This is a genomic window from Pseudomonas sp. NPDC089408 (assembly GCF_044749445.1).
GTDB lineage: Bacteria > Pseudomonadota > Gammaproteobacteria > Pseudomonadales > Pseudomonadaceae > Aquipseudomonas.
The window spans coordinates 56744-113951 of record NZ_JBIVHY010000009.1 but is presented as its reverse complement, the minus strand read 5'-3'; the positions used below and the strand labels follow the sequence as shown (position 1 = coordinate 113951).

The following is a 57208-nucleotide window of genomic DNA, read 5'->3' as shown; positions in this document are numbered from 1 at the left end:
CAGGTTGGAGAAACCGATGTTGCGGTGCTCCAGCGCCGCCTCCAGGTACTTGCGGCCCAGCGCTTTCATGTTGGCGAACACCTGCACCAGCTCTTCGCCAGTGAGGTTGAAGTCGGCCATGTCGCCGGAGGTGACCGGGGCAAAGCCGACCTCGGCAAAGCCCATTTCGTTGAACAGGTGGTTCCAGATAGTCTCGACGTCGGTAATGCCTCGGGTCAGCGTGACCCGCGCCCCCACCGGGCGGCTGGTGTAGCGCGACAGCAGCAGGTCGGCCTTGCGCCGCACCACGTCATAGGTGCCCTGCCCGCCCACGGTGATGCGGTTGCGGTCGTGTACGGTCTTTGGGCCGTCGATGCTGATCGACAGGCCGAAGCGGTGGGCGTTGAGCCAGTCGATGATCTCTTCGGTCAGCAAGGTGGCGTTGGTGGTCATGATGAATTCCACCTGCTTGCCCGCCTCGGCAAAACGCCGTTCGCAGTACGCCACCATGTGCTCGATCAATGGCCGGTTGGACAGCGGCTCGCCACCGAAGAACACCACGCTGTAGCGGTCCTCGTTGGGCGATTCCTTGAGCAGCATCTCCACCGAGGCTTCGGCGGTGTCAGTGCTCATCTTCTTGCCGGCGGAAGGTTTGTCCAGGTCTTCCTTGTAGCAATAGGTACAGCTCAGGTTGCAACCGGTGTTGACGTTGAGCACCACAGTGTTCAGCGCAGTGCGCTCGACCTGCTTGAGGGCGATTTCCGGGGTCAGCGGCGAGCCGTCGCTGACCAGCTCCAGCGCGATCAGCTCGCGCAAGGTGTCCTGGATATCATCGCCGGCAAACTGCCGGCCAAGGCGCTGTGTCAGCTCCTCGGCCGAGCAGCCCTGCTGGCGCAAGGCATCGATGATGCTGCCGGTCACTGCATCGGTGGCAAACAGCGAACTGCTGGGGATATGGAACAGCATGCGGTCGGCATCGACCTGCACTTCATGCAGGTTGCGTTCGACCAGGTTCAGTAGTGCGCCCATGGCGACCTCCCGATAATCGATTCGTTGGAAAACCGTTGCGTCTTGCCGTTACGGCAGCGGCGGGTTGTTCCAGCGCTGAACGGTGACGATCATGTGCCCTTCGCCGGTCTGGCCACCGTCGGCCAGGGTGGCGATGACCTTCAGGTTACCGGCGTTGTTGGTCATCATCTTGCGCGCCGGGTTGGGGCCGGCACCGCCTGGCACGAACACGCCATCGGCCTGCATCTGCCCGGCGAACTTGACGTCTTCATCCTCCACCGCACGCTCGTTGAACGGCTCGACCTTCCAGCTGGCCGGCAGGTAGCCGATGCGCAGGGGCTGGCCGTTGGCGTCTTTACCCCATGCCTCTGCCTCGAAACGGCCCTGCACTTTCGGCACCGAAGCGCCGTTCTCGCCAATGCGGGCAATGGAGAACGCCGGCACTACCTTCACTTCGTCGACCTTGTCGTAGACCGCCAGGTTGACGCCTTTGAGCGCGCCCACTGCAACTTTGCGCTGGCCAGGCTTGGCATCGGCCGCCGCGCGGGCCTTGACCCGCACCAGGGTCGGGGTCTGCTCCAGCACTTCGGTCACTTCCACGCCGGCGCCCAGGTCTGGCTTGCCAGTCAGGCCGCTGCCGACCAAGGTAATTTCGCTCTCGGCGCCGGCCTTGATGAACGCCGGCTGTACCGCCAGCAGGTGCGCCTTGCCTTCCTTCACGGCGGTGAAGTCCAGGCCACGCTCATCGTGTTCGGCCTCGAACATACGGCCTTTCATTTCGCCATCCAGCGCGGCGAACACCTGGCGCAGGTTGGCATCGCCGACCTTGACGTTGCCGCGCCATTCATAGCCGTTGTACAGGATGGCCGAACCGCTGCCGTTGAATGGCGTGCCGTCGGCATAAGCACCCTTGACCTCGACCTTGAAGGTGTCGCCCTCGTCGGCGGTAACGCTCATTACCCCGCGCACATCGCCCTTGGCCAGCATGTGGCCACTGAATGCCCACTGCCCCGGCAACGCGTCGGCCTTGGGCTTGGCTTTTTGCCATTCGGCCCAAACCGCGTTTTCCAGCGGGTAACGTTTGGCCAGCTCGGGTACTACTTGTTGGAGCGCAATCGGCAGCCAGTCGCGGTCACGCGCCTGGGCCTGGTATTCAAGGGACGGCCATTGGCCGAGGTGGAAGTTCACCAGGTGTTCCCATTCCTTGGCCGGGCGCCGTTGCAAGGCAACGCGGGCACCGGAGTGGCAACGGCCACAGGTTTCGCTGAGCTGGGTGTCGAAGTGCTCGACGGTATTGAGCCGGCGTTCCATGGCGTAGCGCACGCCCTCGGTTTCGCTGGGCGCCAGGCCCTGCTTGTCGGCCAGGTACTTGACCAGCGTACGCCGGTCGTCATCGCTGATCTGCAGGCCATGCATCACCTGCATGCGGGCGATGCTCATCAGCCAGCCTTCCGGTGTTTTGCGCTGGTGGCTGATGCGGCTATAGGTATCGTTGCCTTCGGGGATATGGCACCCCATGCACTTATTCTGCAACAGGCTCGGGCCCTGCTCGGCCGCCATGGCCTGGGTGCTCAGCAGCGCGGCGGCGACCAGCGCCAGTTTGCCCGCATGCCGCCGGAGTCGAGTCGTCTTCAAGGTCAGACCTCCACGGTTGTTGTTCTTATCGTTTTCGCACGCTTTGGTACAGCAGGTGTGCATGTGACGGTTGTGATACAGATACTGTGCCAGGTTAGGCAAAACCGTTGTATTTCATGCTGTTAGCCCGTTTCGATGGCAGTGCCAGCCTTTTGTCCAAGTGACCGGAGCGTGCCATTTCGCGACAGGGTGTTTCATCCTGAGACAGGGGCCTGCTGTGCAGGCCATTCGCGGGTAAACCCGCTCCTACCGGGACGGTGCCAGCTCACAGGCAACACTCTCTCTGTGGGAGCGGGTTCACCCGCGAAGAGGCCGGGTCAGCCACTGTTTCACCACCGTCTCACACCGTCTCAATGTGCAACAGCGCACGCCTGCAATCACCGCCGCGCATCCAGACAAAACCCAACACGCTCAACACCTTGCGGCCTTCTGCCCACCTTGGCACGGCCATTGCGCCAGTGCCCGTCACATCCAATGACAAGAGGCACAGCCCCATGCTTTCCGACCTGCCCATCCTGCCCGCCACCCGCGCCTTTCTCGAACGCAAGCTGAAGATGCGCATCGGCGCCGACTGGCAGGACGCCGCCAGCGGTCGCACCCTGTCGTTCCGCAACCCGGCCACCGGTGAAGTGCTGGGTGAAGTGCCTGCTGCCGAGGCCGAAGATGTCGACCGCGCCGTGCGCGCGGCACGCCAGGCCTTCGACGGCTCGCCATGGAGCCGCCTGCGCCCACGTGAACGGCAGAACCTGCTGTGGCGCCTGGCCGACCTGATGGAACGCGACGCCCGGCAACTGGCCGAACTGGAATGCCTGAACAACGGCAAGAGCGCCGCCGTGGCCCAGGTGATGGACGTGCAACTGGCCATTGATTTCCTGCGCTATATGGCGGGCTGGGCCACCAAGATCGAGGGTAGCACCGTCGAAGCGTCCATGCCGCTGATGCCCAACGACCAGTTCCACGGTTTCGTGCGCCGTGAGGCTGTCGGCGTGGTCGGTGCCATCGTCGCCTGGAACTTCCCGCTGCTGCTGGCCTGCTGGAAGCTCGGCCCGGCCCTGGCCACCGGCTGCACCGTAGTGCTAAAGCCCGCTGATGAAACCCCGCTGAGCGTGCTCAAGCTGGCCGAACTGGTAGATGAAGCCGGCTACCCGGCAGGCGTGTTCAACGTGGTCACCGGTACCGGCCTGAATGCAGGTGCCGCGCTTAGCCGCCACCCCGGCGTGGACAAACTGACCTTCACCGGCTCCACCGAGGTTGGCAAGCTGATCGGCAAGGCGGCCATGGACAACATGACCCGCGTCACCCTGGAGCTGGGCGGCAAGTCGCCGACCATCGTCATGCCCGACGCCAACCTGCAGGAAGCCGCCGCCGGCGCCGCCACGGCGATCTTCTTCAACCAGGGCCAGGTGTGCTGCGCCGGGTCGCGCCTGTATGTGCACCGCAAGCACTTCGACAACGTGGTGGCCGACATCGCCGGCATCGCCAACGGCATGAAGCTGGGCAGCGGCCTGGACCCTGCGGTGCAGATGGGCCCGCTGATCTCGGCCAAACAGCAGGACCGCGTCACCGGCTACATCGAGCTTGGCCGCGAACTGGGCGCGACCATCGCCTGCGGTGGCGAAGGCTTCGGGCCGGGCTACTTCGTCAAGCCGACCGTGATCGTCGATGTCGATCAACGCCACCGCCTGGTGCAGGAAGAGATCTTCGGGCCGGTGCTGGTGGCGATGCCGTTCGATGACCTCGACGAAGTGATCGGCATGGCCAACGACAACCCCTATGGCCTGGGTGCCAGCATCTGGTCCAACGACCTGGCTGCAGTGCACCGGATGATCCCCCGCATCAAGTCGGGCTCGGTGTGGGTCAACTGCCATAGCGCGCTCGACCCGGCGCTGCCGTTTGGTGGTTACAAGATGTCCGGCGTTGGCCGTGAGATGGGTGCGGCGGCCATCGAGCATTACACCGAGCTCAAGTCGGTGTTGATCAAGCTCTGATCGTTTTCCTGTTCCGGCCTATTCGCGGGTAAACCCGCTCCTACGGGGGATGCGCCGCCTGTTGTAGGAGCGGGTTCACCCGCGAAGAGGCCGGCACAGGCACCCCAAAAAACAACAATAAAAAACCATGGAGCAATCCCATGAGGCACACACTCGCCTGCACATTGGCCCTGCTGTTGACCGCACCCGCCACCCAAGCCTACGAGCTGTACAACCAAAACGGCACCACCCTCAACGCCGACCTCGAAGCCCTGTTCGGCGCCTTCCACAGCGACGAAAGCTACAACCTGGCCGGCAACCGCAAGCCCGGCAGCAGTGCCTGGCAGGAGGGCTACATCAAGTATGGCCTCAGCGGCAGCCAGGCCCTTGCCGACAGCGGTGCATTGTACGGCGCCTTCAACCTGCTCAGCTCCGCCACCTGGGGCGATGGCGACGCGGCCGGCCTGACCCTGGGCGATGAGCGCCGCACCGCCATCGAAGACCTGTACCTGGGCTGGCGCTCGGCCAACCTGTTCCCGGCCCTGGGCGAAGACGGCGTGGACATTTCCGGCGGCCGCCAGGTGGTGACCCTGGGCGACGGCTTCCTGATCCAGGGCGACCCGGTGAACTTGGGCAAAGTCGACCTTGGCGCCAACTTCGACCGCGGGGGTGCCTACTACCTGGCCGCACGCAAAGCCTTCGACCGCACGGCCGTGCTGCGTCTGGGCGGCAAGCAAGGCTGGCGCGGCGACCTGATGTGGCTGAAGTCCGACAACCACTACCAGGCCGACACCTCGCTGGCGGTGGCCAACCTGCAACACGTCGCCGACGCCGGCACCGTGGGCGTGAGCTGGATCCGCGGTCTCGATGTGGACCAGCGCTACGCGCAGATCATGGGCCTGGAACACCGCGACGGCATGAACACCGCCAGCCTGCGCGGGCGTGGCAACCTGGGGGTGAAAGACCTGGAGCTGGCCGCCGAGTACGTGACCCAGGACAAAACCGGCGGGCGGGAGTACGCCTGGTACCTGGAGGGGAACTGGACCTTCTCCGAACTGCCCTGGGCACCGACCGCCACCTACCGCTACAGCCGCTTTTCAGAAGGGTTCGACCCGTTGTTCTATGGCCTGAGCCGCGGCTATGGCACCTGGTTCCAGGGTGAAGTGGCGGCCAACTATGCCGGGCCGTTCAACAAGAACAGCCAGGTGCACCACGTGGCGCTGAAGGGCAAACCACGGGACGATCTGACCGTGGGCGCGCTGTACTTCGACTTCGATACGCTGGACACCGATCAGGGCAACCTAGGCGGGCGGGAGCTGGACCTGTATGTGGAATGGATGGTCAACGATCACCTGCTGATCAGCCCGGTGGTGGGGTTCTACAAGCCGGAGCGCAGCGCGGCGAATGGAGGGACGCAGTTGGGGGGGACGGACACCGGGACCTATTTGCAACTGGTGGTCGGGACTTTCTTCTGATTCGAGATTTTGGGGCTGCGTTGCAGCCCATCGCGACGCAAGGCCGCTCCTACAAGGACCGCGCAAGCTCACGGGCGGCGCTGTACGTGTAGGAGCGGCCTTGTGTCGCGAAAGGGCCGCACAGCGGCCCCGGCACTCTCAAACCAACCCCTGCTCGTCCAACCAACGCCGCACCATCATCTGCTGCGGGTCACCCGCCAGGCCCGCCAACACTGCCTCAACCGGTCGGCCACTGCGAATTTCCCGCACCACCGGCGCCAATTCCACCCCCTGCAAATGCCACACCCCCAACGGCTGGTCCGCCGTCACCACCACCTCGGCCTCATCCACCAGACCATCACGCAGTACAGGCCGCCGCTCTACCCGTACCGCATGCCAATCAGCCGCCAGATGTAATGGCTGCACATCCGGCCAGCCTTGGCGCTGATCCCAGAAAGGTTGACCCACGCGGCCCTGCTCCTGGCCATAGAAGTCCCGCCCAATCCTGGCAAAGCGCAAGAACAGCTGCTCAACCCGCTGCTGATGGAATTGCCGCGCCAACGCTGCCCGCTCGGGCCTGCGCAGCAACGTATTGATCACCACCGGCGCCTGCAACGCCGAAGACAGCGACTGGAAGATCCCGTTGCCCGACAGCGGGTCAACCGCCATTGCGGCATCACCCACCCGAATCCAGTCGTGCCCGATACACTCCCCGGCCAGAATCGCAGTACTGCTGCGGGCATGTACCTGTGCAGGCTCTAACGCCTGCTCATCGAACAACTCAGCCACCTGCGCACTGCGGGCACGCCGCTGCGCGCAGTAATCCGCCAACCCGGCCTTGCCCGGCAGCCCGGCGGCGTCGACGGTGACCTGCCAGTAACAGCGGCCATCTTCCAGCCGCGCCATCCACGCCCAGCCATCTTCCAGGCTCTCCACCGCCGACGCCGGCACACCGGGGCTACCCTGCCAGACATTGAGCAGGCTGACCGTCTCCGGCCCACGAAGGCGGTCTGCAGCCAGCGGTGCCTGGCGGCCCCGGGCCTCGACCAGGAAGTCGGCAGCCAATACCTGCCCATCCTCCAGACGAACACGATGACCACCCTCGTGAACGACCTCACGCACCCGCCCCTCGACTATGCTCACAGCTGCACGCTGAAGATCGTCGCGCAACGCCCGGTCAAAGCGTTGCCGGTCGATCAGAAACTCCTGATTCATTTGCAGGTGCTGGCCATTCCAGCGCACTTGACGGCTGGCCGGCATCGCGGCCTGGCTCAAGGCTCCGCCAAGGCCAGCGTGGCGCAGCCCTTCAAGCACCCGCAGGGAAACCCCTTCGACGGCCGCAAAGCGCCGCCAATCCGACACCACCGTTACCGCGTATCCCAGCCGTCGCAGGCCAATGGCTGTCGCCGCACCGGCAGGCCCTGCACCCAACACCACAATGCGCGGTTCAGCCATGGCTGGCACCCCGTCGCTCAGGGCCTTTGAAGGCCGCATGGTCACGCAACCAGTCATGCACGTGCTGGCGGTTCATGCCCGGTTGATCATGCAGCAAGGCCGCAATCCTGCCGCTCAAGGCCGCACAGCCGAGGCTCGCCCCCGCCCTGCCGCCCTCGCCCACGTAACTGCCAAAATCCGCTTGCCGTGTACCCAGCCACGACCACTGGCCCGGTGCACAGCGGGCATCGCCGGTAACCCGGATGACCCCGGGGTAGCTGGCCGGGTACACCGGCCCACCCTGCGCAGGGCTGGAAGCGCACAACAGCACACCGGCGGCCAACGCCTCGGCGCAAGCCTGGTGCAACACCGGCCGATCCTGCTGCAAGCCAAGGCTGAGGTTGACCAACGTCGCCCCCGCCTCCACCAGCCACAGCAGCGCGGCTGCCACCTGCAAGGCACTGGTGCTGGCCTGGGCGCTGAATACCTGGGCCACCAACACTGGCACCGGCCCGGCCTCACGCTGCAAGCCAGCAAGCACCGCACTGCCGTGGCCAAGCTGGTCGCGCAGCATTGCACCTTCGCGCAACTGGCCGTCTTCCAGCCAGAAACGACGGGCACCCAGCAAATCACGGGCCTGCTCCAGCGAGCAGCCACTGTCGATGACGCCAACGCGCAGGTCAGTGCCCATGCTTGATCACCTCCTGCGCCAGCACCTGCAATGTGCCATCATGCAACTGCAAGTGCAGGTCGGCATCGGCCAAAGTCGAAGCGCGGTGGCTGATCAGGATGCGCGTACGGCCGGCGAACAGTTGGTCGATAGCCGCGATCACCTCGCGCTCGGTAGCTTCGTCCACTGCCGACGTGGCTTCGTCCAGCACCAGAATCGCCGGTGCCTGCAACACCGCGCGGGCAATGGCGATGCGTTGCTTCTGGCCCCCGGACAGCTGCTGGCCCCGCTCGCCCAGCAGGCCGTCCAGGCCCAGCGGCAAGCTCTCGACCAGGCTATCCAGGCGCGCCAGGCGCACTACCCGCTCCAACGCTTCACGCGTGGCCTCGGGCACACCATAGGCAAGGTTCTGCGCCAAGGTGCCACGGAATAACACAATGTCCTGGCTGACCACCGCGATACGCCGGCGCAACGCAGCAAGGTCCAGGTCGCGCAGGTCGGTACCGTCCAGCAGAATGCGCCCGGCGTCCGGGTCGTAGAAGCGCTGCAACAGGTCGATCAGGGTCGACTTGCCCACCCCTGATGCGCCGCTGATGGCCACCTTCAGGCCCCCCGGCACACACACCTGCACATTATTCAGCACTGCGCCCTGGCGCCCCTCGTGGGCAAAGCTCAGCGCCTCCAGGCGCAATTCGCCCGGGCCATCGGGCATGGGTTGCGGGTTGGCTGCCGGGCGCACCGCTACCGCCTCCTGCTTCAGTTCCATCACCCGCCCCAGGCTCACTGCCATACGCTGCACCGCCACATACAGGCCCAACAGGCTCTGCACCGGCCCGACCGCCATGCCCATGTAGGTGGAGAACGCAATCAGCGCGCCCAGTTGCCAGGTGCCTTGGATCACCCCCCAGCCACCGACCAGAAATGCACAGGCACGGCACCACGAGGTCAGCGTACCGGGGATCGCCTGGGTAAAGAATTCGGTCACCTGCACCTTCAGCAACTGGCGCATGTAACCTTGGCCAAGTTGGTCCAGCCGCCCCGCCTCGCGGTGTTGCTGGCCAGCCGCCTGGATGAATTTCATCGCCGGCAGGGTCTCGACCAGGAACGACGACACATCCGCCGAGCGCTCGCGCAGGTTGCGCACTTCGCGCTCGACCTTGCGCCGCATCCAGCGCAGCCACAACACCTCGATCGGCACCAGCAGCGCCAGCAGCAACGACAGTTGCCACGACAGCATCAGCATCAATGCCACTGCCCCCACCAGGCCAATGACCGCCGACACCGCAGAAAACAGCGAGTCCACGGCAAAGCGCTGGATCTCCGCCACATCGCCGTCCAGCCGCGAAAGAATGTCGCCGATACGCCGCCGGCCGTAGAAGGTCGGCGACAACTGCTGCAGGTGGCGGTACAGGTCGTCGCGCAGGGCAAACAAAATGCGCCCCGACAAGCGTGTATGCAGGTAGCGGTTGACCCCGGCCAGCACGGTACCCAGCAGGCCGGCGCCAATCATGATCGCCGCCATGTGCCAGAGGGTCTGGTAGTTCTTGGCCAGCAGCCCCTCGTCGATCAGGGTCTTGACCAGCCAGGGTTGCGCCAGCGCCAGCAGCGAGGCCCCCAGCGACAAGCCGAGCAACAGGCCGATGGCGCGCCGGTGCGGGCGCACGAAACCATACAGCCAGGCCAACGCCTGGCGCATGAGTACAGGGTCGCTGGAGTCCACCAGCCTTGCGAACAGGCCGCCCACGTCAGCCGCGCAACTGTTTGAGCTTGCGGTACAGCGTGGCGCGGCTGATACCCAGTGCCTCGGCAGCGGCAGAAACGTTGCCTTGGTGGCGCGCCAGCGCACCGCGGATCTGTTCCAGTTCGGTGTCCTTGAGGCTGCCGGAAGGCGCCGTGCTGCTGGCCAGTTCGTCCAGCAGGCAGTCGGTGAGGTGGTCGAGGGTCAGTACCTGCTCGCCGTCCTCACGCATGGCCAGTGCGGTGCGCACCACCATTTCCAGCTGACGGATGTTGCCCGGCCAGTCGAAGCCTTCGAGTAATGCGCTCAGCGCCGGGTCGAGGGTAACGCCGCGGGCATCGGACTTGTCCAACAGGCCCTGGATGATCGCAGCCAGATCATCGCGCTCGCGCAATGCCGGCAGGCGCAGCGACACGCCGTTGACCCGGTAGTACAGGTCTTCACGGAAGTGTTGTTCCTGCACGAGGCGCTTGAGGTCACGGTGGGTGGCGCAGATCAGCGCCACGTCGATGTCTTGTTCGTCACCTGCGCCCAATGGCGCTACGCGACGCTCCTGCAATACCCGCAACAGGCGCGCCTGCAAGGCCAGCGGCATGTCGCCGATCTCGTCGAGGAACAGCGTGCCGCCGTGGGCCTGCATCAACCGGCCGACCATGCCGCCCCGGCGCGAACCGGTGAAGGCACCCTCGCGGTAGCCGAACAGCTCGGACTCGATCAGCCCTTCGGGGATAGCCGCGCAGTTGACTGCCACAAATGGCTTGTCGGCACGCGGGCTGGCCTGGTGCAGGGCACGGGCGACAACTTCCTTGCCAGTGCCGGTCTCACCCAGCAGCAGCACTGGCAAGCCATTGCCCAGCCCTTGGCGGGCCATGCGCAGGTTGCGCGCCAGGCGTGGGTCGCCACCGGCCAGCGCGTCCAGTGCGGGCGATTGCTTGCTCAGCGCCGGTTTGCTCACCGGCGTGCTGCCGTTGACCCGGCCATGGCGCGGCAGCTGCAAGACGCGGAAGTAGAACTCGCCCTTGGCCGTTTGCACACTGCTCACCCCGCCCTGCCACAGGCGGGCGATAAAGGCCGGCGAACGTTCGCCCAACAGGTCGCTGCTACGCCGGCCGATCAGCTCATGGCGCGGCACCTGCAGTAACTGGCAGGCGCTGTCGTTGGCGGCCAGCACTTCACCGTCCAGGCTCAGCGCCAGCAAGCCATGCCAGGCGCTGTTGAGGTATTGCGGGCGGTTGTGAAAGGCCAGCACCAGGTGCTCCGGGTGGCACAGGCCGAACATGCGGCTTTCAATGTTGCCGGCGGCCAGCATCAGTGTCGACAAGCTGTCTTGCGGTTGCGCCATCACCCCTTCGCGGGTGATGTCGAGCACGCCGATCACCTCGCCACGCGGGTCGCGCAGAGGGACGGAGGTACAGGAGAACGGGCTGAGCCGGTCAAGGTAGTGTTCGCCGCAATTGATCAGCGTCGGCCGGCCTTCCACCACAGCGGTGCCGATGGCATTGGTGCCGCGCAGCGATTCGCTCCAGCAACTGCCCGGGTGCAGGTCGCGCAGGCCCTCGCGGCTGAGGACATGCGTCTGGCCTTCGATGGCCAACACGTTGGCCTGGGCATCGCCGAGGATGACGATACCGGCCTTGCCCTGGCGTGCGACCAGGTAGTCCAGCTCCGGGGTAACGGCATCGACCAGCAGGCGGTTGCGCTCCAGCAGCATGCGCAGGTCCTGGCCCTGCTCCAGGCCCAGGCCAACCTGTTCGCCTTGCAGGCAGTCCAGACCATGGCCCAGGCTACGGCGCCAGGAAGCGTCGATCTCGTCGCGCAGCATGCCCAGCGGCAGCTCGCCTTCGCTGGCCAGCTTGAGGCGGGCCTGGCGGGATTCGTGCAGCGGGTCGTGGGCGTTTGTTATTAGTTGTCGCGCCATTTGCTACTCCGGCTGTGCCCTGCAAGGTGGCGGGGTACGGGCTTGGGAATTTTCCGCAGTGTGCGGGAGAAATGGCTGGGCGTCATCTGGTTGATGGATCGCGTAGTGGCTGGGGGTGTATGGCTTGGGTTTTGGGTGGGGCTGACATCGAGCGCCGCCCGCGCGGCGCTTCGCGGGGCAAGCCCGCTCCCACATCTGTTTCGGGCCAATCACTTCTGTGAGTTCACCGCTGCCCGCCCTGTTTATTCCATTCGATATCGGCTGCGCCCCTGCTTTTCATCAATTTCCAGCCATACACCCAGGGTGCGCGCGCCAGAGGCACAGGCATAATTGGCCCGAAACAAATGTGGGAGCGGGCTTGCCCCGCGAAGCGCCGCGCGGGCGGCGCTCGATCTCACAGGCGCCGTATCTCTATCGCCAGGCGCTTAGACCGACACCACCTTCCCCCGCCCGGCCAGTTGCAGCCGTTCAACCCCATCCAACAGCGCCTCCACCACCGCCTTGGCCGAATCCAGCCCATGGTCATTGCTCAACAACAGATCACGGCAGGTCCCTTTGGCCAGCTCCAGCGCCTTGAGATTGGTCGCAAACGCCCCTTTCAGCAGCGTCGACAAATGCACCAGCGCATCTTCGTAATCCACCCCCGAGCGCACGGCAAACAACGGCGGATGGCTGCATTCACAGGTAGAGAAACTGGAGGCCGCCGTGGTGGCGCGTACGGGAGGATCAGGTAAGCCTTTTGTCATTGTGTCGCTCCTTGATTCACGGGAGCCGCCACAAATCGCTACCAAACGAAAGGGTGACGGCTGTACGCAGGTTGGTAGACCGGGAATCAAGGAAACCGGCGCGCACGGAGGCGCCCTACGCACAGCCGCCATAAAACGAAACAGCCGGGCACAAAAAAGCGCCAACTGTATCGCAGAGCGGGCGCTTGTGCGCCTTGATTGATCGCGGGCTACCAAACCCGGCTGCTGGACTTACAGCAGCGGGCAAAGACTACCGGTGTCGGGGAGGCGTTTCAAGCGAAGGGCATGCGCAGTAACACTTCTCCCGCCGGCCTCCACTTCCACACCCGCTGACGCGGTCGATATAGGAGCGGCCTTGTGTCGCGATAGGGCTGCGAAGCGGCCCCAAGGGGGTCAGCATCAATCAAATTATTGTGTCGCCTGCACCGGCCTCTTCGCGGGTAAACCCGCTCCTACAAGGGTAATGCGATCCATGTAGGAGCGGGTTTACCCGCGAAGAGGCCCTCAACCCCAATCACTCTAGCCCTTGTCGGCGATCAACCTTTTGCAGCGCTGCGGGCGCTCGACGAGCTCGGATTGGTAGCGACCAGTCGTCATCTAACCTGATCAGCAACTTTGATATAAAGCACTTTCCCATACCCGAAGCCACCGGCGTCGAAGTGCTACGTTCCCTGATGGAGGAGCACGGGGTCAGCCAGCGCGACCTTCCCGAGATCGGCAGCCAGTCGACCGTCTCCCAGCTGTTGTCGGGCAAGCGTAAACTCAACGTTCGCCAGTTCCGGGCGCTGGCCGACCGCTTTTGTGTGAACCCGGATGTGTTCCTTGGCTGACGTGGTCGCCACCGTCGGTGACCGCCGACTCACTGACGATTACCTCCCGTGTACAGCCCCCACCCGCAGCAGCTTCCTTGGGTCTTGGGTTCACTCTTGCGCCAAGTCCAAGTCGTTGCAGCGCAGTGGTGAAAATAATATGTCGCCAGTACCAGCCCCCTGCCACAACCGCCGCTCAATCCCCTGCGCCAGCAAATGCCCTACCGCCGCTTCGATCACCGATAGCACGCACAGCTGCGCTAGTTCTTGGTGGTGTACCCCACCTCGGCTTCCAGCAGCTTCTTGAGCTCGATGAACTCGAATACCCCGGCACTGCGCTCGACCGAGTTCACTCGCTCCCACAAGCTGGACGCCTCGATACCTCTCAACGCATTCATTTACGGCATTCCCACTGATAAATCTGCCAGTTCTCCCATACTGCCTCAGCACCTTAAACTACGCATGTCACGTCGACTCAGGGCTTAGGCACATGGCTATCGATACCCGGTATTTCTATCAGAGATCACAACCCAACGTCGCATCGCGCCCCGGACTGATAACGCGCTTTTTCCTTGTAGGTTCGTTGCCACTGGCGGAAGCAGAACATAAAAGTGTGCAAACTCACGCCACACTACTGACCACCGACTGCAACCACTCAGTATTAAATCGGCAAGGTGTAGACTCAAACTCTTCTAGTGAAATTAACTACACCGCGTATGGGCTCGACGGTGCCCTGCTGCCTCTACAGCAAGCTTTCAATGGGCAGCTGAAAAATATCGCCCGTTCGCTATACCATCTAGGCAACGGCACCCGCATCTACAGCCCCACACTCATGCGTTTCTGCCAGGTGGACGCTTATAGCCCTTTCGACGCAGGCGGCATTAACGCTTATGCCTACTGCAACAACGACCCCATAAATTTTACAGATCCTTCTGGCCATGTTAGAAGCCGGTCTTCCTCTCCGTTGAACACTCCACCTTCGAGCCCTCTTACTACTCGTGGCCGCTCCCAGTCGCCAATATATACGCCTGACTGGGGCACCGTTTCTGATTTTACGTCTGAACGCAGCCGTTCTCGATCTCCCATCACTGCCGTGACGGCAGCAGAGCGCAGCCGTTCTACATCCCCCATCACTGCGCCTATATCACATTACCCGTCTGCTCCCGCCCCCGCTCCTGAAACATTGATTTCGCCACAATATCCAGACGTTCCAGGGAATGGCGACCGGGATGCCATGACGAGGTTTTTTGAAAAACTGCCTAGAAAGCATCAACCCAGACAGACTGGCACACTCACATTATCACTAAATCAAGCTGTAAGTTTAAGCATGGAAAACTTGAAAACCCAGTCATCTGAAACCCAAAGGATTCGACAAGCTTTTATATATAGCAGATACACAAACAACCCCATAAGCGCCATCACACACTCAATGTCAATTAAATACGTCTATGCAGATCAGCCAAATATAGGAGCTGAATTTTCAGGATGGGCAAAAAGAAAAATGTTAACCTCTTAAAGATAGGAGCGTAACCCATTACTAAAAACAAACGCTTACTTATTACCTACGTACCTGCCACCTCAGCACACATCCTGAGGTGGCAGGGGCCTCGAGAGTTTCCATCAAGGCTGCCGATTCTGGCTCAAATACTTGTCCACCGCAGCCTGCCCCGCCCCCGCATCCCCCGCCACCTGCCACAACCGCCGTTCAATCCCCTGCGCCAACAAATGCCCCACCGCCGACTCGATCGCCGACAGCACGCACAGCTGCGCCGGTTCATTGGTGGTGTACCCCACTTCAGCCTCCAGCAGCTTCTTGAACTCGATGAACTTGAACACCCCGGCACTGCGGCCGACCGAGTAGATGGTCTTGCTGGTCATCACGTTGGCCAGCACCTGCCCGGTGCGCACGTCCACGGCGCGCAGGTTTACGGTTACCTGATCGACGCGGTATTCGCGGGAGATGTCGATGCCTAAGTAACGGGCGCCTTCGCCGCCGCTGCGCACGTTGGTGTCGTAGGCGATGATGCCGCCCTCCAGCATCAGGTTGGCAGCCTGCAGCGGGGGCAACTCGCCCATGATGTTTTCCGCCACATCAGGCTTTTTCTGCGAAGCACGGATGATCTTGCGCTCGGTCAGCAGGTTCTGCAGGCCTTCGCGCTCCAGCACCACGAACCAGCCACTGGCGCTCAGGGCGTCCATCAACATGCTGGCCGCGCCCTGGGTAACGCTGGTGGAAAACGAGCTGGCCGGGGTTGGCTTGTACTGCCCGGTCTGGTCGCGGAAGCCGTAGACCACCGCCATCAGCCGGCCCTTGGGCCGAGGCATGTTGATCAGGTCGTAGTAAGTCGACGCGCGCGGGGTCAGGGTCGGGGTTTCCGAATCCTGTTCGGCGGGCATCGGTTCGCGCAGGCCACACCCTTGCAGGCCCAGGGCGGTAAGGATCAGCAGCGTGCTCAGCAGACGTTTCATGGTGTTTTCTCCCCAACATAAAAGCCCTTCCCTCTCAGGGGTTCAGGCCGCTGACCTCAATGATCGAAGTTTCTCCTGTGGCGCGATCGGTGACCTTGATGCTCAAGGCCCCGGAGTCGTCGATCACGTCAATCAGGAAAGTGTCGGTGGCCATGCTGCCGGTCTGGCCATTGCTGATGTTGTCCAGCAACTGCGACAACATCCGAGACTGCAACTGGTTGCTGAAGCGCTCCAGGGCCGAGGTGCCGGAAAAAGCCGAGGTGCGGTCCTTGAGGTCGGGGTCGTCGTAGTCGTTCTGCGCCTGGGCGTTGTTCAGCAGCCAGGTGCCGTTCAACGGGTTGCCGCCAAACGCCGGGTTGACCGGGGTGTACACCAGCTCGGTGGCCTGGGCAGCGCAGGCGCTGGCCAGCAGGCAGGCGGCAATGCAACGTGGAATGCGGTGGTTCATAGCTCGTCCCTCTCCAAGTCGGTGGTGTCCTGCAGCAGGCGTTGCAGCTTGCGTTGAATGATTTGCTGCTTGACCAGGTCCGCCGCTGCGACGGCCTCGTCTTTGAGTTCGGTGGTGTTCGGTGGCAGGAAGCGCCGGTACACCACCTCGCGGTCGAACTCCACCGTGACCAGGCTGCCCCAGCGGGCATCCGGGCGCTCGCGCACCACCAAGTTGAAGTCCAGGCGGCTGGTGGCGCGCAGGCGGTCGGCGAAGTAGTAGTAAAAGTCGTGACCGATGTGCGAGATGGTGTTGTCGACGATAAAACCCTGCATCTCGTCTTCCTCACCGGCCTTGGCCGACGTGGCCAGCACGGCCAGCAACAGCAGGCCCAGGTACAGCGCGGCCAGGCGGTTCATGGCGTATCTCCCGGGCCGCTGTGGGTCTGTGCGCCGGCGGCGCTTTCGGTAAACGCCTGTTCGGCGACGAACTGCCAGTCGCTGTAGTGCTCAAGCCCTTCGAAACCGCTCCATTCGGTGCGAAAGCCACTGCGCTTGAACGGGGTTTGGTCCGAGCGGCTGTGCACGCCGGTGATGCGGCCGTCGATCGAGCGCAGCAGGCCCCACTCGTCGCTGTTGCTGATCGGGTCGGGGTACAGCCGGCGAATGTGCCGCCGGGCCTGCGGGAAGCGGTTGTCCTGCAGCAGGTCGGCCAGCTCCTGCGGGTACTGGGCCAGCCCCGGCGAGGCGCGGTAATAGCTGCGCAGGGCCTGGGCATACTGGCTGCCCACCCACAGCAGCTGGCGTTCACGGTCGCGCTGGGCGGCGCTGGCCCAGATCGTGCCGGTGGCAGCCAGGGCCACGCTGCTGACCGCTATCAGCAGCAGCACGCCCAGGTAGGTGAAGCCGCCGTCGGCCTTACCATTCAGCGAAGAGGCTGCCATCACGCGCCCTCCCTGTAGCACCGCTCTTGATATCGGCCACGCCGCCTGCCACGCCTTCTGGCGGTGGCACCAACTGCCAGGCATCGCTGCGCTCGGTGATCGGGTCGATCGGGGTATTGCGCAGGTAACGCAACTCGACCAGCTGTTCCAACGAGTCGGGGTAACGCCCGGTGTCGCCGTAGAAGTGGTCCAGCGACTCGCGCAGCACTGCCAGGCTCTGGCGCAAGGTGGCTTCGCGGGAGCTTTCCAGGCTGTTGAAGTAGCGCGGCATGGCAATGGTCATCAGCGTGGCGATGATCGCCATCACCACCAGCAGTTCGATCAGGGTGAAGCCTTTGCTGCGTTTCATGGCTGTCACCATTGCCCGTAGGGGATGTTGTTCAGGCCTTTGCCGCGGGCCTTGGAATACACGTCGAATACGTCCTCGCCTTCACGCGGGCTGTCGGGGCTGCTGTCGTAGGCGCGCAGGCCCCAGCCACCCTGGTCCTCGTCTTTGGCCGCCAGCAGCGGGTCGTGCGGGATGCGCCGCAGGAAGTAGAACTTGGCGCCTTTGGCACTGCGCACATCGCGCACGCCATCCACCAGCACCTGCAGGTTCGGCGGGTAGCCGCTGGCATCCAGGCGCTTCTCGATGTAGCCGGCGTCGAAGGCGCGCTTGTAGGCGTCGATGGCGTCGCGGATCTGGTACAGCGCCTCGCGCAACTGCTGCTCCTTGCCGCGGCGTACCACGGTTTCGGTCAGCGGCGCGGCCATGCTGGCCAGCAGGCCGAGCAATGCCAGGGTCAGCACCACCTCGATCAGGCTGAAGCCGTGCATGTGGCGCCGGGCTTTCATGGCCGTGGGCTCCCGTTGACCGGGGCGACCACCACCTGGCTGTTGACGACCGGGGCATCGGTGGTTGGCGCATTGCCGGGTACATCCATCGGTGGCAGCGGCGCCATCTGCCGTACCTGCATGGCCGACTCGGTGCCAGTAGAGAACTCCATGTCCGACGGGCTCTGGTACGGCAGGTTGCGCACAATACGCGGGGTAATCGCCAGCACCAGCTCACTCTTGCTCATGTCGTCCCGGTTGCTGCCAAACAGCCGGCCCAGGCCGGGGATGTCGCCAAGGCCGGGAATCTTGTTGCCGCTGGCGTTGTGGTCGTTACGCACCAGGCCGGCCAGCACCTGGGTTTCGCCATCGTGCAGGCGCAGGCTGGTCTGCGCGTTGCGGGTGTCGACCTGAACCGGGATGGTCCCCTGGCGGGTGGCTTCCAGCGGCGTGGCGTTACTGACCTCGAGCGCCACCTTGATCGCCACTTCGTTGTTCAGGTGCACGGTCGGTTGCACTTCAAGCTTCAAGCCGACGTCCAGGTAAGTGACGCTTTCGGTGATCACCGGGCCTTGGGTGGACGGCACCGAGGTGGCACTGATGATGGGTACCCGCTGGCCGATGTGGATCCGCGCCTGCTCACGGTTGCTGACGCGGATCACCGGGCTGGCCAGGGTATTGATGTCTTTGTCCGAGGCGTTGATCTTGGCCTGCGGCGCCGGCGAAATGCCGATACGGCTGGAGTCGATGCCCTTGAGCTGGTCGAGCACGCTCACCGGTTTGCCGTCGGAGGTCAGCACACTGAAGGTGTTGGGCCATTGCAGGCCCAGGTCGAGAATGCGCGAGGTGGCCACTTCCATCACCTCCACTTCCAGCACCACCTCGGGGTTGGACTGGTCTTGAGACTGCAGCAGCTTCTCGGCCATGCGCACGGCATCCGGGGTGTCGCGCATGGTCAGGGTGTTGAGGCGCTCGTCAACGAACACGTCGCGGGTCTTGAGCATGGTCTTGACCATGTTCAGCGCGGTGTTGGCGTCGATGCTGGTCAGGTAGAAGGTGCGCATGACCAGTTCCTGGTAGTCCTTGGTCTTTTGCGGCGAGTCAGGGTAGATCATCAGGGTATTGTCGTTGACGATCTTCTGGCGCAGCTGGTTCTGCTCCAGCAGCAGCGCCACGGCGTCCTCGATGCGCACCTCACGCACGAAGATGGTGGCCTTCATGTCCGGGCGCAGGTCCTTGTCGAAAATGAAGTTGATGCCGGCCACCTGCGACAGCACTTCGAAGATGGTCTTCAGGTTGGCGTCGCGAAACTCCAGGGTCACCGGCCGCTCCAGCTTGCTGCGCAACTGCGGGAATGGCTGCGCGGTGCGCGCCTGGACGTTTTCGATGTCGCTGCGCAGGGTCATGCCTTTCTGGTTCTGCGGGTCCAGGCGCAGCACTTCGCGCATGTAGCGCTCGGCACCGAACAGGTCGCCCTGGCGCAGCGCCGCCTGGCCCAGGGCCACGCGCTCGTCGAGGGTGCGGATCAGTTCCAGCTGGCGGATACCCTCCTGGGCGCGGCGGTTGTTCGGCTCCAGGGTCAGCACCCGGCCATAGCCCATGCGGGCGCTGGCGAAGTCATGGCGGACGCGGTCGGCATCGGCCTGGCTGATCAGCGCCTCCACGGCGGCCTGGCGGCTGTGGGCCAGGGCGATGTTCAGTTCGGTGTCGCGCGGGTCATCGCGCAGGGCCTCTTCCAGGCGGGCGATGCCGGCCTCGTACTGGCCTTCCTTCATCAGCTGGTCGCTGTCTTCGCGTACCGCACTGGAGCCGCAACCGGCGATGGCCACGCACAGCGCCACCAGCAGGAACGGAGCAGGTTTGCACAGCTTTGACGACTTCATGGTGCGCTCCCTACAGACAAAGTCTGCGACTGATGCAAAGGCAGGTAGACCAGGTTCAACTCGCTGGCCGAGACATGGTCGAGGCGATAGGTGTCTTCGATGACGTCGCCCTGGCGCACGACGTAGAGCTTTTCGCCGTTCTGCAGAAAGATCTGCAGGTCGTCGCGTTCGCCCATGCGGCCGATGAACTGGAACGGCAAGGCAGGGGCGGTGGGTACCGGGGCTGCGACCGGGGCGGTGACAACGGGTTGTTCGGTGACGGTGGCCAGGGCTTTGGGTTTGGCCCATTGCTGGGTTGGGAACAGGTCGCGGGAGGCCTGTTCCGGCCCTTTCGCGGGTGAACCCGCTCCTACACCAGGTTGTGTGGTGTTCACGGTCGTTGTAGGAGCGGGTTTACCCGCGAAGGCCACCACGCCATCATCCTGCCCAAACCAATGATCAGGCGCCCAGGCCAGCGCCGCGCTCACGCCAAGAAAACCAACCCAGATCACTGCACGTTGTCTGTTCATCATGACCTCGACAGATAAAGGGTCATGCGCAGGCGGGCGTTCAGCTCGCTGTCGCCGATGCGTTTGCGTTGCAGCTCAAGGTCTTCCAGCACCAGGGTCGGCAGTTGCTTGAGCAGGCCCTTGAGGAAGCCGCGAATCTGCGGATAGCTGCCGCGTACCGGCAGCACGATCTGGTAGCGCGCCAGCTGGGTCTTGGGATCGACGCCCAGGGCATACTCGCCACGGGCCAGGCTGATGTGCTCGGCGCTGGCCAGGTGATACAGGCGTTCGATCAGCGCGCTGGCCTGGGGCTGCCCCGGCAGTTGCTGGCGCAGGCTGTCCAGCGCCTGTTGCTCGGGTTTGACGGCAATCTTCAGCTCGCCGCGCTTGACCCGCTGCACCTGCACGCTGGCGTCCGCTTCGGTGGCACGTAGCTCACGCACGTTCTGCCACTGCGGCAGCACCCCGGCAGCCATCATGCCCATTGCCAGCAAACCGACGGCGACTGCCGCCAGGCCGACCGGGCCGACACGGCGCAGGCGTTCCTGAAGGATCAGGCTGTTCAGCGATTCAAGGGCGCGCATGGCCGGTCTCCCAGGTCGCAGTGAGGGTAAAGCGCACCGGGTGCTCGGGCTGCGCCGCCAGCACCTCGTGGTTGAGCAGCGACACATCGCTGAGCTCGTCACTGGCGTCCAGCCGCTGGTGGTACTGCAGCATCGCTTCCAGGTTGCGCGCCTCGGCGGTAATGCGGACCTGGCCCTTGCGCGCGTCCGGGGTCAGGCCAAGCAGCGCAACGTCGTCCTGAGGCATGGCTTCGAGCATGGCGAACAGCTGTTGCCAAGGCCGTTGCAACTGCTGCGAAACGTTTTTCATCTGTGCCAGGCGCTCGGCCTGTTCGCGGCTGGCGGCGCTGCTCAGCGGCGCTGCAGTGGCCGGGCGGCGGCCCAGTTGCAGCTCCAGGGTATGTACGCTGGCCTCCAGGTCGACCTGCTCGGCCTGCAAGCGGTGTTGCAGCAGCACCAGGCCGGCGACCACGGCGCTGCCCAGGGCGAGCAGCGACCAGGCCAACGGGCTGCTGCGCCGGGGCTGGAATTCCAGGTCGAGGCGGCGCATGTCAGGCCACCGCCCGCCACATGGCGCACAGCGGGTCGGCTTCGCTGGCCGGCTGGCACAGCTGCACCGCCGCCAGTTGCGGCACGTCGCCCCGGCCCGGGGCATGCAGGTAGACCCGTGGCAGGTGCTCGCCGTACAGCTCGCAGGTGCGCTCGATCAAGGCCTGCAGGGCCTGGTCGCTGTCGGCGCAGCCTTGCGCCAGCACTTGCTGCCAGGCGCCACCGGCGGCCAGCAGCAACACGCTGCGGCGTGGCTCGGCCAGCACGAACAGGAAGTCGCCCTGCTCCAGCTGGGCCGAGCAGCGGTTGTAGGCGGCCATCAGGTACGGCTGCACCGAACGCAGGTTCAGGCGGCTTTCCCGGCCCAGTGCCTGCAGCCGTTGCAGCAGCGCTTCGGGCAGCGCCGTGGCGATGCGTGCGGCGCCGGCAGGCTCTGGCGAGAGCACGATGCGCCAGTCGTCCAGCGGCTGCCCGTAGAGGTTTTCGAAGCAGGCCCGGGCGTAGGCATCCAGCTCACGCGGGTGGCCGATGGCATCGCTCCAGGGCACCAGGCAGAAGCGGCTGTAACGGGCCGACAGCAGCACGCGCAACTGGGCACCGCGTACGGCATGCTCGGCCAGCAATGCGGCCAGTGCATCCACGGCGGCTTCCCAGGCCGGTTGTGCGGCATCGCAGCTGAACGCGCGGCTGCCCAGCCATTGGTGGTTGTTCTTGTGCCAGCGACCCAGGCCGACACCTTCGGCGCCGAGTACCGCGCAGTAGCGGTCAGATGAATGTGACACGGTTGATCTCCTCAAGGGTGGTGCGACCATCACGGACCAGGTCCAGGGCCGAGGCCCGCAGCAGGCGCAGGCCGCGCTGGCAGGCGGTTGTCTTGATCTGCGACAGGGGGCGGCGCTCGACGATCATCTGCCGCAGGTCGTCGTCCAGGTGCAGCAGTTCGGCGATGGCACTGCGCCCGCGGTAGCCGCTGCCCCGGCACTGGCCGCAACCCTGGGCGCGGACGAACTTCCAGCCCGCCACGCCTTCGCGGGTCAGGCCCGAGCCGAACAGGGTGTCGTCGTCGTGTTCGCAAGGCGTGGCGCAGTGCGGGCAGGCCAGGCGAATCAAGCGCTGGGCCAGCACCGCGTTCAGGGCAGAAACGAAGCTGTAGGGGTCGACCTGCATCTGGCTGAAGCGGCCGATTACATCGAACACGTTGTTGGCGTGGATGGTGGTGAACACCAGGTGGCCGGTAAGCGCCGACTGCACGGCAATCTGCGCGGTGTCCGGGTCGCGGATCTCACCGACCAGGATCTTGTCCGGGTCATGGCGCAGGATCGAACGCAGGCCGCGGGCGAAGGTCAGGCCCTTCTTCTCGTTGACCGGGATTTGCAGCACGCCGGGTAGCTGGTACTCGACCGGGTCTTCGATGGTGATGATCTTGTCCACGCCGTGGTTGATCTCGCTGATCATGGCGTACAGGGTGGTGGTCTTGCCGCTGCCGGTGGGGCCGGTGACCAGGATCATGCCGTAGGGCTCGGCGGCCAGCCGGCGCAGGGCGCGCAGGGTCTCGTCGGCAAAGCCCAGGGCCTGCAGCTGCACGCCGCTGACCCGGTCGGACAGGTCCTGCTTGTCGAGCACGCGCAGCACCGCGTCTTCACCGAAGATGCTGGGCATGATCGACACGCGAAAGTCGATTTGCCGGTCGCCCACGGCGACCTTGAAGCGGCCGTCCTGGGGTACGCGTTTTTCGCCGATGTCCAGCTCGGCCATGACCTTGATGCGCGAGATCACCTGGTCGGCGAAGGCGCTGCCGCTGGCCTTGCCGGCGCCGTTGAGCACACCGTCGATGCGGTACTTGATGGTCAGGCCCTGGCCGGTCATGCCCAGGTGAATGTCGCTGGCGTGCAGCTTGAGGGCGTCGTACAGGGTGGAGTTGACCAACTTGACCACCCGGCTCTGGTCTTCGCTGATGCTGGCCAGCGACAGGCGTTGCAGCGGGTCGCTTTCGCTGCTGGCCTCGGCGTCGTGGTCAAGGGCGTCGACGGCGTGGAAGCTTTCTTCGTGGCGGGCCAGGAAGGTGGCCAGTTCGGCGGCGTGGGCCAGGTACAGCGGCGCGCCTTGCAGCACGTCGTCGATCCAGGCCAGGCGGGCATGGTCGAACGGGTCGGCGAATACCCCGAGCAGTTGGCCGCCCTGCTCGATCAGCACGAATTCGCGCTTCAGGCACATGGCCAGGCTGACCTTGTCGAAGCGTGGGCTGCTGGCCAGCAGGGTGTGGCTGTCCAGCACCGGGTAGTGCAGGGTCAGGCCCAGGCGCTGGGTGAAGGTGGCCGGGGTGTCACAGGCCAGGCGTTCCAGGCAGTTGAGCAGGCGCTCGTCGCTGGCTTGCAGGCGGGCTTGGGCCAAGAGGTCGCGGGGGTAGGCCTGGAAATGCTTTTCCTGGTCCGGCCCTTTCGCGGGTGAACCCGCTCCTACAGGTTCAGCGAAATCATGTAGGAGCGGGTTTACCCGCGAATGGGCCGGTGCAGGCTGTAAAGCTTCCCGGTTTGCATCGAATGCTTCTGGCATGGCCTGCGACTCCGCTCAGGGGCGCGTCGCAGGCTGGCTCGGCCAGGGGTGCGGGCGCCGCTATTCCCCTGTGAGCAGTTGATCGTCGTCGGGCCCTGGCGGCTTGGCGCCATTACGGCGGCGGTCGGCCAACACCCAGCTTCCATCGTACAACTGCAGGGGGAACGATTCGTTCCTGTTCTGGCGTCGTTCGACGAACCCTTCTGCCGGGTTGTCCGTGGCCCTGCGCCGGCGCTCGATGCCCATCAGGTCGAAGATTGCACGGGCCAGTTCCGCCAACGGGAACGGCTTGAACAGGACATGGCTCACACCCAGTTCGGCGGCCCGCTCACGCACCTCGACGGTGGGGTGGGCGGTAATCAGCACGAAGTGGCACTGCCTGTTCTTGCGTACAGCCTCCAGCACCTGAAAACCTTCCATGTCGGGCAAGCGGTAATCCAGCACGACTACTTGCGGTGCCAGGCTTACAGCCTGTTCGATACCACTGGCACCGTCGTGGGCAACATGAACTTCCAGGCCTTGCGCCTGCAGGTACGCTTGCAGGTTCTGCGCAAGAGTCTGTTCGTCATCGACTACCAATACTCTGTTCACCAAGGTCGACTCCCTAGAACTGCCCGGTTACCCGGTCTGCGAAGTGCGCCCTTGTACAGGCTTGAGCAGGCTTCGTGCCAGGCGTGAATAGTCATGTTGCACCACTGTAACTCACTGATTTTATTGGGGTGACGGCCAGCACCGGAAAATTGTTGGGCAGGCACACCCCGCCGGTTCCCCACATGCGGGGAAAATGATGGCACACTGCCAAAAGCTGATTCCCCAGCTTTGGGGGCAACCCCATCAGGTGCTTCAGTCAGCGACCTCCACTGTAGCGGATTCGCGCAAACGTTGGCGCACGGATTGACGCGCCTGCGCTTGTGTTTGACTGATGAGCAAGGCCCTGGCCAACACCAGGCCCTGTTCGCGTATGACCGAAGGGTTATCACTTTGGTTCTGCGCTCCCTGCAGCCTTACTCGGTTGGCATCATAAAATGCCTCCACCTGGGCCTGGCTCGGCGCGTCGACTGCGCTGAGCCGGGCATACACCTGCTGTGCCGCCATCTCGTGGCGGGTGTATTCAGTGTACTGCGCCCGATCGAAGCCCGCCTCTGCCAGACGCTGCTCGAAAATGGCCGGGCTGCCAAAGGCGGATTCCACCTCACCGACGTGCGCCGCTACCTGCTCATCGCTGATGGCGATGCCTTGGCGTTGCGCTTCCTGCCACAGCAGTTCCTTGTCGATCAGCTCGTTCAGCGCCTGATCGCGCAGGCGCTTGTACAAGCTGGGATTGCGGATGCTGGTCAGCGCACGGCCCTGGGCATTCAGGTACTCGGCAAAATAGCGCTCCAGGCGCATCAGCTCGATCTCAACGCCATTGACCCGGGCGGCAGGCACGTCGGCCCAGCTTACCCGCGCCATCACCAGCAACAGGCACAACAATACAATACGCATGGCAACCTCCGTTCAAGGGCTGTCCGCTACTGGCCGGTAGGGGGTAACCGAGGTGAACCGCGGCCCCGGCAGGGCCACCGCCACCACATGCGCCCCGGCCATGCCCTGGCGGCGACCGGGGCCGAAGCCCAGTGCCGGGGTCAGGCCGGTGGACACATCGTGCAAGCCTTCCAGTGCGGCTATCAGCTGCTCGCGGCTGGCGTCGCGGCCAATCTGTTTCAGTGCTTCGCTCAACAGCCGCAGCGCGCACAGGGTATTGACCTGCAGCGACGCCTGGCGTGGGTCAAGGCCCTGACGCTGTTGCAGCCCGGCCAGGGTCGCCAGGCCTTGCGCGGTCCAGTCTTCCGGCACATAGGGGTAAGCCAGGAACAGCCGTTGCGACCACTGTTCCGGCAGCCGCGCCACGGCCCCGGCCACCTGGCTGGAGGCGGCGAACAGGTAAGGTTGGCGGCCCGCCACCTGCAACGCGGCGGCCAGCTCGGCAAAGGCCTGGGCACGGCCAAGGAAGACAATACCCTGCCCGTCCACGGCCTGGCCGTCGAAGGCCTGGATCGCGGGCGGCGTCCACCCCTGCTGCAGCAAACGTTCGCGCAGCTGCTCGGCCAAAGCTGCTTGTTCATTGCCGGCATACACCACGCGCAGGTCGCCGGGGGCCAGGCTCAACGCCGTGCGAGCATGGCCGGCCAGGCTCAGCAACTGCTCGGGCAGGCCGGGTAGCGGGTCGAAGATCTGCGCACTGCCGCCACTGCGCGGTGTGCTGCCAATCAGCGGTACGTTCTGCGGCGCCAGCAAGGCGGCCAGGCGCTGGTCGAGCATCGGCGCCAGTGGCGCGATCAGGGCGAATACCCGCTGCTGCTCCAGTAACTGCTGCATGGCGCGTTCGGCGCTGGCCGGGTCGGGACCTGGGTCGAGCACCACCAGCTCCAGGCGCCGGCCGTGGATCCCGCCTTGCTGGTTGAGTTGCGCCAGGCCATCTTCCAGTACCGCACGGATCACCTGCCCGGCTTCGGCAAGCGGGCCGCTGGCGGGGATCAACGTGCCCAGGCGCAGCACGCCTTCCTCTACGCCGGGGTCGCGTTCCTGGGCCAGACGCTTGAGGTAGGCGGTGAGATTGCGCTGGTCGGCCAGGGTCAGCTCGAAGCGTGGCATGGCCGGATCCAGGCGGTTGCCGGCAGGATCGACGCCCTGCTGGACGGCCCGGGCCAGGCTGCTGTCGGTGTAGGCCGGGTAACGACGCCCATTGACCTCGCGTTTGCCCTGGCCGATTGCCAGGCGTTGCCAGTCGAGGCTGGGCGGGCGCACGCCGCCCTCGGCCCGGCCGCGGCCATCGCTGCCGTGGCAGCTGGCACAGGGCAGTACGCTGGCGGGGACGCTCATGTCGCTGGCGCCGACCCGGGCCTGCAGTTGTGCGTCGCTGTTGGAAAGGCCTTCGCGGTAGAGGCGCTTGCCGGCTTGTTCGTGGTCGGTGAGTTCCAAAGCGAATGCACCGCTGCACATGGCAAAGCCTAATGCGAATACCAGATAGCGCACTGCATCTGCAAAGCTGGCGCAAATCCCTGTAGGAGCGGCCTTGTGTCGCGATCGGGCGCGAAGCGGCCGTAAATCCAGCACATGCGGATTACCTGATGAAACGCATTCGCCTGTGCTGCGGCCGCTTCGCGCCCGATCGCGACACAAGGCCGCTCCTACAGGGATTTGTGCCGACAGTGCCGACGCAGTGCGCATGATACTCACCGACCCGCCAATGGCTGGGTCAGCAGCTGCATGCGCTGGGCAATCGCAGCAGGCGGTGCATCCGGGCGGATCTTGCTCCAGCGCTTGCCGGCCACATCACCGGCAATCAGCTGCGTCGAATGCTGCTCGGGGCTGGGCAGGAACTGCCCAATGCGGCCAAGCACCAGGTCGACGCTGGCCTTGTTACCCGTCAGGAACAGCCAGTTCGGGCCATCCACTCCCTGCTTTTGCGCAAACGCCTTGAGCGCCTCAGGGGTATCGTTCAGCGGGTCGCTGCTGATCGACACGAAGGTCACCTGGCCAGCCAACTCCGGCCCCATGGCTTCGCGTACTTCGCGCAGCTTGCGGGTAATCAACGGGCAGGCGTCGGTGCAGTGGGTGAAGATCACGTTGAGCATCACCACCTTGTCCTTGAGCACGTCGCTGTAAAAGCGCAGCTCGCGGCCGTTCTGGTCTTTCAGCACGGTGTCGGTGAACCAGGTCTGGGCATCGCGGGTACCGCCGCCACTGGTCATCGCCTGCGGCGCCGGCTGCGGCGCAGGCGCCTGCTGGCCATGCCCTTCGTGGGCAAACGCCACCGACGCAAGAATCCACAGGCAGCCGCCCAGTACTAGCCAGTCGAAACCCCGCATGCCCGCGCGACGAGCGCTTGCTGTGCTCATGGTTGCACCTCATGGTGGTCGGCAATTGCCGTGCTCTTGGCATGTACCCGGCGGGCGCTGAGGCGGTTGATTTCCTCGATCAGTACCCCGGGGTCGGTGAAGCCGTAGTAGCGCGTCCAGTGCCCGCTGCGCCCGTCACCCACCAGGATCAGCGGCGGGTGCTGGCTGAGGTCGGCGCTGAAGCTGCCCAGGCCCTTGAGGGTTTCGGTGATGGCGTATGGGGTGCCGGTCAGCCAGCTCCAGCCTGGCCCCTTCTGGAAGGCCTTGGCGTAGTTCAGCAGGCGCTTGGCGTCGTCACGCTGCGGATCGACGCTGATCGACACCAGGCGGATTTCCTCGCCCACCCGGCCACCCAGTTGCTGCTGGACCTTGCCCATGATCGAAGACACCACTGGGCACACGGTGGTGCAGCTGGTGTAGATAAAGCCCATGACCACCAGGTGGTCGCCAACCAGGTCTTTCTCCAGGCGCACCGGCATGCCGTCCTGGTTCAGCAACGACACATCGGCAAAGCGCACGCTGGCCTTTTCCTGATGCGCTGCTGGCGGTTGCTCGGCATGGCCGCTGTGGTCGTGGCCGGAGTGGGCCAGGGTCAGGCTGCTGGGCAGTACCAGGCTCAGGGCCAACAGTGTGAAAGCATGCTTGGCGTTCATCGCACATTCCTCACGTCAGTCTGGGAAGCGTTGCTAGCTGCGGCCGGCAGGACGCGCAGGCTGGTATAGTTTTCTTCGGAAAACCTGTGCCCCAACGAGGGCGACTGCACATGCAGGTACCAGGCGCCGGCCTCGGGCAGGGTCAGCGCCGCCTGGTACACGCCCTCGCCCACTTCCTGCAGCTGCAGGTTGCGCGGCATCGACGAGGGTGCCAGGAAGTAGCGCAGGCTCAGGTCGTTCAGGCCCAGGCGTGGCTGGCCGTCGTCACCGACAATCCGCACCCGTGCAGTGAGGTTGCTGTGCTGCGGCAGTGGCTGGTCAAGGCCGATGAACTCGGCATGTGCGCCTTTGCGCTTGCTGGCGTTGGGCGCTTCTGCCACCTCGGTGCTGAAGCAGTGGATGATCTGTGGCTGGTTGAGCAGGAAGGCCACGTCGAACTTGCCGGCGGCGGGCAGCTTCACCGTCGAGCCGTACACCCCGGGGGCCACCTCACGCAGGCTGCGGTCGACGACAATGGCGGCACGGGCCTGGTGGCCGCGGTTGTTGTAACCGGACATCGGCGCGTTCATGCCTTCGGCGTAGAAGTAAGTGGTGTTGTCCACCGGGTTGACCACGAACACCGAATTGTCATCACGCGACACCGACAGGCCCTGGGCCAGCGGCAGGTTACCGGCCTGGCGCGGTGCCGCCGGGCCTGCCTCGAAACTTTGCACGATAGGTGTACGCCCTTCACCCAGGCTGGCCAGGTTGATCATGCTGACCTTCGGCGAAGCCAGGCCACGGATGTAGGCGTAGCCTTTGGTAAAGGTCAGCTGGTAGGGTTCGGCCGCCACCGCAATGGTGTGGATCAGCTTGTCGGTGCTGGCGTCGATCACCAGGGCCTGGTTTTCCAGGGTGTTGAGCACGACACCGTAGCGCCCATCGCTGCTGAAGCGCATCGGCCCCAGGCCCTGCGTGGCCTTGACCGTGTGGCGCAACTGCTGGCTACGGGCATCGAACACGCGCACGTTGCCCTCTTCGCCATCCACCACGTACACCGCCTGGGACAACGCCGAATAGCTGACCGACAGCGGGTGCGGGCCAACCTTGAGGGTCTTGACCAGACGCAGTTCAGGGATGTCGATGACGCTCAGGGTGCCGCTGTCGCGGTTGCTGACGTAGGCATAGCGCGAGTCAGCGCTGAAGGCGATTTCGTGGTGCCCGCTGCCAGTATTGAATGTTTTCAGCATGCTGCGGCTGGGCACATCGATGACGGTAACCCCACCCTTGGCCGCATCGCTGCTGTTGTTGCCCACCCACAAGCGCAACTGGTCGGGCTGCAGGGCCACGCGCAAGGGCTGCTCGCCAGCATCCATGTCGGCCACCCGGGTGAAGGTTTCGGTGTCGATCAGCGCCACCTTGCCGCGCTCGGGAATCGACACGAACACCTGTTTGTCGTCGGTGGTGGCCACCCAGTCCATCGGCCGCCCGGGCAGGTCGATGCGCGCCATGGTGCTGGTCACGCCGCCCACCGACACGGTCGGGTCGATCACCGTCAGGCTAGCATCGTTGTTCAGCACCAGCAGGAAGTAGCTGTTCAGGTCGAGCAGCGGCCTGGCGCCGATGCTGCTCTTGAGAAACAGCGCGACCCGCGATTTGCAGCTGTGTGCGCGGTCGCCCAGCGGGGCCGACTGCGCCGGGTCGATCCACGCCCCCGGGGCCATGCCTGACAGCGGCTGGCCGCTGGCCTGATCGCTGACCTTGAAACGGATATTGGCGAAACCGCCTTCCTGCAACGAGCCCCCGGCCAGCGGCCGGGCCTCGAATTCCACGGTCACGCCGTCCCGGCTGAGCCGGTGCAAGGCCTGCGGGTCGGCAGGCTCCTGCAACAGCTCACGGGGGTCGCACCAGAGCTTTTCATACGCCACGCCCAGGCCGATCAGCGCTGCCCCCAATATTACCCCCAGGTAAGCAGGGCGAGTCTTCTTGTTCATGCTCGCGCTCCCCTTCTGTTACTGCGCCGGGGCCGTTGCCGGCGGCGCTTCGTTGGTCACCCGCAAGATCCCCCACAGCCCCGAGAGGTTGCCGTAGGCGGCGTAGTCGCGGAACAGGTAGTCACCCGCCACCGCGTTGGCCCCGCCGGCACTCGGCAGCATGAAGCTGAAGTGCGCCGCTGGCAGCACGCTTTCCTGGGCACCGATGTACATGGCCATGGGGTTGTAGCCGAAGCGCACCGAACCGATGCCCGGCAGGCTCATCGGGTAGCCATCCACATCATTCTTCTCGGCCTGGTAGTTGTGCAGCGGCCAGACGTGGCCGTCCAGCTGGTACACCATGCCGCGGCTGCCGCCACTGGGCATCACGATATGGTTGCGCACGGGCTGGCCAGGCTTGGCGTACAGCACTGGGGTTTGCGGGTCGCTACCGACCAGGGCGTTGGCATAGGCCATGTGGGCGTTGGGCACATCGCCAAAGCCAAGGCCGTTGGCGCGGCCAAATGGCGAGTCCGGCGCCATGCCGAAGCGCAGCCACAACGGCTCGGTCTTGTAGTTGACAGCCATGTTGCCGTTGTCCTGCGGGTCACCGGCGGCGCCGTTGCCTTCGGTGTTGATGCCTTCTACCGGGCGGCCGTCGGCCCAGCGCATGTTCAAGGCCCGCTGCCAGACCGTGACGAAGTCGCGGTAGTCCGGCTGCCCGCTGACCTTCACCGTGGCCTGGGTACGGGTAGCGCCATCCTCGGTCCAGGTGGCGGTTTGCGGCAGGATGCTCATGGCACCCACCAGGCCTTTCTGCGGCTGCTTGATGAAGTCCGACGGGGTCAGGTTAAGGCCGCCAAACTCGATCGCGGTGGTGTTGATGTTGTCTACCGTGCGGCCGAGTTGCGACACAGGCTTGCCTTCACGCTCCAGGTGCCCGGCGTAGTACTGGTACACCTTGGTCGGGTAGGCGCCGCTGGTGCCGGCCCGTGGCGGCACGGTCTGCACCGGGTTCAGGCCGACGTTGGCACCATCGGACTTGGTGATGTCGTAGGCCAGCAGTTGCGCATGCAGGCCAACATGGCTGGACGGCCGCATCAGGTTGTTGGCAAAGGCAGTGGAGCCTTCGCTGCCGAAGCGGTCACGCTTGACCACGTTGTGCATCACTGCAGTACTCGGCAGGTCCGGCATGACCAGTGGCAGGCGGTTCTCCAGGGTGACGCTGATGCAGTCGCCCGCGTTGGCGCGCAGCACCAGCGGCTCTACCGGTACACCCGCCTTGAGCTTGCCGGTGGTAGCGTCCAGGTCGGCCTTGCGCACATACAGGATCGCGGTCGGGTCGTGCAGCGGCGCGCTGTGGCCGCCGATGGTGAAGGGTTCCCCATCTTCGGGGTCTACCCCACTCACCAGCGGAATGGCAGTTTTGCGGCTGTTGAACACCAGGGTGCCGCCGTTGGCCTTGAGTACACCGCCGACATGCTGGCCGATACCGGCTGGGTCGTTGATGCTGACGCCGTTGCGGTTCTCGAGGATGTCGTTGGCCAGTGCCGCAACAATCTCGTAGTTGCGCTTGACCGTGGTGCGGGTGCCGATGCCGTTGGGGTTGGCCGTGGTTTTCGGGCAGATGCCGTCAAAGTTCACGGTGTTGCGCATGGCCACCGGCTGCGGGTTGTTGGTCAGCGGGAACAGGTCGGCACGCTGCGTGGTGTAGTTGCGCATGATGCCCCAGATACCGTTCCAGTAGCCTTCCAGGGCGGCGTCCAGCGAGTACAGGTAGTCGCCGTTGGTAGCGGCTGAGCTGGAGATCATCGACACCGGCGCCATGAAGCCCAGCTGCTCGGAAATACCGATCATCTGCGACGACTTCCAGCCCGAGTTGGAGCTGTTGCCGTAGCCGGTCCCGTTCTGCAGCCACTTCACGCCATGCAGGGTTACGTTGTGCTCTTCTTCATGGCCACCGGCATGCATGCGCAGGCGCACGTTGTCACCGGAGTAGGTACGCAGCATTGGCGTGAACGGGTCACCCGGCTCGCCGCCGGCCTGGTTGATGTGCGGCGGGAACAGCGTTGTGCCACCGGTTGGGCCGACTGCCGAGGTGATCGCCGACGGTGCCAGGTTCATCGCCGGAATGGCGCGGTCGGTGCGGGTTTGCAGCGCATAGCTGAGGTCGCCGGCGAGGCCGTCGGCCTGCATGCCGCGCTTGCCGTCGGGGCCGACCTTGTTCGGGTCGTAGACACGCAGGGCCAGTGGTTCGTTACGGTAGTTGACGACGAACATGCCCGGGTCATCCACCGAGATCGCCTGCGGACATGGCCGGCTGGGGCAGCCCGGGTTGATACCGCCGCGCTCTTCGACAATGGCTTCCAGCAAGTTCGACGCCTTGCCACGCACCGGTGGGTTGATGGCGTAGCGGAAGCTGTCGGCAGTGGCCGGGTAAGACTGTGCATTGGGGATGCCATCCGGCCCTGCTCCCACGTACACGCCGGCTTCATAGGCATGCTGGAAGTCGCTGTACTCCAGGAAAAACTCACGGTAGCTGTCGTTTTTGCCATCGCCATCGTGGTCGCCGGTCTGGATCACCGCCTGCCACGAGGTCGGCCCGCCGTCCTGCCGCGTGCCCGGGTTGTACAACTGTTCGCCGGTTTCGGCGTGGTACCAGGTAGAGCCGGCAGGTTCGGCCAGTACGGTGGCATACAAGCCAAGCTGCTGGTGCGTCGATGGGCCGAGGTGGTCGTGGGTAAAGATGGTGCCCAGGCCACGGTCCACGTTGTACACGTTCACCAGCGGGTCGGCGAACCAGCGTTGCATGGCCGTGCGTGCGCCCAGCCAGTCGGCCCGGCCAAAGCGGCCAAAGTACGGGTGCTGCTTGGCTTTCGGGCAGGCGGCAGTGCCGTCACGGGTATCACCTTCGGTGCAGCCATTGAAGGCACGAATGGCCTGCACGCGCTCTACCACGCTGCCGGGCGAGAGAATGCCGTCTTCGTAGTTCCAGCCGTTGGCCGAGCCGTCGGCGGCAGTCAGGTCCCACTTGGGCAGGTGAATATGCTGGCCGATCACGTCGGTCGGGGTGCGCACCTGGTAGTCGTCCATTTCATAGACGTTGGGGATCAGGTTGGTGTGCTGGTACATGGTGCAGTCGAAGGTGTTCATGCGCATCACCAGCGGCTCTGGCGGGCGCTGCTTGGTGATCACCGGCCAGGCATCTTCCCACAGGGCGATGATGCGCGCTTGCGGGAAGTGGTAGCCGACCTTGTTGTACACCGCGTCGAACTGAATGTTGGCGCCTTTGTAGATGCGCGGGCGGTCGGCGGTAAAGGTAGAGGCGCCACGGAAGTTCATGCCGGTCAGGCTTTCGCCGCTGACAAACTCGCCCACACCCGAAGACTGGGTCAGGCGCTTGCCACGGTCATCCATGCACGGCTCGTAGAACGGCGCGCCGGCCGTTGGCAAGGCGCCGTTGGTGCGGAACGCCTTGGCCACCGGCTGGCTGCCAGGGATCAGCGCATAGCTGGGGTGCTCGGCCATGGCGTGGAACTGCATGGCCGCCTGCTCGACATCAGTGCCCTCTTCTGGCAGGTAGATGGGCTTGGCTTTGTGCACCACCTTGGTGAAGTCCAGCTTGGTGGTCACCGTTTCAGCTTCGCCGCCGGCGGATACACCGTCTAGCGCGTGGCGGCCAAGGCCACCGTCCCAGCCATCGACCTGGTTTGCGTCCAGGTTGGCCCACAGCGCTTTGCCGCTGTCTTTCAGCTGCCGGGCCAAGGCGGGGTCGAGCATGTCCAGCGGCGGGGTGGGTGGGCGGTTGCCGACGCTGCTTTCCATGCCACCGATCCAGAACGGGTAGCCTGGGTTTTTCAGGGTGCCGTCGGCGTTACGGTTGGCTTCGGTGCGATCGACCAGGGCCAGGGAGCCGATAGCCTTGCGCACGGGGGCCTGGTTGGCGTGGTCGTCATCGCCCTCTTCTTCATCATCGTCGTCGTGATCGTCGTCATTGGCGGCAACGAGCGCTTCGGAAAGTTTCGGCACTACCACAACCTTGCCTGGCATCGGGGCCATGGCCTTGCCGGGCAGCGGCACGATGGCCGGGATAGGCGTGCCAGCGACGATTTCGCCATCGGGCAGCGCCCGGGCGCCTACCGCTGGCTTGCCGCTACGCAGGGCGAACGGCGTACTGTGGAAACCATTCTCGCCCTGCCCGCTGACCTCCAGGCGGGTGCCTTCCTCAAACACGTCGTGTACCCGCCACATGGCCCACATGCCTTGGGCAAAGTGCGGGTAGAAGTGGCAGTGGTAGATCGCATCGCCGGCCACCCGGTTGCGGTTGCCAGAGCCACCGTTGGCGATTTCGTAGGTGTAGCCGACGCCAGCGCCGATACCCTGAGCATCAATGTAGTCGGAGTTGTCGTCATTGGGGTTGAACAGCCACTGGTGGCCATGCAGGTGGAAAATGTGCTGCTCGTGGCCGTTGTGGGTATTGCGGAACTTGGTGAAGTCGCCGATGTAGCTGTGGTGCACGTTGGCCGGCTCGGCCGGGTACAGGGCCATGCTGGCCTTGACCCCGACAGCGCTGGCCGGTGGAACTTCGCCGGGGCGAATGTGCTCGAGGCCGACGTTGGCCGGCACATCCACCAAGGTACCGACGTCGCCCACGGTATGGGCGCTGAGGAAGAACTCTTCATAGGCACACGACAGGCAATCGTGCATCGGGCCCACGCCCAGGCGGTTGGCGACCACTTCAGCGCCCATGCCACCGGAGCCATAGTTGATCATGAACGCGTCGCGGGTCGGTTCCAGCACATGGCCCATGACCGGGTCGGCCCAGTAGCCGGGGAAGGCTTGGGTGCCGGCAACTTCGTCTGCGAACTGCGAAGCGAAGTCGCGGAACGCTTCAAGCCGGTTGGGCAGTGCCGGGTTGCGCTTGCCCAGGCTTTCCAGCGGGTAGGTGGACTTGGGGAAGCTGCCGTCCGGGTTGGGCCCCATGACGATGGCGTCGGTTTCGCTGTTGATGATCTCGTTGCCGTTGACCATGGCAATGATCGGCTTGCCGGCCTTGCCTTCGGCGAGCCAGGGTTGAGCTTGCGGATAGCGGGCTTCGTAGTCGATCACCGGCTGGCCGGTGGCGGTACGGCCGGTGGTGGCCAGGCGCATTTCTTCTTCGGTAAGGGTATTGCGGTAGGTGCGGCCCAGTTTTGGCACCACCACCACCTGGCCGAACAAGCCGTTTGCAACGTTGCCAGCAGCGCCTTCGCCGCCGAAGGTGGCGGCCTTGCTGGTGGCGGCGAATGCACCTTCACGCTCGGCGTACAGGGTGTAGCTGCGGGTGCTGCCAGGGCTGACGAAGAAATTGCCGTTACGCCCGGTGTAGGCAGAAATATCGGCGATGCTGTTGACCGCCTGCATGCCGTTGACCTGGAAACCGACCATGCGCTCGGCGACCTGTTCATCGGCAACGAAGCCTTCGGCGGCGTGGTTTTCCAGTTCCTCCCCTTCAGGCCCCTCGGCTTCGATGCCATGCTTGTTAGGGTTGGCGCGATAGTCGAGCAGGTTGGTCAGGTTGACGGTAAGGCATTCACCGGCGGCTACCCGCAGCACAATCGGCCGCGGGCGCTTGTCCGGGCGCAGGGTGACCTTGCCCGGCACGGCGGCCCCACCCATGCTGAGGGGGACGTTCTTGTCGTCTACCACATCCTCGCGCAGGGCGAACATCATGCCGTTGGCGTTTTGCGCGCCAAGGCGGTTGAACATCAGTGGCTGGTCCAGCGCCACCACGTTGGCGACCAGGGTGCGCTGGCACTGCACGGCCGCCTCGCTGGTCGACTCCCAGCCCAGCAGGGCCAGAACGAGTGATGACAGGATGGGGCCTTTGCGTGGCGTGGGCATGCTACACCTCCGGGGCACAGGAACTCTGTGGGGAGCTGGAGCAAGGTGTATGCCAGGTATGAATTGTGTTTTATATCAATTGGTTACGCTGACAAGCGAAACAGATTGGGGAGCAATCCCCAGTGGTATTCCCCGAATTGGGGGTGGGGTTTTAGGTGTTCGGCATCGCATTTTTTGCGCCTGTGAAATCGAGCGCCGCGCGGGCGGCGCTCGATTTCACAGGCGCAAAAAATGGGGTGCCGAACACATGGCTGCCCTGATCCAATTCCCTGCCCTACGCCCCACAAGATGGCACCGGCTACGCCGGTGTTCGCGGCTAAAGCCGCTCCTACGGGGATCTGGGCAGGGCCTTAGGGTTTGCATTTGCTGTCAGCCAACCAGGCCCCGTACACAGAAATACAGAACCGACGGCCCCATCAGGCAGCCCAACCCGGTATGGAAGGTAGCCGTCAGCGCCCCATACGGCACCAGCCGCCGGTCCGTCGCGGCCAACCCGGCCGTCACCCCCGACACCGTGCCCGCCAACCCGCCGAACACCATCGCCGATCGTGGGTTGTCCAGCGCCAGCAGCCGCGCCGACACCGGGGTGAACACCATCACCAGGATCGCCTTGATCAGCCCGGTGGCAATCGACAGGGCCATCACATCCGAGCTGGCACCCAACGCCGCCCCGGTCACCGGCCCGACGATATAGGTCACCGCACCCGCACCGATGGTGGTCATGCTCACTGCATCGCGGTAACCAAAGGCATACGCCACCGCCGCACCGACAATGAACGGCAGCACCGTGCCCAGCAGCAGCGCCACCGCGCCGATCATGCCGGCCCGGCGCGCTTCGGTGGCCTGCACCTCGAACGCCGTGGCGACGATGGCGAAGTCGCGTAGCATGGCCCCGCCCATCAGGCCGATACCGGAGAACAGCGCCATGTCGGCCAGGCCCTTCTGGCCACCGGTAAGGGTCCCGCCAACCCAGGCCAGCACCAGGCCGATGACGATGGCGATGGCCGAGCCGTGCACGCGGCCGAAGGTCAGGTACTTCGACAGCAGCACCGACAGCCACATGATCCCGCCGACCACCGCAAACGCAGTGATCAGGCCGTTGTGTTCCAGGGCATTGTCAATAAGTGGCCACATGTTCAACGACCTCCTGCAGGGGCAACCTGCGCATTGGCTTGCGGGGTGGGTTCAAGGGCAGGCAAAGGCTCGCCGCGATGGCTGCGGCTGATCAGGGCGATGGTGACACCGCACACCAGCACCGCGCCTATCGCCGCCAGCAGCGCTACCGGCCCACCGTGCAGGGCGGTGACCACGTTCTGCTGCGCGGCCATGGCCACCACCACCGGGATGTACATGGCCCCCCAGAACCCGACGCCGAATTCGCATTCCTTGCTCATGCCGCCGTTGCGGTGCATGTAAAGGCGTGCGCAGATCAGCAGGATCATGGCAATGCCCACCCCGCCCACATTGGATTTGACGCCCAGCAGCACGCCCAGGAAGTCGCCGACGATAACGCCGGCAAGCGTGCAGACCGCCAGCAGTGCCACACCATAGATGATCATTGTTGTTGTCCTCGGGTAGTGTCGAAGTTGCTTGTTGTTGTTCTTGTAAACACACACTTGTGCCGTCGCTACAGACCTGTAGGAGCGGCCTTGTGTCGCGATAGGGCTGCGCAGCGGCCCCAAGATTTCAGCTTCGCTGCTCAGAATGCCGGGGCCGCTTTGCGGCCCTATCGCGACGCAAGGCCGCTCCTACAATGACCGCGTAATCCTGCTAGTCGGAAGCAGTTGGCATCATCGGCTCTGGGCCACCTCCTGGCGCAGCAGCGCATCCAGGCTGTCCCAGCGGGTACTTTCCACCGCCACCACCCTGCCCTGTTCGAACACCGGCCGGGCCAGGCCACAGAGCACGCTGCCCGGCGGCATTTCCAGGTGCAGGCGCACCCCGCGTTCATAGGCGTTGCGCAACGTCGCACGCCAATCCACCACCCGCGCCATGTTGCCGGCTAGGTCGTCACGCAGGCGCTGGGGGTCGAAGATCGGCCGCGCGCTGCTGCCACTGAGGTACGTGATGCTGGGCCGTTGCAGTTCGACCGTGGCGAACGCACTGGCCAACTCCGCTGCCGGGCCATCGAGTAACGGGCAATGCGACGGCACGCTGACCGCCAGCCGCCGTGCTACACCGCGGCCCAGGCTGCGCGCCCTGGCCGCGACTGCAGCCATCGCCGCATCGCTACCAGCAATGACAATCTGGTTGTCGCTGTTGAGGTTGGCGACATACACCTCGCCGCCCACCTCGCCCAGCAAGCGCTCGACACTGGCCAGGTCCAGGCCGCTGAGTGCAGTCATGCCATAGCCTTGCGGCCAGGCGCGCTGCATCAGCTCGCCACGCAGGGCCACCAGGCGCACCGCGTCGGCGAAACCCAGGGCGCCAGCCACGACCGCAGCCGGGTAGGCCCCGATCGACAAGCCCGCCACGTAGTCCGGCGCGGGGCTGCGCTGCATCAGCCAGCGCGCCCAGGCCACGCCGCTCAGCAGCAGGCACAGCTGCACGGCGCGGGTAGATTGCAAGGCTTGCTGGCTGTCCAGCGCCGAGGCTTGTTGGCCGACAACATCACTCGCCTCTTCCAGCAACTGCGCACTTCCCTGCGGCAGACACTGCAGCATGCCGGCCTGCTGGGCGCCTTGACCGGGGAAGGCGAACAGGCTGCTCATGCCGCACGCGCCAAGGCTGCCCACGGGTCGCCGACCAGGCGCGGCCCATGGGCCGACTTGAGCAGCACCCGGCGCGCGAAACCGGCCCACTCACGCAAAGCGACCGCACCTTCCGGGGTTTCCAGCTGCACGTCGATACGGCATGGCGCACAGTCGAGGATATCCAGCAGCTCCCGCGCTTGTGCACGGTCCAGCGGTTGTGGTGTGCGCAGCAGCAGGTCCAGGTCGCTGCCGGCGTGGAGCACTTCGATGCCGGTAGCAGTCTGGTAGCCCACACCCCCCGTCGGCCCCCAGGCCAGGCCGCTGCCATTCAACACTGGAGTAACCGAGGCCAAGGCTTGCAGTGCAGGCCACGGGCTTTGGGTTTGCCAGCGCAGCGTTTCGGGGGCTTGCTGTCGCTGGATATCGGCGGCCCGCATGAAGGCACCCAGGCGCTGCGCCCGGCCTTGGCCACGCACGCCCACCGCCACCCAGCCGGCCTCGCACATGGCACGGCGCACCACTACCGGCTGGCCGCTGGCCAATACGTCCCGCGCCCACTGTGGCGCCTCGGCAGGCAAGCCCGACACCGGCATCCCCCACAGCAGGTCGTGCGGCCGTGGCGCGTTCATCTCAAGCCCCCTGCCACTGGCGGCGCAGCTGTTCACGCACTTGCCGCGAGGCACTACGGTGTTCACCGGCCAACCGCGACGAGAGGTCTGTCGAGCTGCCGATATCACGTACGGCGTCGGCCAGGCAGGCACGTACCTGGGCGACGTCAGCGCTGCTTGGCGCCTCGGCATTGCCTACCGTCAGCCGGCGCCACAGCAACCCCAGCGAGGCATAGCTGGCCAGGTCGTAGGCCATTGGCGGTACTTCGGCGGCCAGGGCTTCCAGTTGTTCGACACTGCGCAGGGTGATCCGCGCTGCTGCCGCCTTGCCCATGGCGTGCACCATCACCCCGGCATCGTCCAGGGCTATCAGCCGCTGAGCCTGGTAGCCATGGGCCAGGAAGGCGCCGGACATGGCCTTGCCGACCAGCAGGCCGACCACCGGGTGCCCAGCCAGGCGTGCCCGGGCATAAGCCTGCACGGCGCCGGCCAAGGCCTGATGAATCCCCAAGGCTTCCTCGCGACGACCATAAGCCTGGCTGGGCACATCGATGACCGCGACAATCGCACGCTTCTGGCCCTCGCGGTCAGCCTCTACCGCGTCATTCACAGCCTTGGCCAGCCCCCAGCCTTCCAGCAGGCCGACTTCCCCCGAACGCGCCCGAGGGAACGGGTTGTCGGCATCCGGTACCACGGCAATGAAGCGCGCCAGGCGGTTGTCCAGTTCGCCGTCGATGACCTGCAACGATGCTGGGTAGCCCGGCAAGGCTCGCCCGCCGGCCAGGCCTGTCAGCCAGTTCAAGGCACGGTTCATTTGGCTTCTCCTTGGTAAAGGCCACGCACGGCGGCGGCGTCCAGTTGCGGGCAATCAGCCCCCAGCCGGGCCAGGCGTTCGAGGAACCAGGCGTGCTGGCTGGCGCGCTCCGTGGAAGGCGTGTCGAGCAGTTGCAACAGGCGTTCGCGCAGGGCATCGATGTCGTCGGCCACATAGCTATCGACCAGCCCGCTGGCATGGCGCTGTTCGCCGCCGCTCAGGCTCCAGATAAAGGGGCGGTCCTTGGCGTCGTACTCGGCAATACCGGCTTCCTGTTCGATCACTTGGGGCCCGTTCAGGCCCAGGCGCGCTTCACGGGTGACCAGCAGGTGGCTGCACAGCCCTGCGGCGATGGACATGCCACCAAAGCAACCGACCGAACCGGCAATCAGCCCGATCACCGGCTGCCAGCTGCGCAGCTCGACAATCGCCGCCTGGATTTCAGCAATCGCCGCCAGGCCCAGGTTGGCCTCCTGTAAACGCACCCCACCGGTTTCCAGCAGCAACACCGCACACGTGGGGATGCCGTTGCGGTTGTCTTCAATGGCCAGTTCCAGGGCGCCGGCAATTTTGGCGCCGCCCACTTCGCCCATGCTGCCACCCTGAAAACCGCCTTCAATGGCGGCGACCACGGCGTTGCGCCCGTTCAGCAGGCCCTTGGCGATGACCACGCCATCATCGGCCTGGGGCACGATGCCCTGGCGTGGCAGCCACGGCGACATCAGGCGGTCGAAGGGGCCGAGCAGTTCGTGGAAGCTGCCCGGGTCGAGCACGGCGCGGGCGCGCTGGCGCGCGCCCAGTTCGACAAAACTGCGGCTGCGCAGCAAGCGTGCGGTATCAGTCATGGGCGATCTCCTCGAAGCCTTGCTCCAGGCGCAGGCGCACCACGCCAGGGGTGGCGCCGAAGTCATGGATGTCAATGTTCACAGCCGGCCAGGCACGGCCTTCGAACAGGCGCTGGAACAGTTGTGCCCAGCGCGCACCACTGCCGTTGACCGAGGTCACCACCTGGATTTGCAGGCTACCGGCAGTGCCGGGTTCGATCAGCACTTCGAGGTCGCCGGAGCTGACACAGCCCACCAGCGTGCGGCCGCGCCCCGGCTCGGCGGCGGGGAAATTGAAGGTCAGGGTTTCCATGTCACAGGCTCCCGGCTTTGTCGAGGAACAGGCAGGCGGCCAGCAGATCGGCGGCGCCGCCCGGTGAGGCGTTCAGGTGCAGCAGTTGCTGGTCGAGCGCGCGCAAGTGCCGGCGCCCGGCCAGGCTGGCGCTGCCGCCTGCAGCGAGTACGGCGCGCGCGCCTTGCTGTACGGTGGCCAAGCCGGCTGGGCCGCTACGCCAAAGCACGCAGGTGTCGCTGAGCACGGCCATGATTGCCAGCAAGGCGTCGAGCCGCGCATGTGGCTCGCTGGCGCCAGCGGCGCGGCTGCGCAGCAGTTGTGGCAGGCCGTGATTGATGACCGCTGGGAAGCCTTGTTGCGCCTGTTCGCGGGCACCGCTGGTGCCATAGCGCTGGCGCACCGCCTGGCCATGGCTGTGCTGCTGCGGCATGGCCGGGTCGTCGAACAGGGCGATACGCCCGGCGCGGGCGGCCAGGGTGCCGGCGTCAACATTGGGGTCGAGGGCCTTGGCAGCTACCAGCAGGCCCAGGGCCCAGATTGCACCACGGTGGGTGTTGATGCCGTGGGTGGCGCCGAGCATTGCGGTTTCGCCTTCGCGGCCGAGCTGGCCCAATGTGGCGCGCAGCGGTTGGTTGATGGTGCCGATGGCCTGGGCGGCTTCGGCCATGTTGCGCAGGCAGGGCCATAGGGCCAGGGCCGAGGCGTGCATCAGGGCCAAGGACATGTCGGGGTGGGCGCCGTTGCTGCGGCGGTCGACCAGCCCGGGTTTGGGGGACAGGTCGGCTTCGTCGATCAGGGCTTCTATGGCAAGGTCGGCGAGGTGGTCTGGCAGTTGGATTTGGGTTGTCTGGGCTGGCCTCTTCGCGGGTGAACCCGCTCCTACAAAGGCCGCGCCGGTTTCTAGGGTGGTGGGGGGCCTGTGGGAGTAGGCGTGCCCGCGAAGAGGCCCGTGCGGTTGCAAGTCGAGTGCTTTCATCACCAGCTCCTGAACCGTGCAGGCGGGTTGTACAGGCCGCCGGACCATTCGACCAGGTCGGCAATGCTGCGCGCGGCCAGCAGCTCGCGGCTGGCGTCGGTGCGGCGGATGCCGAGGTCTTCGGGCAAGGCCACCAGACCCTGTTGACGCAGGCGCACGGTGTCTTTGGGGTCGTGGCGCAGGCCGATGGCGGTGACCCCGGCCACGGCGGCGATCATCTGCTGGCGCTCTTCCAGGCTGCGCGCCTTGTACAGGTAGGCAATGCCTTCTTCGGTCAGCAGGTGGGTAACATCGTCGCCGTAGATCATCACCGGTGCCAGCGGCATGCCGGCCTTTTTCGCCACTTCCACGGCATCAAGGGTTTCCACGAAGGTCGGCTTGCCGCCTTCCTGGTAGGTCTCGACCATCTGCACCACCAGCTTGCGGCCGCGTTCAAGCAGGGTTTCCGGCACGGTCATGTCCAGCCAGGCCGGGGTCGCATGGCGCCGGCCACGCGGGTCGTGGCCCATGTTCGGCGCTCCGCCAAAGCCGGCCAGGCGGCCACGGGTCACGGTCGAGGAGTGGCCATCGCCATCTACCTGCAAGGTCGCACCAATGAACAGGTCGACAGCGTACTGTCCGGCCAACTGGCACATCATGCGGTTCGAGCGCAGCGAGCCGTCGCGGCCGGTGAAGAACACGTCCGGGCGCTGGGCGATATAGTCCTCCATGCCCAGCTCGGTACCAAAGCAATGCACGCTCTGGACCCAGCCAGTCTCGATGGCCGGGATCAGCGTCGGGTGCGGGTTGAGCGTCCAGTTGCGGCAGATCTTGCCTTTCAAGCCCAGCGATTCGCCGTAGGTGGGCAGGATCAGCTCGATGGCCGCAGTATTGAAGCCAATGCCATGGTTCAGCGACTGCACCTGATGTTTTTCGTAAATGCCGCGAATGGCCATCATCGCCATCAGTACATGCACCGGCTTGATATGGCGCGGGTCGCGGGTGAACAGCGGTTCTATATAGAAGGGTTGGTCGGCGACCACCACGAAATCCACCCACGACGCCGGAATATCGACCCGTGGCAGGTCGTCGACGTGGTCCACCAACTGGTTGACCTGGGCAATGACGATGCCGTCGCTGAACGCGGCCGGCTCCACCAGGGCCGGGGTGTCCTCGGTGCTGGGGCCGGTGAACAGGTTGCCGTCGCGGTCGGCCATGAAGCCGGCCACCAGGGTGACGTTGGGGATCAGGTCGACCAGCAGCCGCGAATACAGCTCGATATAGGTATGGATGGCGCCGACTTCGAGCAGGCCGTCTTCCAGCAGCTGGCCGATGCGCAGGCTTTGCGGGCCGGCGAAGGAGAAGTCGAGCTTGCGGGCGATGCCGCGTTCGAACAGGTCCAGGTGCTCGGCGCGGCTGACGCTGGGCATGATCATGTGCAGGTCGTGCAAGCGTCCAGGGTCGACCTTGGCCAGCGAACGCGAGAGGAAGTCGGCCTGCTTCTGGTTGTTGCCTTCAAGCACCACGCGGTCGCCTGGGGCCAGCAACAGCTCCAGGGCTTCGACGATACGCTCGGTAGGCAGCACCACGCCATCGGCGAGGTGGCGGACCCGGTCAAGGCGGCGCTGCTTTTCTGCACGCCGCCGCGACCATTGCGGCGGTGGATTCTGCGTTGTTGTCATGGGTGACTCCACGGGTTCGCTGTCGTGGGAGTTACCTTAGGGCGGGGGTGGTTGGGGTATCAATCAAGCTCGATCGCGAATCGTTACGATCAGGTTAAAGATTGTGGCGCCTATCAGATCGAGCGCCGCCCGCGCGGCGCTTCGCGGGGCAAGCCCGCTCCCACATCTGTTTCGGGCCAATTATTCCTGTGGCATTGGCGCGCGGCCCCTTGGCGCCTTCCTCAATATCGAGTCGGCCAAACAAGGCGGCCAAAGGTGACCTCACAGGAGGTACTGGCCCGAAACAGATGTGGGAGCGGGCTTGCCCCGCGAAGCGCCGCGCGGGCGGCGCTCGATCTCAGCAACACCACAAAACCCAAGCCAAACTCTACAATGCTCAAACAGGACCGGACAAAAATGCAGAATCCCCCTGCAGAATTGTCGATTGTGCAAGGCAAATTCGCATGACAGGATCCTGCGATCCACCAGCGAACTCCAGACTTCACTTGGAAAATCAATAACAAAGCAGGGAGAACGCAATGACTGCGCACGCTCACCCCTCGGCAACCGACCACGTATTGGCCGAGGTTCGCAACCAGGTCGCCCACCTGACCCTGAACCGCCCCGCTGGCCTCAATGCCCTGACCCTGGACATGGTCCGCAGCCTGCGCCAGCACCTGGACCAGTGGGCCGAAGACCCACACGTGCGCGCGGTAGTGTTGCGCGGCGAAGGCCCCAAGGGCTTTTGTGCCGGCGGCGATATCCGCTCGCTGCACGACAGCTTCAAGGCCGGCGACACGCTGCACGAAACCTTCTTCGTCGAGGAATACGCCCTCGACCTGGTCATCCACCGCTACCGTAAGCCGGTGCTGGTGCTGATGGACGGCTTCACCCTCGGTGGCGGCATGGGCCTGGCCCAAGGCTGCGATTTGCGCGTGGTAACCGAACGCAGCCGGCTGGGCATGCCCGAAGTCGGCATCGGCTACTTCCCGGACGTGGGCGGCAGCTATTTCCTGTCGCGCCTCCCGGGCGAGCTGGGCATCTACCTGGGTGTCAGCGGCGCGCAGATCCAGGCGGCCGACGCCTTGTACTGCGGCCTGGCCGACTGGTACCTGGCCAGCGAGCAGATCACGGCTCTGGACCAAGGCCTCGACCAACTGGCGTTCGGCGACAACCCGCTGAAAGACCTGCAAAACCTGCTGGCCAAGCTCGGCACCCAGGTACTGGGCGACGCACCGCTGGAAAAACTGCGCCCGGTCATCGACCACTTCTTTGCCCTGCCTGACCTGCCGGCCATCGTTGAGCAACTGCGCGCGGTGAACATTGGCGACAGCCATGCCTGGGCCGTTGCCACCGCCGACCAGCTGGAAAGCCGCTCGCCGCTGGCCATGGCGGTTACCCTGGAGATGCTGCGCCGCGGGCGCCAGCTGGGCCTGGACGACTGCTTTGCCATGGAGCTGCACCTGGACCGCCAGTGGTTCCGGCATGGCGATATCATCGAGGGCGTGCGTGCGCTGATCATCGACAAGGACAAGCAACCGCGCTGGAACCCGCCGACCTTGGCTGCACTGCAGCGCCAGCGGGTCGAGCAATTCTTCGAAGGCCTGTGAGCCCGGGAGTACACAGATGCAAGACCTGGAACTGAGCGAAGAACAGATCATGATCCGCGACATGGCCCGGGACTTTGCCCGTGGCGAGATCGCCCCGCATGCCCAGGCCTGGGAAAAGGCCGGCTGGATCGATGACGGCGTGGTGCGCAAAATGGGCGAACTGGGCCTGCTGGGCATGGTGGTGCCGGAGGACTTCGGCGGCAGCTACACCGACTACGTTGCCTACGCCCTGGCGGTGGAAGAAATCGCCGCTGGTTGCGGTGCCACCGGGGCGATGATGAGCATCCACAACTCGGTGGGCTGTGGCCCGCTGCTGGCCTACGGCACTGCCGAGCAACAGCAGCAGTGGCTGCCGCGCCTGGCCACGGGCGAAGTGATTGGCTGCTTCTGCCTGACCGAGCCGCAGGCCGGCTCCGAGGCACACAACCTGCGCACCCGTGCCGAGCGGGTGGAAGGGCACTGGGTGATCAATGGCGCCAAACAGTTTGTCAGCAATGCCCGGCGTGCCGGTTTGGCCATCGTGTTCGCGGTGACCGACCCGGAGCTGGGCAAAAAAGGCCTGTCGGCGTTCCTGGTGCCCACCGACAACCCGGGCTTCAAGGTTGACCGCAGCGAGCACAAGATGGGCATCCGCGCGTCCGACACCTGCGCGGTCACCTTCGACAACTGCCGCATTCCGGCCGCCAACATGCTCGGCGAGCGTGGCAAGGGCCTTGCGATCGCCTTGTCCAACCTTGAAGGCGGCCGTATCGGCATTGCTGCCCAGGCGTTGGGCATTGCCCGCGCCGCGTTCGAAGCGGCGCTGGTCTACTCGCGTGACCGCGTGCAGTTTGGCAAGCCGATCAACGAACACCAGAGCATCGCCAACCTGTTGGCCGATATGCAGGTGCAGGTGAATGCTGCACGTTTGCTGATCCTGCATGCTGCGCGCCTGCGCAGCGCCGGCAAGCCGTGCCTGTCAGAGGCGTCACAGGCCAAGCTGTTCGCCTCGGAAATGGCCGAGCGGGTGTGCTCGATGGCGATCCAGGTGCACGGCGGCTATGGCTACCTGGAGGATTACCCGGTGGAGCGCTATTACCGCGATGCGCGGATTACCCAGATTTATGAAGGGTCGAGCGAGATCCAGCGCATGCTGATTGCGCGGGAGTTGAGGCACTATCCGCTGTAAACACAATCTCGCCGAGAATGCGGCCCTTGTGGGAGCGGGTTCACCCGCGAACACCGGCGAAGCCGGTGCCATCCACCGTGTCGCATTCTTCGCGGGTAAACCCGCTCCCACAGGGTTGGGTGAGATGCTTGCGAAAGCGTCACTCGCCTATCGCCAATACCGCACATCATCCACCACCCTGGCATGCCCCTCGAACAACGCCGGCAGTTGCTCCTTGAGGTAGTCGATCCAGGTACGCACCTTGGCATCCAGGTAATGCCGGGACGGGTACATCGCGTACAGCGCACTCTCCCTCAACCGGTACGGCGCCAACAACCGGCACAAGCGCCCCTGCCCGATCGCCTCGCTGGCGGTATAGAACGGCAGCAGGCCAATGCCCATGCCCAGCTCGCTGGCCACCAGCATGGCGTCGGCAACATTGGTCGAAAAGCTGTCGTTCGGCGCAATCACGCACTGGTCAACCCCTTGCGGGAATACCCAGTCGCCTTCATACATGGGGTAAGCCATGCGCAGGCAGCGGTGGTTGTGCAAGTCTTCGGGGCGCTCGGGTATACCGTGGGCTTCCAGATAAGCGGGCGCTGCGCAGGGAATGCTGAAAATGTTACCCAGCGGCACCGCGATCAACTGCGAATCCGGCAGCGCGCCGTCGACGGTAATCACCACATCATGCCCTTCAGCCAGCGGGTCGGGGTTGCGCTGCGACAGGGTCAGTTCGATCACCACGTCCGGAAACAGCGCGTTATAACCCGCTACCAGCGGCATCAGTAACAGCCCCAGGCCGTGCGGGCAGTGTAAACGCAGGTGGCCACGTGGGGTCAGGTGTGCGCCTCGGGCTTCGCCTACCGCCTCTTCGGTCAACAGCATGATCTGCCGCGCCCGCTCAAGAAACCGCTCGCCCGCCTCGCTCATGCGCAAGCGCCGTGTGGTGCGGTGCAGCAAGCGGGTCTGCAGCTGGTTTTCCAGCTCCGCAACGATGCGCGACACCTGCGCCGCAGAAATATCCAGGGCGTTGGCGGCCGCAGCGAAGCTGCCACATTCCACCACACGGGCGAAGGTACGCATGGCATGCAGCATGTCCATGAAGGTGTGCTCCTTGTTCGGTCTTATTCTTGCGTTACTCGCAGGAATCTATCACGAAATAGCCCCTTTATTGTGCATGACCAATGAATACATCATTAGTCATACATTGAAAAAAGGAGCCTGCCATGAAACGTTCGATCGCTGTCCTTGCCGTTGCCGCTGCCCTTGCTTCGTGGGGTGCTTTTGCCGATACCGGTAGCAACCAGGCGGTCAGCAGCAGCAACTACGAATACGGCATGCCGCTGGATGTGGCCAAAGTCATCTCCATCACCCCGGCCAGCAACGCCGCCGACTGCCAGGTGGGCACCGCACACATGGTGTACGTCGACCACCAGGGCCAGAAGCGCGAAGTCGCTTACCGGGAAATGGGCAACTGCTCGCAACAGTAAGTCAGCCCAGTACCTGGGTGATCCAGCCCACCTGCTGGTTGAAGTCGTCAATCTTTGCCTGAGGCACAGCGTCCCGGGCCCGCTGGAAATTGGCCAAGGTCTGTTGCTTCTGCCGCAGCATGCGCCGCCATTTGACCAGGAACGCCTGGCTTTTTTCCTGCATTAGCACCGGGCCAAAGTACAGCTGTTCAGCGGTGTACACCGCCACGCCCGGCTCGGCAACGATGATTTCGTAGTCGAAGCGGTTTTCCCGCAGCAATTCTTCACTGACGATCCGGTAGCCATTGCCCGCCAGCCACTGGCGCAAATCGCGCTCGGCGCCATTGGGCTGGAGCACCAGGCGCATAACGCCGGCCAGGCGCTGCTTGCCGGCCTCCAGGATCTCGCACATGGTTTCGCCGCCCATGCCGCACAGGCTCACCACCGAGATACGGTCGTGCGGCTCGACCGCTGCCAGCCCATCGGCCAGGCGCACGGTGACGCGGTCCTCCAGCCCGTTCCTGCGCACAGTGCGCTGGGCCGAAGCGAACGGCGTCTGCGCCACCTCACCTGCCACCCCGGCCTCAATTACGCCGCGTAACATCAAGGCCACCGGCAGAAAGCCATGGTCCGAGCCAATGTCGGCCAGGCGCGCGCCCTGTGGCACATGGGCGGCCACGCGCTCCAGGCGCCTGGACAAAGTCTGTTCGTTCAACGTAAACCCCTGGTTTTGCAATCGGCCGCGATTCTGACGGCGAATGCCGCGCATTTCAAACACCGGGGCACCCTCGACCCGCCCCGTGTGCTCGCGTAGGCTTGCCGTTTTCCTTCCGTGCAAGGCAACACACACCATGGCAAATGCAGACATCATCTACACCCCGGACCCGGACACCGAGTCGATTTCCTCCGACGTCGCCGAGTACAACGGCGTGCTGGTCACCACGCAAATCCCGACCCACGCCGACGGCAGCCTGGAGCTGGGCGGCATCGTCGAGCAAAGCGAGTGCACCCTGCAGGCGCTGAAGGTGGCACTGGAGAAGGCCGGCAGCGGCATGGACCGGGTGTTGCACCTGACCATCTACCTGACCGACATGGCCGACCGCGCGGCGTTCAACGAGGTGTACCAGCGCTTCTTCAGCAAACCTTGGCCGGTGCGTGCTGCAGTGGGCGTGGCCTCGCTGGCATTCGACGGCATGCGCGTTGAAGTGACTGCGATGGCTGCCAAGCGCTAACTTTCGCGTAATCCGCAATCCCTGTAGGAGCGGCCTTGCGTCGCGATCGGGGTGCGCAGCGCCCCCAGAGTTTCAGCTTCGCCGCAAATATTGCCGGGGCCGCTTTGCGGCCCTTTCGCGACGCAAGGCCGCTCCTACAAGCACCCCAATGATGCCCCCGGTCCGTTTCACCGCTACAATGCCCGCCTAAACCGTGACAGCCCGAAAATATAACGACATGTCCCTTCCAAAGAATCACCTGGAACTGCTCAGCCCTGCCCGTGACGTGGCCATCGCCCGTGAGGCGATCCTGCACGGCGCTGATGCCATCTATATCGGCGGCCCAAGCTTCGGCGCGCGCCACAACGCCTGCAACGAAGTTGGCGATATCGCCGAACTGGTCGAGTTCGCACGTCGCTACCACGCACGCGTGTTCACCACCATCAACACCATCCTCCACGACAACGAGCTGGAGCCGGCACGCAAGCTGATCCACCAGCTGTATGATGCTGGCGTCGATGCGCTGATCGTGCAGGACCTGGGGGTGATGGAGCTGGACATCCCGCCCATCGAGCTGCACGCCAGCACCCAGACCGACATCCGCACCCTGGAGCGGGCCAAGTTCCTCGACCAGGCCGGGTTCTCGCAGCTGGTTCTGGCGCGCGAGCTGAACTTGCAGCAAATCCGCACCATCGCCGCCGAAACCGATGCCGCCATCGAGTTCTTCATCCACGGTGCGCTGTGCGTGGCCTTCTCTGGCCAGTGCAACATCTCCCACGCGCAGACTGGCCGCAGTGCCAACCGCGGCGACTGCTCGCAAGCCTGCCGCCTGCCCTACACCCTGAAGGATGACCAGGGCCGCGTGGTAGCGTTTGAAAAGCACCTGCTGTCGATGAAGGACAACAACCAGACCGCCAACCTGGCCGACCTGGTCGATGCCGGCGTGCGCTCGTTCAAGATCGAGGGCCGCTACAAGGACATGGGCTATGTGAAGAACATCACCGCCCACTACCGCAAAGAGCTCGACGCCATCCTCGAAGGCCGCCCGGCGTATGCCCGTGCGTCCAGTGGCCGTACCGAGCACTTCTTCCTGCCCGACCCGGACAAGACCTTCCACCGCGGCAGCACCGACTACTTCGTCACCGACCGTAAGGTCGATATCGGCGCCTTCGACTCGCCAACCTTCACCGGCCTGCCAGTGGGTGTGGTGGAAAAGGTCGGCAAACGCGACATGCAAGTGGTCACTGACGTGCCATTGACCAACGGCGATGGCCTGAATGTGCTGGTAAAGCGCGAAGTGGTGGGTTTCCGCGCCAATATCGCCGAACCGCGTGGCGAGTTCGAGGAAGACGGCAACAAGCGCTACCGCTACCGTGTCGAGCCCAACGAAATGCCCGAGGGCCTGTACAAACTGCGGCCCAACCACCCGCTGTCACGCAACCTCGACCACAACTGGCAGCAGGCCCTGCAACGGACCTCGTCCGAGCGCCGGGTTGCCGTTGAATGGCACGCGGTACTGCGTGAGCAACGCCTGATGCTGACCCTCAGCAGCGAAGAAGGCGTCAGCGTGCAGGTAGCCCTGGAAGGCCCGTTCGGCGCAGCCAACAAGCCGCAGCAGGCACTGGAGCAATTGCACGACCTGCTCGGCCAACTGGGCACCACGATGTACCACGCCGACAGCATCGAGCTGGATGCCCCGCAGGCGTACTTCATCCCCAACTCGCAGCTCAAGGCCCTGCGCCGCGAAGCCATCGAGGCGCTGACTGCCGCACGTGTGCAGGCGCACCCGCGTGGCGGGCGCAAGGCCGAAACCACGCCGCCGCCAGTGTACCCCGAGTCGCACCTGTCGTTCCTGGCCAACGTGTACAACCAGAAGGCCCGCGACTTCTACCACCGCCATGGCGTGCAGCTGATCGACGCGGCTTACGAGGCCCATGAAGAGCACGGCGAAGTGCCGGTGATGATTACCAAGCACTGCCTGCGCTTCTCCTTCAACCTGTGCCCCAAGCAGGCCAAGGGCGTGACCGGCGTGCGCACCAAGGTGGCACCGATGCAGCTGATTCAGGGGGACGAAGTGCTGACCCTGAAGTTCGACTGCAAACCGTGCGAGATGCATGTAATCGGCAAGATGAAAAACCACATCATCGACCTGCCGACCCCGGGCAGTGCGGTGGCACAGGTGGTTGGGCATATCAGCCCGGAAGACCTGCTGAAGACGATTCCGCGTGGGGCGCATTGATCTTTATTAGCCTGTTAGGGCCCTTTCGCGGCTAAAGCCGCTCCTACAATTGACCGCGTATGACCGCGCGTGTAACCGCGCGGCCCTCACGGGCGACGCGGTCGTTGTAGGAGCGGCTTTAGCCGCGAAGAGGCCCGCAAAGGCACAAAGAAGTCTCATCTGAGACCCAAAAGCTTGATCCCCCGCCTATTCTCTGCACAATAATTGCCATGCAACCCACGCGAGGCACTTAGATGCATCCTACCCCCCACGATGAACGCCTGCTCAAGGCCCTGGCCCACGCCATCGTGGTCCACCCCCGCGCCACCCTCAAGGAGCTGGCCGAAACCGCTGGCGTCAGCAAAGCCACCTTGCACCGCTTCTGCGGCACCCGTGACAACCTGGTTGCCATGCTGGAAAACCATGGTGAGCAGGTACTCAACCAGGTGATCGACAATGCCGATTTGCACAACGCCGCCCCCCTGGCTGCGGTGCGCCACCTGATTGCCGAACACCTCAAGCACCGTGAAATGCTGGTATTCCTGATGTTCCAGTACCGCCCGGACACCCTCCTGGGCGACAGCGAAGACCGCCGCTGGCTGGCCTATACCCAGGCGATGGATGCGTTCTTTTTGCGGGCGCAACAGCTGGGCGTGTTGCGCATCGACATCAGCGCGGCGGTGTTTACCGAGATGTTCATTACCCAGATCTACGGCATGGTCGATGCCGAACGGCGCGGGCGCGCGGCCAGTGCCAACTCGGCGCAGGCGCTGGAACAGCTGTTCCTGCATGGCGCCCAAGCCAGACCCTGATAGCCAAGTTGATACGGTCCCCTGTAGGAGCGGCCTTGTGTCGCGATGGGGTGCGCAGCGCCCCCAGTTTCTCAGCTTCGCAGCATGAATTGCCGGGGCCGCGTTGCGGCCCATCGCGACACGAGGCCGCTCCTACAATGACGGTGTAGACATCAGGAAAAAAAAGGCCCTTGGGCACAAGTCCCAAGGGCCAAGACGGTTGGATCATCCAACCAAAGGAGCCTTTCTCAGCCACACATATCCATTACTCCAGCACCTCGGCAGGTTGGGCCTGCGGCGCTGGCTTGCGCTTGAGCAGCGACAACACCCAGACAAAACAGATCGGTACGAACAGCACACCGAGCAGGGTGGCGCTGAGCATGCCGCCGATCACCCCAGTACCGATTGCCCGCTGGCTCGCGGCGCCGGCGCCGCTGGCGATGGCCAGGGGCACCACGCCGAGGATGAACGCCATCGAGGTCATCACGATGGGCCGGAAGCGCAAACGTGCGGCCTCGATGGCAGCGTCACGCAGGCTGTAACCCTTCTCCCACAATTCTTTGGCAAATTCGACGATGAGGATGGCGTTCTTCGCCGCCAAGCCAATGATGGTGATCAGGCCTACCTTGAAGTACACGTCGTTGGGCATGCCGGTGACCATGACTGCCAGCACCGCCCCCAGCGCACCGATCGGCACGATGAGCATCACCGTCAGCGGGATCGCCCAGCTCTCGTACAGCGCCACCAGCAGCAGGAACACCACCAGGATGGCCAGGGCGAACAGGCTGCTGGCCTGGCCGCTGGAGACCTTTTCCTGGTACGACAGGCCAGTCCAGGCGTAACCGATACCCGGCGGCAGTTCGCTGACCAGGCGCTCCATCTCGGCCATCGCCTGGCCGGTGCTGTAGCCAGGGGCCGCGTCGCCGGAAATGCGGATCGACGGGTAGCCGTTGTAACGCACGATCTGCACCGGCCCTTCTTCCCAGCGGGTGCTGACGAAACTGCTGAACGGCACCTGCTGGCCATCGGCATTCGGCACATACAGGCGCAATACGCTTTCCGGGGTCATGCGCTCGCCCTGCTCGGCCTGCACCACCACCCGCTGTTGCCGGCCGGCGTTGGTGAAGTCGTTGATTACCGCCGAACCAAAGGCAGTGGCCAGGGTGTTGTTGATGGTTTCGAAGGTTACGCCAAGGGCGCGGGCTTTTTCCCGGTCGATGTCGACCCGCAGCTGCGGCGCTTCGGCCAGGCCTTCCATCATCGCGTAGAGGATGACCGGGTTGCCGTTGGCCTCGCCAAGAATCTGGTCACGCGCCGCCAGCAAGGCTTCACGGCCCAGGCCGCCGCGGTCGAGCAGGCGCAGGGCAAAACCACCGGCATTGCCCAGGCCGTCGATCGGCGGTGGGTTGACCGCCATGATCGCGCCATCGCCGTAGCCGGCGAACTGTGCATTGATCGCCTGGGTTTCGGCGTCCACCGATTGCTCGGCACCACGTAGCGACCAATCCTTGTAGGTGGGGAACGCCAGCGCAGCGTTCTCGCCCATGCCAGAGAAGCTGAAACCACTGACCATGAACGCGGACGCCAGTGCCTCACGCGACATCAGAAATTGCTCCAGGGCCTGCCCGGTGGCGTCGGTACGCATTCGGCTGGCGCCAGGCGGCAGCTGCACGTCGACAATGGCATAGCCCTGGTCTTCTACCGGCACGAACGACTCGGGTAAACGCAGGTAGAAATAGCCCAGCATGGCCAGGATCCCCGCATACACCAGCATGTAGCGGCCGGCACGCCGCACCAGGGCCTTGTTCAATACCGAATAGCGCTCGGTGAGCCGCGCAAAGCCACGGTTGAAGGCACCAAAGAAACCGCGCTTTTCATGGTGCCCGGGACCCACCGGCTTCAGCAGCGTGGCGCACAACGCCGGGGTGAAGGTAAGCGCAAGGAAGCCCGAGAACAAGATCGACACGGCCAGCGACAGCGAGAACTGCTGGTAGATCACCCCCACCGAGCCGGACATGAACGCCAGCGGCATGAACACCGCCGACAGCACCAGGGTAATGCCGATGATGGCGCCAGATACCTGGCCCATGGCCTTGATGGTCGCGTCGACCGGTGTCAGCCCCTCCTCGGCCATGATCCGCTCGACGTTTTCCACCACCACGATGGCGTCGTCGACCAGGATGCCGATAGCCAGCACCATGCCGAACATGGTCATCATGTTCACCGAGAAGCCCATCAGCTTCATCACCATCAACGTACCCAGCAGGCACACCGGCACCACGATCGACGGGATCAGCGTATAGCGAAAATTCTGCAGGAACAGGAACATCACCAGAAACACCAGCACCATGGCTTCGAGCAGGGTGTGGATGACCTTCTCGATGGCCACGTCGACAAAGCGCGAGGTGTCGTACGGCACCGAGTACTCGACGCCTTCGGGGAAGAACGCGCTCAGTTCGGCCAGGCGCTCCTTGACCAGGTCGGCGGTTTTCAGGGCATTGGCACCCGGTGCCAGCTGCACCGCACCGGCCACGGCGGGTTTGCCGTTCAGGCGCGAGGCGAAGTTGTAGCTTTCCATGCCCACTTCCAGGCGGGCGACATCGGCCAGGCGCACCAGCGAGCCGTCCGGGTTGGCGCGCAGCACCACGCGGCCGAACGCCTGCGGGTCGTCCAGGGTGCCTTGCACCGCCAGGGTGGCAGTCAGCTCCTGTTGGCTGCTACCCGGCGCGCTGCCGAAGCTGCCCGCCGGCACCTGCACGTTCTGGCCGCGGATGGCAGTGCTCACGTCATCGATCGACAACCCGAAGCCGACCAGCTTCTGCGGGTCGACCCACACGCGCATGGCGGCTTCCGAGGAGAAGAACTGCAACTTGCCCACGCCCGGTACCCGGCGCAGTTCGTTGTTGATGTTGCGCGCAGCGTAGTCGCCCAGCGCCGTGGTGTCGGCCTGGCCGGCGCCTTCCTTGTAACTGAGGGCGTAGATCAGCAAAAAGCCGGCGCTGGTCTGCTCAACCTCGATGCCTTGGGTGGTCACCGCCTGCGGCATGCGGGCTTCGGCCTTTTTCAGGCGGTTCTGCACATCGACCTGGGCCAGTTCCGGGTCGGTGCCCGGCTCGAAGGTGACCACCACTTCGGCCATGCCGTTGGAGTTATTGGTCGACTCGAAGTACAGCAGGTTCTTGGCGCCGTTCAGCGACTCTTCGATGATGCTGGTGACCGATTCCACCAGCACCTTGGCCGAGGCCCCCGGGTAGGTTGCGGTGATGGTGATTTGTGGCGGTGCCACGTTGGGATACTGGGCTACCGGCAGTGAAGGAATGACCAGCAGCCCGGCCAGGGAAATGAACAGCGCCACGACCCAGGCGAAGTTCGGCCGTTTGATGAAGAACTTGGACATCGCGTTACCCTCGCCTTAGCGCGCAGCGGCTTGTTGCGCCGGGGCCGGGGCCACCGGCATGCCAGGGGCCAGGCCAGCCGGGCTACCAACGATCACCTGGTCACCTGGTCGCAAGCCTTCGGTGACCTGCCAGCGGGCGCCGTGCATGGCACCGGTGCGTACGCTGCGGGCCTCGGCCATGCCGTCAATACCAACCAGCATCACCCGCGCCTCACCGTCGCTGCCGCGCTGGATGGCGCGCTGCGGGACCAGGATGGCCTGGTTGTCGGTGCCCTGCGGGGTGCGCACGCGCACATACATGCCTGGCAGCAGGATGCCGTCGGCGTTGTCGAAGCGACCGCGCAGGGTGACCTGGCCGGTGCCGCGGTCAACCGCGATGTCGGTGAACATCAGCGCACCTTGGCGCTGGTAGTCAGTGCCTTCGACCTGGGCGGTCAGGGCCTGCTGGTCGCCCGCGGCCAGTGCGCCATCCTTCAAGGCCTGGCGCAGGCGCAGGGCGTCGGCCGCGGACTGGGTGAAGTCGACGTAGATCGGGTCGAGTTGCTGGACACGCGCCATCAGCGTGGCGTCACCCTGCCCCACCAGCGCGCCTTCGGTGACCAGTGCACGGCCGATACGGCCAGAGATCGGCGCCTTGACGGTGGCATAGCCCAGGTTCAGGCGCGCGGTCTCGACATCAGCCTGGGCTGAACGTACAGCGGCCTGGCCACTGCGCAGGTCGGCGCTGGCAGTGTCGAAGTCCTGCTGGCTGACGGCTTCGATCTTCACCAAGGGTTCATAGCGACGCACGCGTGCCTGGGCTTCGAGCATGACCGACCGGGCCCGGGCCAGGTCGGCCTCGGTGCGTGCCAATGCGGCCTTGAACGGCGCCGGGTCGATCTGGAACAGCACCTCACCGGCCTTGACGTCGGCACCCTCTTCGAAGCGCTTGTGCAGAACGATGCCAGCCACCCGCGCGCGCACCTCGGCGACGCGCATGGGCTCGACCCGGCCCGGCAGGGTGGCCGCCAGGGTCAGGGGTTCGCTGGCGACCGTCACGGTCTGCACCGGAAAGGCGCTTTGGGCCGCAGACGGCGGCGCTTCTGCTTCGCCGCAACCGG

49 protein-coding genes and 1 pseudogene (2 of these 50 cut by a window edge) are annotated in these 57208 nt (G+C 64.6%); 10 read left to right on the top strand and 40 right to left on the bottom strand.

Going from position 1 to position 57208, the window contains the following annotated elements:
* A protein-coding gene (gene peaB / locus ACIP02_RS16505) for a quinohemoprotein amine dehydrogenase maturation protein (protein ID WP_400617966.1) crosses the window boundary here: on the bottom strand, positions 1–1008 show its 5' portion. The gene continues 423 nt to the left of window position 1, outside the view; the window shows 1008 of its 1431 coding nt (coding positions 1–1008); the start codon lies at positions 1006–1008; its stop codon lies beyond the left edge, outside the window.
* A 48-nt stretch (positions 1009–1056) separates the two neighbouring features.
* Positions 1057–2622: a quinohemoprotein amine dehydrogenase subunit alpha gene (gene peaA, locus ACIP02_RS16500; protein ID WP_400617964.1), complete on the bottom strand. Its 1566-nt coding sequence runs from the start codon at positions 2620–2622 to the stop codon at positions 1057–1059.
* 494 nt (positions 2623–3116) lie between these two features.
* On the opposite strand from peaA, the gene ACIP02_RS16495 reads away from it, so the two are divergent.
* Positions 3117–4610, top strand: coding sequence for an aldehyde dehydrogenase family protein (locus tag ACIP02_RS16495; protein ID WP_400617962.1), 1494 nt, complete (start codon positions 3117–3119; stop codon positions 4608–4610).
* A gap of 140 nt (positions 4611–4750) precedes the next feature.
* Positions 4751–6064 (top strand): hypothetical protein, encoded by a 1314-nt coding sequence (locus ACIP02_RS16490; protein WP_400617960.1) that lies wholly within the window; start codon positions 4751–4753, stop codon positions 6062–6064.
* 138 nt (positions 6065–6202) lie between these two features.
* On the opposite strand, the gene ACIP02_RS16485 is transcribed toward ACIP02_RS16490, so the two are convergent.
* From ACIP02_RS16485 to ACIP02_RS16465, 5 genes are all read right to left on the bottom strand, one after another.
* Positions 6203–7498: an NAD(P)/FAD-dependent oxidoreductase gene (locus tag ACIP02_RS16485; protein WP_400617958.1), complete on the bottom strand. Its 1296-nt coding sequence runs from the start codon at positions 7496–7498 to the stop codon at positions 6203–6205.
* Positions 7491–8168 carry a peptidase S8 and S53 subtilisin kexin sedolisin gene (locus tag ACIP02_RS16480; protein ID WP_400617956.1) on the bottom strand — a complete coding sequence of 226 codons (678 nt, stop codon included), beginning with the start codon at positions 8166–8168 and terminating at the stop codon, positions 7491–7493. Before ACIP02_RS16480 ends, ACIP02_RS16485 begins: the two co-directional genes overlap by 8 nt.
* The gene (locus ACIP02_RS16475; protein WP_400617954.1) at positions 8158–9891 is read right to left on the bottom strand and encodes an ABC transporter ATP-binding protein; all 1734 of its coding nucleotides are present in this window, start codon (positions 9889–9891) and stop codon (positions 8158–8160) included. Before ACIP02_RS16475 ends, ACIP02_RS16480 begins: the two co-directional genes overlap by 11 nt.
* Before the next feature lies 1 nt (position 9892).
* Positions 9893–11803 carry a sigma-54-dependent Fis family transcriptional regulator gene (locus ACIP02_RS16470; RefSeq protein ID WP_400617952.1) on the bottom strand — a complete coding sequence of 637 codons (1911 nt, stop codon included), beginning with the start codon at positions 11801–11803 and terminating at the stop codon, positions 9893–9895.
* A gap of 425 nt (positions 11804–12228) precedes the next feature.
* Positions 12229–12465, bottom strand: coding sequence for a hypothetical protein (locus tag ACIP02_RS16465; RefSeq protein WP_400618130.1), 237 nt, complete (start codon positions 12463–12465; stop codon positions 12229–12231).
* Between the two features lie 743 nt (positions 12466–13208).
* Here ACIP02_RS16465 and ACIP02_RS16460 point away from each other — a divergent pair.
* The gene (locus tag ACIP02_RS16460; protein WP_400617950.1) at positions 13209–13379 is read left to right on the top strand and encodes a type II toxin-antitoxin system HigA family antitoxin; all 171 of its coding nucleotides are present in this window, start codon (positions 13209–13211) and stop codon (positions 13377–13379) included.
* A 90-nt stretch (positions 13380–13469) separates the two neighbouring features.
* Here ACIP02_RS16460 and ACIP02_RS16455 read toward each other — a convergent pair.
* Positions 13470–13711, bottom strand: a pseudogene (locus ACIP02_RS16455) (CsgG/HfaB family protein); the annotation flags it as partial.
* Positions 13712–13848: 137 nt separating this feature from the next.
* Here ACIP02_RS16455 and ACIP02_RS16450 point away from each other — a divergent pair.
* Entirely contained in the window at positions 13849–14874 is a 1026-nt protein-coding gene (locus ACIP02_RS16450; RefSeq protein WP_400617948.1) for an RHS repeat-associated core domain-containing protein, read from the top strand.
* A 104-nt stretch (positions 14875–14978) separates the two neighbouring features.
* On the opposite strand, the gene ACIP02_RS16445 is transcribed toward ACIP02_RS16450, so the two are convergent.
* The 28 genes from ACIP02_RS16445 to mdcA all read right to left on the bottom strand — a co-directional run bounded on the left by ACIP02_RS16445 (position 14979) and on the right by mdcA (position 44286).
* Entirely contained in the window at positions 14979–15827 is an 849-nt protein-coding gene (locus tag ACIP02_RS16445; RefSeq protein WP_400617946.1) for a CsgG/HfaB family protein, read from the bottom strand.
* 34 nt (positions 15828–15861) lie between these two features.
* Positions 15862–16275, bottom strand: a complete 414-nt coding sequence (locus ACIP02_RS16440; protein WP_201205708.1) for a curli assembly protein CsgF — start codon at positions 16273–16275, stop codon at positions 15862–15864.
* Positions 16272–16673, bottom strand: a complete 402-nt coding sequence (csgE, locus tag ACIP02_RS16435) for a curli production assembly/transport protein CsgE (protein WP_400617944.1) — start codon at positions 16671–16673, stop codon at positions 16272–16274. Before csgE ends, ACIP02_RS16440 begins: the two co-directional genes overlap by 4 nt.
* Complete coding sequence (locus tag ACIP02_RS16430) at positions 16670–17197, bottom strand: type II secretion system protein (RefSeq protein WP_400617942.1); 528 nt, start codon at positions 17195–17197, stop codon at positions 16670–16672. Before ACIP02_RS16430 ends, csgE begins: the two co-directional genes overlap by 4 nt.
* Positions 17172–17546: a type II secretion system protein gene (locus tag ACIP02_RS16425; protein WP_400617940.1), complete on the bottom strand. Its 375-nt coding sequence runs from the start codon at positions 17544–17546 to the stop codon at positions 17172–17174. Before ACIP02_RS16425 ends, ACIP02_RS16430 begins: the two co-directional genes overlap by 26 nt.
* Positions 17547–17551: 5 nt before the next feature.
* Positions 17552–18031 carry a type II secretion system protein gene (locus tag ACIP02_RS16420; protein WP_400617938.1) on the bottom strand — a complete coding sequence of 160 codons (480 nt, stop codon included), beginning with the start codon at positions 18029–18031 and terminating at the stop codon, positions 17552–17554.
* Positions 18028–19893, bottom strand: coding sequence for a secretin N-terminal domain-containing protein (locus ACIP02_RS16415; RefSeq protein WP_400617936.1), 1866 nt, complete (start codon positions 19891–19893; stop codon positions 18028–18030). The genes ACIP02_RS16420 and ACIP02_RS16415 overlap by 4 nt, the downstream gene beginning before the upstream one ends.
* Positions 19890–20402, bottom strand: coding sequence for a hypothetical protein (locus ACIP02_RS16410; RefSeq protein ID WP_400617935.1), 513 nt, complete (start codon positions 20400–20402; stop codon positions 19890–19892). The genes ACIP02_RS16415 and ACIP02_RS16410 overlap by 4 nt, the downstream gene beginning before the upstream one ends.
* On the bottom strand, positions 20402–20965 hold the full coding sequence (gene pilO, locus ACIP02_RS16405; protein WP_400617933.1) for a type 4a pilus biogenesis protein PilO: 564 nt from the start codon (positions 20963–20965) through the stop codon (positions 20402–20404). The genes ACIP02_RS16410 and pilO overlap by 1 nt, the downstream gene beginning before the upstream one ends.
* On the bottom strand, positions 20952–21494 hold the full coding sequence (locus tag ACIP02_RS16400) for a pilus assembly protein (protein ID WP_400617931.1): 543 nt from the start codon (positions 21492–21494) through the stop codon (positions 20952–20954). The genes pilO and ACIP02_RS16400 overlap by 14 nt, the downstream gene beginning before the upstream one ends.
* Position 21495: 1 nt before the next feature.
* The gene (locus ACIP02_RS16395) at positions 21496–22275 is read right to left on the bottom strand and encodes a hypothetical protein (RefSeq protein ID WP_400617929.1); all 780 of its coding nucleotides are present in this window, start codon (positions 22273–22275) and stop codon (positions 21496–21498) included.
* The gene (locus ACIP02_RS16390; RefSeq protein ID WP_400617927.1) at positions 22259–24046 is read right to left on the bottom strand and encodes a GspE/PulE family protein; all 1788 of its coding nucleotides are present in this window, start codon (positions 24044–24046) and stop codon (positions 22259–22261) included. The genes ACIP02_RS16395 and ACIP02_RS16390 overlap by 17 nt, the downstream gene beginning before the upstream one ends.
* Before the next feature lie 60 nt (positions 24047–24106).
* Positions 24107–24640: a response regulator gene (locus ACIP02_RS16385; protein WP_400617925.1), complete on the bottom strand. Its 534-nt coding sequence runs from the start codon at positions 24638–24640 to the stop codon at positions 24107–24109.
* A gap of 249 nt (positions 24641–24889) precedes the next feature.
* Positions 24890–25531: a SurA N-terminal domain-containing protein gene (locus tag ACIP02_RS16380; protein ID WP_400617923.1), complete on the bottom strand. Its 642-nt coding sequence runs from the start codon at positions 25529–25531 to the stop codon at positions 24890–24892.
* A gap of 12 nt (positions 25532–25543) precedes the next feature.
* Positions 25544–27028 carry an ABC transporter substrate-binding protein gene (locus ACIP02_RS16375; protein ID WP_400617921.1) on the bottom strand — a complete coding sequence of 495 codons (1485 nt, stop codon included), beginning with the start codon at positions 27026–27028 and terminating at the stop codon, positions 25544–25546.
* A gap of 233 nt (positions 27029–27261) precedes the next feature.
* Entirely contained in the window at positions 27262–27927 is a 666-nt protein-coding gene (locus tag ACIP02_RS16370; RefSeq protein ID WP_400617919.1) for an SCO family protein, read from the bottom strand.
* On the bottom strand, positions 27924–28580 hold the full coding sequence (locus tag ACIP02_RS16365; RefSeq protein WP_400617917.1) for an SCO family protein: 657 nt from the start codon (positions 28578–28580) through the stop codon (positions 27924–27926). The genes ACIP02_RS16370 and ACIP02_RS16365 overlap by 4 nt, the downstream gene beginning before the upstream one ends.
* The gene (locus ACIP02_RS16360) at positions 28577–30553 is read right to left on the bottom strand and encodes a cytochrome D1 domain-containing protein (RefSeq protein WP_400617915.1); all 1977 of its coding nucleotides are present in this window, start codon (positions 30551–30553) and stop codon (positions 28577–28579) included. The genes ACIP02_RS16365 and ACIP02_RS16360 overlap by 4 nt, the downstream gene beginning before the upstream one ends.
* A gap of 18 nt (positions 30554–30571) precedes the next feature.
* Positions 30572–36415, bottom strand: a complete 5844-nt coding sequence (gene mnxG / locus ACIP02_RS16355; RefSeq protein WP_400617913.1) for a manganese-oxidizing multicopper oxidase MnxG — start codon at positions 36413–36415, stop codon at positions 30572–30574.
* A 369-nt stretch (positions 36416–36784) separates the two neighbouring features.
* Entirely contained in the window at positions 36785–37549 is a 765-nt protein-coding gene (gene madM, locus ACIP02_RS16350) for a malonate transporter subunit MadM (protein WP_400617911.1), read from the bottom strand.
* A gap of 2 nt (positions 37550–37551) precedes the next feature.
* Positions 37552–37974, bottom strand: a complete 423-nt coding sequence (gene madL, locus ACIP02_RS16345) for a malonate transporter subunit MadL (protein ID WP_400617909.1) — start codon at positions 37972–37974, stop codon at positions 37552–37554.
* A 231-nt stretch (positions 37975–38205) separates the two neighbouring features.
* Positions 38206–39126: a malonate decarboxylase subunit epsilon gene (gene mdcH / locus ACIP02_RS16340; RefSeq protein ID WP_400617907.1), complete on the bottom strand. Its 921-nt coding sequence runs from the start codon at positions 39124–39126 to the stop codon at positions 38206–38208.
* Positions 39123–39737, bottom strand: a complete 615-nt coding sequence (locus tag ACIP02_RS16335) for a malonate decarboxylase holo-ACP synthase (protein ID WP_400617906.1) — start codon at positions 39735–39737, stop codon at positions 39123–39125. The genes mdcH and ACIP02_RS16335 overlap by 4 nt, the downstream gene beginning before the upstream one ends.
* 1 nt (position 39738) lies before the next feature.
* Complete coding sequence (gene mdcE, locus ACIP02_RS16330; RefSeq protein ID WP_400617904.1) at positions 39739–40530, bottom strand: biotin-independent malonate decarboxylase subunit gamma; 792 nt, start codon at positions 40528–40530, stop codon at positions 39739–39741.
* Positions 40527–41375 (bottom strand): biotin-independent malonate decarboxylase subunit beta, encoded by an 849-nt coding sequence (locus tag ACIP02_RS16325; RefSeq protein ID WP_400617902.1) that lies wholly within the window; start codon positions 41373–41375, stop codon positions 40527–40529. Before ACIP02_RS16325 ends, mdcE begins: the two co-directional genes overlap by 4 nt.
* Positions 41368–41667, bottom strand: coding sequence for a malonate decarboxylase subunit delta (locus ACIP02_RS16320; protein ID WP_400617900.1), 300 nt, complete (start codon positions 41665–41667; stop codon positions 41368–41370). The genes ACIP02_RS16325 and ACIP02_RS16320 overlap by 8 nt, the downstream gene beginning before the upstream one ends.
* A 1-nt stretch (position 41668) precedes the next feature.
* Complete coding sequence (locus tag ACIP02_RS16315) at positions 41669–42625, bottom strand: triphosphoribosyl-dephospho-CoA synthase (protein WP_400617898.1); 957 nt, start codon at positions 42623–42625, stop codon at positions 41669–41671.
* Positions 42625–44286, bottom strand: coding sequence for a malonate decarboxylase subunit alpha (gene mdcA, locus ACIP02_RS16310; protein WP_201199927.1), 1662 nt, complete (start codon positions 44284–44286; stop codon positions 42625–42627). The genes ACIP02_RS16315 and mdcA overlap by 1 nt, the downstream gene beginning before the upstream one ends.
* 518 nt (positions 44287–44804) lie before the next feature.
* Between mdcA and ACIP02_RS16305 the strand changes: the two genes are divergently transcribed.
* Both ACIP02_RS16305 and ACIP02_RS16300 read left to right on the top strand, forming a co-directional pair.
* Positions 44805–45875 carry an enoyl-CoA hydratase/isomerase family protein gene (locus tag ACIP02_RS16305; RefSeq protein WP_400617896.1) on the top strand — a complete coding sequence of 357 codons (1071 nt, stop codon included), beginning with the start codon at positions 44805–44807 and terminating at the stop codon, positions 45873–45875.
* Positions 45876–45891: 16 nt separating this feature from the next.
* Complete coding sequence (locus ACIP02_RS16300; protein WP_400617894.1) at positions 45892–47043, top strand: acyl-CoA dehydrogenase family protein; 1152 nt, start codon at positions 45892–45894, stop codon at positions 47041–47043.
* 147 nt (positions 47044–47190) lie between these two features.
* On the opposite strand, the gene ACIP02_RS16295 is transcribed toward ACIP02_RS16300, so the two are convergent.
* Positions 47191–48123 (bottom strand): LysR family transcriptional regulator, encoded by a 933-nt coding sequence (locus ACIP02_RS16295; protein ID WP_400617892.1) that lies wholly within the window; start codon positions 48121–48123, stop codon positions 47191–47193.
* Positions 48124–48248: 125 nt separating this feature from the next.
* Here ACIP02_RS16295 and ACIP02_RS16290 point away from each other — a divergent pair, with 125 nt between their 5' ends.
* The gene (locus ACIP02_RS16290) at positions 48249–48512 is read left to right on the top strand and encodes a DUF2790 domain-containing protein (RefSeq protein WP_400617890.1); all 264 of its coding nucleotides are present in this window, start codon (positions 48249–48251) and stop codon (positions 48510–48512) included.
* Position 48513: 1 nt separating this feature from the next.
* On the opposite strand, the gene ACIP02_RS16285 is transcribed toward ACIP02_RS16290, so the two are convergent.
* Positions 48514–49206: a tRNA (adenine(22)-N(1))-methyltransferase gene (locus ACIP02_RS16285; RefSeq protein ID WP_400617888.1), complete on the bottom strand. Its 693-nt coding sequence runs from the start codon at positions 49204–49206 to the stop codon at positions 48514–48516.
* 136 nt (positions 49207–49342) lie between these two features.
* Between ACIP02_RS16285 and ACIP02_RS16280 the strand changes: the two genes are divergently transcribed.
* From ACIP02_RS16280 to ACIP02_RS16270, 3 genes are all read left to right on the top strand, one after another.
* Entirely contained in the window at positions 49343–49723 is a 381-nt protein-coding gene (locus tag ACIP02_RS16280) for a RidA family protein (protein ID WP_400617886.1), read from the top strand.
* A gap of 217 nt (positions 49724–49940) precedes the next feature.
* Positions 49941–51941, top strand: a complete 2001-nt coding sequence (locus ACIP02_RS16275; protein WP_400617884.1) for a U32 family peptidase — start codon at positions 49941–49943, stop codon at positions 51939–51941.
* A 233-nt stretch (positions 51942–52174) separates the two neighbouring features.
* Positions 52175–52732 (top strand): TetR/AcrR family transcriptional regulator, encoded by a 558-nt coding sequence (locus tag ACIP02_RS16270; protein WP_400617882.1) that lies wholly within the window; start codon positions 52175–52177, stop codon positions 52730–52732.
* 244 nt (positions 52733–52976) lie between these two features.
* On the opposite strand, the gene ACIP02_RS16265 is transcribed toward ACIP02_RS16270, so the two are convergent.
* Both ACIP02_RS16265 and ACIP02_RS16260 read right to left on the bottom strand, forming a co-directional pair.
* Positions 52977–56108, bottom strand: coding sequence for a multidrug efflux RND transporter permease subunit (locus tag ACIP02_RS16265; RefSeq protein ID WP_400617880.1), 3132 nt, complete (start codon positions 56106–56108; stop codon positions 52977–52979).
* Between the two features lie 15 nt (positions 56109–56123).
* On the bottom strand, positions 56124–57208 hold the 3' portion of the coding sequence (locus ACIP02_RS16260; RefSeq protein ID WP_400617878.1) for a MexC family multidrug efflux RND transporter periplasmic adaptor subunit. It continues 58 nt past the right edge of the window; the window shows 1085 of its 1143 coding nt (coding positions 59–1143); its start codon lies off the right edge, out of view; its stop codon occupies positions 56124–56126.

Excerpts from the sequence above, each read along its gene's own strand:
- ACIP02_RS16495 (WP_400617962.1), top strand. The coding sequence starts at position 3,117 with ATGCTTTCCGACCTGCCCATCCTGCCCGCCACCCGCGCCTTTCTCGAA.
- ACIP02_RS16490 (WP_400617960.1), top strand. The coding sequence starts at position 4,751 with ATGAGGCACACACTCGCCTGCACATTGGCCCTGCTGTTGACCGCACCC.
- ACIP02_RS16485 (WP_400617958.1), bottom strand. The coding sequence starts at position 7,498 with ATGGCTGAACCGCGCATTGTGGTGTTGGGTGCAGGGCCTGCCGGTGCG.
- ACIP02_RS16480 (WP_400617956.1), bottom strand. The coding sequence starts at position 8,168 with ATGGGCACTGACCTGCGCGTTGGCGTCATCGACAGTGGCTGCTCGCTG.
- ACIP02_RS16470 (WP_400617952.1), bottom strand. The coding sequence starts at position 11,803 with ATGGCGCGACAACTAATAACAAACGCCCACGACCCGCTGCACGAATCC.
- ACIP02_RS16450 (WP_400617948.1), top strand. The coding sequence starts at position 13,849 with ATGGCTATCGATACCCGGTATTTCTATCAGAGATCACAACCCAACGTC.
- ACIP02_RS16445 (WP_400617946.1), bottom strand. The coding sequence starts at position 15,827 with ATGAAACGTCTGCTGAGCACGCTGCTGATCCTTACCGCCCTGGGCCTG.
- ACIP02_RS16440 (WP_201205708.1), bottom strand. The coding sequence starts at position 16,275 with ATGAACCACCGCATTCCACGTTGCATTGCCGCCTGCCTGCTGGCCAGC.
- csgE (WP_400617944.1), bottom strand. The coding sequence starts at position 16,673 with ATGAACCGCCTGGCCGCGCTGTACCTGGGCCTGCTGTTGCTGGCCGTG.
- ACIP02_RS16430 (WP_400617942.1), bottom strand. The coding sequence starts at position 17,197 with ATGGCAGCCTCTTCGCTGAATGGTAAGGCCGACGGCGGCTTCACCTAC.
- ACIP02_RS16425 (WP_400617940.1), bottom strand. The coding sequence starts at position 17,546 with ATGAAACGCAGCAAAGGCTTCACCCTGATCGAACTGCTGGTGGTGATG.
- ACIP02_RS16420 (WP_400617938.1), bottom strand. The coding sequence starts at position 18,031 with ATGAAAGCCCGGCGCCACATGCACGGCTTCAGCCTGATCGAGGTGGTG.
- ACIP02_RS16415 (WP_400617936.1), bottom strand. The coding sequence starts at position 19,893 with ATGAAGTCGTCAAAGCTGTGCAAACCTGCTCCGTTCCTGCTGGTGGCG.
- ACIP02_RS16410 (WP_400617935.1), bottom strand. The coding sequence starts at position 20,402 with ATGAACAGACAACGTGCAGTGATCTGGGTTGGTTTTCTTGGCGTGAGC.
- pilO (WP_400617933.1), bottom strand. The coding sequence starts at position 20,965 with ATGCGCGCCCTTGAATCGCTGAACAGCCTGATCCTTCAGGAACGCCTG.
- ACIP02_RS16400 (WP_400617931.1), bottom strand. The coding sequence starts at position 21,494 with ATGCGCCGCCTCGACCTGGAATTCCAGCCCCGGCGCAGCAGCCCGTTG.
- ACIP02_RS16390 (WP_400617927.1), bottom strand. The coding sequence starts at position 24,046 with ATGCCAGAAGCATTCGATGCAAACCGGGAAGCTTTACAGCCTGCACCG.
- ACIP02_RS16380 (WP_400617923.1), bottom strand. The coding sequence starts at position 25,531 with ATGCGTATTGTATTGTTGTGCCTGTTGCTGGTGATGGCGCGGGTAAGC.
- ACIP02_RS16375 (WP_400617921.1), bottom strand. The coding sequence starts at position 27,028 with ATGTGCAGCGGTGCATTCGCTTTGGAACTCACCGACCACGAACAAGCC.
- ACIP02_RS16370 (WP_400617919.1), bottom strand. The coding sequence starts at position 27,927 with ATGAGCACAGCAAGCGCTCGTCGCGCGGGCATGCGGGGTTTCGACTGG.
- ACIP02_RS16365 (WP_400617917.1), bottom strand. The coding sequence starts at position 28,580 with ATGAACGCCAAGCATGCTTTCACACTGTTGGCCCTGAGCCTGGTACTG.
- ACIP02_RS16360 (WP_400617915.1), bottom strand. The coding sequence starts at position 30,553 with ATGAACAAGAAGACTCGCCCTGCTTACCTGGGGGTAATATTGGGGGCA.
- mnxG (WP_400617913.1), bottom strand. The coding sequence starts at position 36,415 with ATGCCCACGCCACGCAAAGGCCCCATCCTGTCATCACTCGTTCTGGCC.
- madM (WP_400617911.1), bottom strand. The coding sequence starts at position 37,549 with ATGTGGCCACTTATTGACAATGCCCTGGAACACAACGGCCTGATCACT.
- madL (WP_400617909.1), bottom strand. The coding sequence starts at position 37,974 with ATGATCATCTATGGTGTGGCACTGCTGGCGGTCTGCACGCTTGCCGGC.
- mdcH (WP_400617907.1), bottom strand. The coding sequence starts at position 39,126 with ATGAGCAGCCTGTTCGCCTTCCCCGGTCAAGGCGCCCAGCAGGCCGGC.
- ACIP02_RS16335 (WP_400617906.1), bottom strand. The coding sequence starts at position 39,737 with ATGAACGCGCCACGGCCGCACGACCTGCTGTGGGGGATGCCGGTGTCG.
- mdcE (WP_400617904.1), bottom strand. The coding sequence starts at position 40,530 with ATGAACCGTGCCTTGAACTGGCTGACAGGCCTGGCCGGCGGGCGAGCC.
- ACIP02_RS16325 (WP_400617902.1), bottom strand. The coding sequence starts at position 41,375 with ATGACTGATACCGCACGCTTGCTGCGCAGCCGCAGTTTTGTCGAACTG.
- ACIP02_RS16320 (WP_400617900.1), bottom strand. The coding sequence starts at position 41,667 with ATGGAAACCCTGACCTTCAATTTCCCCGCCGCCGAGCCGGGGCGCGGC.
- ACIP02_RS16315 (WP_400617898.1), bottom strand. The coding sequence starts at position 42,625 with ATGAAAGCACTCGACTTGCAACCGCACGGGCCTCTTCGCGGGCACGCC.
- mdcA (WP_201199927.1), bottom strand. The coding sequence starts at position 44,286 with ATGACAACAACGCAGAATCCACCGCCGCAATGGTCGCGGCGGCGTGCA.
- ACIP02_RS16305 (WP_400617896.1), top strand. The coding sequence starts at position 44,805 with ATGACTGCGCACGCTCACCCCTCGGCAACCGACCACGTATTGGCCGAG.
- ACIP02_RS16300 (WP_400617894.1), top strand. The coding sequence starts at position 45,892 with ATGCAAGACCTGGAACTGAGCGAAGAACAGATCATGATCCGCGACATG.
- ACIP02_RS16295 (WP_400617892.1), bottom strand. The coding sequence starts at position 48,123 with ATGGACATGCTGCATGCCATGCGTACCTTCGCCCGTGTGGTGGAATGT.
- ACIP02_RS16290 (WP_400617890.1), top strand. The coding sequence starts at position 48,249 with ATGAAACGTTCGATCGCTGTCCTTGCCGTTGCCGCTGCCCTTGCTTCG.
- ACIP02_RS16280 (WP_400617886.1), top strand. The coding sequence starts at position 49,343 with ATGGCAAATGCAGACATCATCTACACCCCGGACCCGGACACCGAGTCG.
- ACIP02_RS16275 (WP_400617884.1), top strand. The coding sequence starts at position 49,941 with ATGTCCCTTCCAAAGAATCACCTGGAACTGCTCAGCCCTGCCCGTGAC.
- ACIP02_RS16270 (WP_400617882.1), top strand. The coding sequence starts at position 52,175 with ATGCATCCTACCCCCCACGATGAACGCCTGCTCAAGGCCCTGGCCCAC.
- ACIP02_RS16265 (WP_400617880.1), bottom strand. The coding sequence starts at position 56,108 with ATGTCCAAGTTCTTCATCAAACGGCCGAACTTCGCCTGGGTCGTGGCG.